Annotated in this window: 56 protein-coding genes (1 of these 56 cut by a window edge); 17 read left to right on the plus strand and 39 right to left on the minus strand. The window is 39.3% G+C overall.

The features are described from left to right. Positions 1 to 1,002 carry the 3' portion of a PQQ-dependent sugar dehydrogenase gene (locus tag H0S58_RS13215; protein ID WP_053579086.1) on the plus strand. Its footprint begins 351 nt before the window's first position, so only the last 1,002 of its 1,353 coding nucleotides appear in the window; its start codon lies beyond the left edge, outside the window; its stop codon occupies positions 1,000 to 1,002. A gap of 181 nt (positions 1,003 to 1,183) precedes the next feature. Here the strand turns inward: H0S58_RS13215 and H0S58_RS13220 are convergent, their stop codons facing one another. Then, positions 1,184 to 1,423 carry a DUF2171 domain-containing protein gene (locus tag H0S58_RS13220; RefSeq protein WP_053579087.1) on the minus strand — a complete coding sequence of 80 codons (240 nt, stop codon included), beginning with the start codon at positions 1,421 to 1,423 and terminating at the stop codon, positions 1,184 to 1,186. Positions 1,424 to 1,924: 501 nt separating this feature from the next. On the opposite strand from H0S58_RS13220, the gene ribBA reads away from it, so the two are divergent. The 8 genes from ribBA to H0S58_RS13260 all read left to right on the plus strand — a co-directional run bounded on the left by ribBA (position 1,925) and on the right by H0S58_RS13260 (position 9,916). Further along, positions 1,925 to 3,046: a bifunctional 3,4-dihydroxy-2-butanone-4-phosphate synthase/GTP cyclohydrolase II gene (gene ribBA, locus H0S58_RS13225; protein ID WP_053579088.1), complete on the plus strand. Its 1,122-nt coding sequence runs from the start codon at positions 1,925 to 1,927 to the stop codon at positions 3,044 to 3,046. 11 nt (positions 3,047 to 3,057) lie between these two features. Next, positions 3,058 to 3,528 (plus strand): 6,7-dimethyl-8-ribityllumazine synthase, encoded by a 471-nt coding sequence (gene ribE / locus H0S58_RS13230; protein ID WP_004649641.1) that lies wholly within the window; start codon positions 3,058 to 3,060, stop codon positions 3,526 to 3,528. A gap of 3 nt (positions 3,529 to 3,531) precedes the next feature. Beyond that, positions 3,532 to 3,981, plus strand: coding sequence for a transcription antitermination factor NusB (gene nusB / locus H0S58_RS13235; protein WP_053579089.1), 450 nt, complete (start codon positions 3,532 to 3,534; stop codon positions 3,979 to 3,981). 20 nt (positions 3,982 to 4,001) lie between these two features. Further along, a complete protein-coding gene (gene thiL, locus H0S58_RS13240; protein WP_053579090.1) occupies positions 4,002 to 4,934 on the plus strand; it encodes a thiamine-phosphate kinase in 933 nt (310 codons plus the stop codon). Beyond that, entirely contained in the window at positions 4,912 to 5,433 is a 522-nt protein-coding gene (locus H0S58_RS13245; protein WP_053579091.1) for a phosphatidylglycerophosphatase A, read from the plus strand. The genes thiL and H0S58_RS13245 overlap by 23 nt, the downstream gene beginning before the upstream one ends. Before the next feature lie 21 nt (positions 5,434 to 5,454). Further along, complete coding sequence (gene glmU / locus H0S58_RS13250; protein WP_053579092.1) at positions 5,455 to 6,819, plus strand: bifunctional UDP-N-acetylglucosamine diphosphorylase/glucosamine-1-phosphate N-acetyltransferase GlmU; 1,365 nt, start codon at positions 5,455 to 5,457, stop codon at positions 6,817 to 6,819. Between the two features lie 12 nt (positions 6,820 to 6,831). Beyond that, positions 6,832 to 8,670, plus strand: a complete 1,839-nt coding sequence (gene glmS / locus H0S58_RS13255; protein WP_053579093.1) for a glutamine--fructose-6-phosphate transaminase (isomerizing) — start codon at positions 6,832 to 6,834, stop codon at positions 8,668 to 8,670. Between the two features lie 423 nt (positions 8,671 to 9,093). Then, positions 9,094 to 9,916 (plus strand): IS5 family transposase gene (locus H0S58_RS13260; RefSeq protein ID WP_193891903.1). Its coding sequence is split into 2 segments (ribosomal slippage): positions 9,094 to 9,474 and positions 9,476 to 9,916, totalling 822 coding nucleotides; the frame shifts between segments, so codons are not numbered across the junction. A gap of 337 nt (positions 9,917 to 10,253) precedes the next feature. Here the strand turns inward: H0S58_RS13260 and H0S58_RS13265 are convergent. From H0S58_RS13265 to H0S58_RS13355, 19 genes are all read right to left on the minus strand, one after another. Continuing rightward, positions 10,254 to 10,688 carry an excinuclease gene (locus H0S58_RS13265; protein WP_195726730.1) on the minus strand — a complete coding sequence of 145 codons (435 nt, stop codon included), beginning with the start codon at positions 10,686 to 10,688 and terminating at the stop codon, positions 10,254 to 10,256. A gap of 15 nt (positions 10,689 to 10,703) precedes the next feature. Then, positions 10,704 to 11,927, minus strand: a complete 1,224-nt coding sequence (locus H0S58_RS13270; protein WP_195726731.1) for a beta-ketoacyl-ACP synthase — start codon at positions 11,925 to 11,927, stop codon at positions 10,704 to 10,706. Then, positions 11,927 to 12,652, minus strand: coding sequence for a 3-ketoacyl-ACP reductase FabG2 (locus H0S58_RS13275; RefSeq protein ID WP_195726732.1), 726 nt, complete (start codon positions 12,650 to 12,652; stop codon positions 11,927 to 11,929). Before H0S58_RS13275 ends, H0S58_RS13270 begins: the two co-directional genes overlap by 1 nt. After that, positions 12,649 to 13,086, minus strand: a complete 438-nt coding sequence (locus H0S58_RS13280) for a 3-hydroxylacyl-ACP dehydratase (protein WP_195726733.1) — start codon at positions 13,084 to 13,086, stop codon at positions 12,649 to 12,651. The genes H0S58_RS13275 and H0S58_RS13280 overlap by 4 nt, the downstream gene beginning before the upstream one ends. Next, positions 13,083 to 14,279 (minus strand): beta-ketoacyl-[acyl-carrier-protein] synthase family protein, encoded by a 1,197-nt coding sequence (locus tag H0S58_RS13285; protein ID WP_195726734.1) that lies wholly within the window; start codon positions 14,277 to 14,279, stop codon positions 13,083 to 13,085. Before H0S58_RS13285 ends, H0S58_RS13280 begins: the two co-directional genes overlap by 4 nt. After that, a complete protein-coding gene (locus H0S58_RS13290; RefSeq protein ID WP_195726735.1) occupies positions 14,272 to 14,829 on the minus strand; it encodes a DUF3261 domain-containing protein in 558 nt (185 codons plus the stop codon). The genes H0S58_RS13285 and H0S58_RS13290 overlap by 8 nt, the downstream gene beginning before the upstream one ends. Beyond that, positions 14,819 to 16,120 carry an NAD(P)/FAD-dependent oxidoreductase gene (locus tag H0S58_RS13295; protein ID WP_195726736.1) on the minus strand — a complete coding sequence of 434 codons (1,302 nt, stop codon included), beginning with the start codon at positions 16,118 to 16,120 and terminating at the stop codon, positions 14,819 to 14,821. The genes H0S58_RS13290 and H0S58_RS13295 overlap by 11 nt, the downstream gene beginning before the upstream one ends. 18 nt (positions 16,121 to 16,138) lie before the next feature. Then, positions 16,139 to 18,463 carry an MMPL family transporter gene (locus tag H0S58_RS13300; protein ID WP_195726737.1) on the minus strand — a complete coding sequence of 775 codons (2,325 nt, stop codon included), beginning with the start codon at positions 18,461 to 18,463 and terminating at the stop codon, positions 16,139 to 16,141. Continuing rightward, positions 18,438 to 19,025, minus strand: a complete 588-nt coding sequence (locus tag H0S58_RS13305) for an outer membrane lipoprotein carrier protein LolA (RefSeq protein ID WP_171262513.1) — start codon at positions 19,023 to 19,025, stop codon at positions 18,438 to 18,440. Before H0S58_RS13305 ends, H0S58_RS13300 begins: the two co-directional genes overlap by 26 nt. Positions 19,026 to 19,086: 61 nt before the next feature. Then, a complete protein-coding gene (locus H0S58_RS13310; protein WP_078426098.1) occupies positions 19,087 to 19,506 on the minus strand; it encodes an acyl-CoA thioesterase in 420 nt (139 codons plus the stop codon). A gap of 9 nt (positions 19,507 to 19,515) precedes the next feature. After that, complete coding sequence (locus H0S58_RS13315; protein WP_195726738.1) at positions 19,516 to 21,048, minus strand: HAL/PAL/TAL family ammonia-lyase; 1,533 nt, start codon at positions 21,046 to 21,048, stop codon at positions 19,516 to 19,518. 5 nt (positions 21,049 to 21,053) lie between these two features. Continuing rightward, positions 21,054 to 21,968, minus strand: a complete 915-nt coding sequence (locus H0S58_RS13320; RefSeq protein ID WP_195726739.1) for an acyltransferase — start codon at positions 21,966 to 21,968, stop codon at positions 21,054 to 21,056. Positions 21,969 to 21,985: 17 nt separating this feature from the next. Continuing rightward, the gene (locus H0S58_RS13325) at positions 21,986 to 22,720 is read right to left on the minus strand and encodes a glycosyltransferase family 2 protein (RefSeq protein ID WP_195726740.1); all 735 of its coding nucleotides are present in this window, start codon (positions 22,718 to 22,720) and stop codon (positions 21,986 to 21,988) included. 14 nt (positions 22,721 to 22,734) lie between these two features. After that, positions 22,735 to 24,396, minus strand: coding sequence for an AMP-binding protein (locus H0S58_RS13330; protein ID WP_195726741.1), 1,662 nt, complete (start codon positions 24,394 to 24,396; stop codon positions 22,735 to 22,737). Positions 24,397 to 24,473: 77 nt separating this feature from the next. Then, positions 24,474 to 25,028 (minus strand): septation protein IspZ, encoded by a 555-nt coding sequence (locus H0S58_RS13335; protein ID WP_195726742.1) that lies wholly within the window; start codon positions 25,026 to 25,028, stop codon positions 24,474 to 24,476. Continuing rightward, positions 25,025 to 25,273, minus strand: a complete 249-nt coding sequence (locus tag H0S58_RS13340) for an acyl carrier protein (protein WP_195726743.1) — start codon at positions 25,271 to 25,273, stop codon at positions 25,025 to 25,027. Before H0S58_RS13340 ends, H0S58_RS13335 begins: the two co-directional genes overlap by 4 nt. 9 nt (positions 25,274 to 25,282) lie before the next feature. Further along, positions 25,283 to 25,543: a phosphopantetheine-binding protein gene (locus tag H0S58_RS13345; protein WP_068909365.1), complete on the minus strand. Its 261-nt coding sequence runs from the start codon at positions 25,541 to 25,543 to the stop codon at positions 25,283 to 25,285. Then, positions 25,527 to 26,339: a lysophospholipid acyltransferase family protein gene (locus H0S58_RS13350; RefSeq protein ID WP_195726744.1), complete on the minus strand. Its 813-nt coding sequence runs from the start codon at positions 26,337 to 26,339 to the stop codon at positions 25,527 to 25,529. Before H0S58_RS13350 ends, H0S58_RS13345 begins: the two co-directional genes overlap by 17 nt. Continuing rightward, positions 26,333 to 26,953, minus strand: coding sequence for a beta-ketoacyl synthase chain length factor (locus H0S58_RS13355; protein WP_195727625.1), 621 nt, complete (start codon positions 26,951 to 26,953; stop codon positions 26,333 to 26,335). The genes H0S58_RS13350 and H0S58_RS13355 overlap by 7 nt, the downstream gene beginning before the upstream one ends. A 578-nt stretch (positions 26,954 to 27,531) precedes the next feature. Between H0S58_RS13355 and H0S58_RS13360 the strand changes: the two genes are divergently transcribed. Continuing rightward, the gene (locus H0S58_RS13360; RefSeq protein ID WP_195726745.1) at positions 27,532 to 28,902 is read left to right on the plus strand and encodes a phosphomannomutase CpsG; all 1,371 of its coding nucleotides are present in this window, start codon (positions 27,532 to 27,534) and stop codon (positions 28,900 to 28,902) included. A 49-nt stretch (positions 28,903 to 28,951) separates the two neighbouring features. Here the strand turns inward: H0S58_RS13360 and galE are convergent, their stop codons facing one another. The 19 genes from galE to tviB all read right to left on the minus strand — a co-directional run bounded on the left by galE (position 28,952) and on the right by tviB (position 49,979). Further along, the gene (galE, locus tag H0S58_RS13365; RefSeq protein ID WP_195726746.1) at positions 28,952 to 29,965 is read right to left on the minus strand and encodes a UDP-glucose 4-epimerase GalE; all 1,014 of its coding nucleotides are present in this window, start codon (positions 29,963 to 29,965) and stop codon (positions 28,952 to 28,954) included. Then, on the minus strand, positions 29,958 to 31,634 hold the full coding sequence (gene pgi / locus H0S58_RS13370; protein WP_195726747.1) for a glucose-6-phosphate isomerase: 1,677 nt from the start codon (positions 31,632 to 31,634) through the stop codon (positions 29,958 to 29,960). The genes galE and pgi overlap by 8 nt, the downstream gene beginning before the upstream one ends. Further along, entirely contained in the window at positions 31,634 to 32,890 is a 1,257-nt protein-coding gene (locus tag H0S58_RS13375) for a UDP-glucose/GDP-mannose dehydrogenase family protein (protein WP_195726748.1), read from the minus strand. The genes pgi and H0S58_RS13375 overlap by 1 nt, the downstream gene beginning before the upstream one ends. 13 nt (positions 32,891 to 32,903) lie before the next feature. Then, positions 32,904 to 33,779 carry a UTP--glucose-1-phosphate uridylyltransferase GalU gene (galU, locus tag H0S58_RS13380; RefSeq protein ID WP_195726749.1) on the minus strand — a complete coding sequence of 292 codons (876 nt, stop codon included), beginning with the start codon at positions 33,777 to 33,779 and terminating at the stop codon, positions 32,904 to 32,906. Between the two features lie 25 nt (positions 33,780 to 33,804). After that, on the minus strand, positions 33,805 to 35,679 hold the full coding sequence (locus H0S58_RS13385) for a polysaccharide biosynthesis protein (RefSeq protein WP_195726750.1): 1,875 nt from the start codon (positions 35,677 to 35,679) through the stop codon (positions 33,805 to 33,807). A gap of 122 nt (positions 35,680 to 35,801) precedes the next feature. Beyond that, the gene (locus H0S58_RS13390) at positions 35,802 to 36,971 is read right to left on the minus strand and encodes a DegT/DnrJ/EryC1/StrS family aminotransferase (protein ID WP_195726751.1); all 1,170 of its coding nucleotides are present in this window, start codon (positions 36,969 to 36,971) and stop codon (positions 35,802 to 35,804) included. 30 nt (positions 36,972 to 37,001) lie between these two features. Further along, a complete protein-coding gene (locus H0S58_RS13395; protein WP_195726752.1) occupies positions 37,002 to 37,658 on the minus strand; it encodes a NeuD/PglB/VioB family sugar acetyltransferase in 657 nt (218 codons plus the stop codon). Beyond that, on the minus strand, positions 37,651 to 38,271 hold the full coding sequence (locus tag H0S58_RS13400) for a sugar transferase (RefSeq protein ID WP_195726753.1): 621 nt from the start codon (positions 38,269 to 38,271) through the stop codon (positions 37,651 to 37,653). The genes H0S58_RS13395 and H0S58_RS13400 overlap by 8 nt, the downstream gene beginning before the upstream one ends. Further along, positions 38,272 to 39,405, minus strand: coding sequence for a glycosyltransferase family 4 protein (locus H0S58_RS13405; RefSeq protein ID WP_195726754.1), 1,134 nt, complete (start codon positions 39,403 to 39,405; stop codon positions 38,272 to 38,274). A 3-nt stretch (positions 39,406 to 39,408) separates the two neighbouring features. Then, positions 39,409 to 40,461 (minus strand): EpsG family protein, encoded by a 1,053-nt coding sequence (locus H0S58_RS13410; RefSeq protein ID WP_195726755.1) that lies wholly within the window; start codon positions 40,459 to 40,461, stop codon positions 39,409 to 39,411. Positions 40,462 to 40,463: 2 nt separating this feature from the next. Then, positions 40,464 to 41,357: a glycosyl transferase gene (locus tag H0S58_RS13415; protein WP_195726756.1), complete on the minus strand. Its 894-nt coding sequence runs from the start codon at positions 41,355 to 41,357 to the stop codon at positions 40,464 to 40,466. Continuing rightward, positions 41,354 to 42,313 carry a glycosyltransferase family 2 protein gene (locus H0S58_RS13420; RefSeq protein ID WP_195726757.1) on the minus strand — a complete coding sequence of 320 codons (960 nt, stop codon included), beginning with the start codon at positions 42,311 to 42,313 and terminating at the stop codon, positions 41,354 to 41,356. Before H0S58_RS13420 ends, H0S58_RS13415 begins: the two co-directional genes overlap by 4 nt. A 26-nt stretch (positions 42,314 to 42,339) precedes the next feature. After that, a complete protein-coding gene (locus H0S58_RS13425) occupies positions 42,340 to 43,494 on the minus strand; it encodes a glycosyltransferase family 1 protein (protein WP_195726758.1) in 1,155 nt (384 codons plus the stop codon). Continuing rightward, a complete protein-coding gene (locus tag H0S58_RS13430; protein ID WP_195726759.1) occupies positions 43,491 to 44,747 on the minus strand; it encodes an O-antigen translocase in 1,257 nt (418 codons plus the stop codon). The genes H0S58_RS13425 and H0S58_RS13430 overlap by 4 nt, the downstream gene beginning before the upstream one ends. After that, entirely contained in the window at positions 44,744 to 45,868 is a 1,125-nt protein-coding gene (locus H0S58_RS13435; RefSeq protein WP_195726760.1) for a DegT/DnrJ/EryC1/StrS family aminotransferase, read from the minus strand. The genes H0S58_RS13430 and H0S58_RS13435 overlap by 4 nt, the downstream gene beginning before the upstream one ends. Continuing rightward, positions 45,865 to 46,725, minus strand: coding sequence for a WxcM-like domain-containing protein (locus H0S58_RS13440; RefSeq protein ID WP_195726761.1), 861 nt, complete (start codon positions 46,723 to 46,725; stop codon positions 45,865 to 45,867). The genes H0S58_RS13435 and H0S58_RS13440 overlap by 4 nt, the downstream gene beginning before the upstream one ends. Then, positions 46,712 to 47,608, minus strand: a complete 897-nt coding sequence (rfbA, locus tag H0S58_RS13445) for a glucose-1-phosphate thymidylyltransferase RfbA (protein ID WP_195726762.1) — start codon at positions 47,606 to 47,608, stop codon at positions 46,712 to 46,714. The genes H0S58_RS13440 and rfbA overlap by 14 nt, the downstream gene beginning before the upstream one ends. Further along, positions 47,608 to 48,666, minus strand: coding sequence for a dTDP-glucose 4,6-dehydratase (gene rfbB, locus H0S58_RS13450; protein ID WP_195726763.1), 1,059 nt, complete (start codon positions 48,664 to 48,666; stop codon positions 47,608 to 47,610). Before rfbB ends, rfbA begins: the two co-directional genes overlap by 1 nt. Before the next feature lie 35 nt (positions 48,667 to 48,701). Next, a complete protein-coding gene (gene tviB, locus H0S58_RS13455; protein WP_195726764.1) occupies positions 48,702 to 49,979 on the minus strand; it encodes a Vi polysaccharide biosynthesis UDP-N-acetylglucosamine C-6 dehydrogenase TviB in 1,278 nt (425 codons plus the stop codon). 227 nt (positions 49,980 to 50,206) lie between these two features. Here tviB and H0S58_RS13460 point away from each other — a divergent pair, with 227 nt between their 5' ends. From H0S58_RS13460 to H0S58_RS13490, 7 genes are all read left to right on the plus strand, one after another. After that, positions 50,207 to 51,298, plus strand: a complete 1,092-nt coding sequence (locus tag H0S58_RS13460) for a polysaccharide biosynthesis/export family protein (RefSeq protein ID WP_195726765.1) — start codon at positions 50,207 to 50,209, stop codon at positions 51,296 to 51,298. Between the two features lie 5 nt (positions 51,299 to 51,303). Then, positions 51,304 to 51,732 carry a low molecular weight protein-tyrosine-phosphatase gene (locus H0S58_RS13465; RefSeq protein WP_195726766.1) on the plus strand — a complete coding sequence of 143 codons (429 nt, stop codon included), beginning with the start codon at positions 51,304 to 51,306 and terminating at the stop codon, positions 51,730 to 51,732. 20 nt (positions 51,733 to 51,752) lie between these two features. Next, a complete protein-coding gene (locus H0S58_RS13470) occupies positions 51,753 to 53,951 on the plus strand; it encodes a polysaccharide biosynthesis tyrosine autokinase (protein ID WP_195726767.1) in 2,199 nt (732 codons plus the stop codon). A 391-nt stretch (positions 53,952 to 54,342) separates the two neighbouring features. Continuing rightward, positions 54,343 to 55,047, plus strand: coding sequence for an FKBP-type peptidyl-prolyl cis-trans isomerase (locus tag H0S58_RS13475; protein ID WP_195726768.1), 705 nt, complete (start codon positions 54,343 to 54,345; stop codon positions 55,045 to 55,047). Between the two features lie 47 nt (positions 55,048 to 55,094). Continuing rightward, complete coding sequence (locus tag H0S58_RS13480) at positions 55,095 to 55,796, plus strand: FKBP-type peptidyl-prolyl cis-trans isomerase (RefSeq protein ID WP_195726769.1); 702 nt, start codon at positions 55,095 to 55,097, stop codon at positions 55,794 to 55,796. Between the two features lie 316 nt (positions 55,797 to 56,112). Then, positions 56,113 to 56,865 (plus strand): dienelactone hydrolase family protein, encoded by a 753-nt coding sequence (locus H0S58_RS13485; protein ID WP_195726770.1) that lies wholly within the window; start codon positions 56,113 to 56,115, stop codon positions 56,863 to 56,865. A gap of 72 nt (positions 56,866 to 56,937) precedes the next feature. After that, positions 56,938 to 57,300, plus strand: coding sequence for an HIT family protein (locus tag H0S58_RS13490; protein WP_195726771.1), 363 nt, complete (start codon positions 56,938 to 56,940; stop codon positions 57,298 to 57,300). The last annotated feature ends 371 nt before the right edge of the window (positions 57,301 to 57,671 follow it).

Here is a 57,671-nt window from a genome sequence, read left to right on the forward strand (position 1 = left end):
GTGATGAATCGTGCAGGATCATCTCATCCCAGTGCCAATCGAATTAGTTTACTCCGTGATCGCAACGGAGATGGTATTGCTGAACAAAAGACCATATTTATAAATCATCTAAACTCACCATTTGGCATGAGCTTAGTGGGTAACATGCTGTACGTAGCGAACACCGATGCCCTGCTACGCTTTCCTTATGAACAGGATGCGACTCAAATTACCGCAAGCGGGACCAAAGTTTTGGATCTACCCAGTGGTCCATTAAACCATCACTGGACGAAGAATGTGATTGCGAATCCAACAGGAACTCAACTGTATATCACAGTAGGTTCAAACAGTAACGCGGCAGAAAATGGCCTAGACAAAGAAACGGGACGTGCACTCATTCTGCAATATGATATTGCGAGAGGTACAGCACAACCATTTGCAACTGGACTACGTAACCCCAACGGAATGGCTTGGCAAACTCAAAGCGGTGCATTGTGGACAGTCGTCAATGAGCGTGATGAAATCGGTAACGATTTAGTTCCCGATTATCTCACGTCAGTCAAAGAAGGCGCTTTTTATGGTTGGCCCTATAGTTATTATGGGCAACATGTAGACACTCGCGTAAAACCACAGTATCCCGAAAAAGTGGCAAGTGCAGTCAAGCCTGATTATGCTTTAGGCAACCATACTGCATCATTGGGCTTGGCATTTTATCATGCTAAATTAATGCCTCAATATCATGGTGGTGCGCTGATTGGTCAGCATGGTTCATGGAATCGGAAACCGCATAGTGGCTATAAAGTGATTTTCATTCCGTTTCAACATGGTCAACCCACTGGCCCACCGCAAGATGTCTTGACTGGCTTTTTAAGTGAGAATGGCAAGGCTTTGGGGCGACCTGTGGGCGTAGCTGTTGATATTTCAGGGGCTATTTTAGTGGCGGATGATGTAGGTAATAAGATTTGGCGTGTATCTCCTGTCGATTTAACGCCTCAAAATCCCCCATCATTAGTTAAACCCTAAAAAAGCATCGTTTAAAAACCAGAAGTTATGTACTTAAAATTTTGAGTTAAATTATAAAAAATGCCAGTTCATTCAACTGGCATTTTCAATGCAATATCAACTCTGTTTTAGTTCGAAGCGTTAAATTTAAACAGCAAGTCTGCTCAGGTTGATTGATCTAAGTGGGCTGATCCTAAAAGCATTACAAAGTTTTCCATTCATTTCGAACATCTTCTGAATTTTTATTCAAAATAACCTGTTCATCTTTGACTTCACTGACCCAACTTAATGGAATGACATGATGTTCATTATTTTCATCATCACTCCGAGTCAATTTAATTGCATCTTGTCCTTCTAAATGATCAACTTTTCCTACTTCTGTACCACATGAGGCAATGACTGAAGCATGTTCTTTAATATCCGTTGTATTAAAATGATTCATTCTAATGACCTATTAAATAGAAGAGAGAAACAACAGTTTATGCAATAGAAACTTCAAAATCTGTAAGGATTATGAGGCTTTAAGGTGTACTAAGTGAATCATGACGTATATAGAAAGTAGCGAATTGTATATTTTGATTAAGATTATTTTAAATTTAGAAAATCTTAATTCTGCTTATAGAATATTTCTTATCAGTAAAATATCTTAATAGTGTTTTTCTGCTGATAGTGCTTAACCAACCCGATTAACTGTTCAAAGTTCAAGCAATTTTTTATATTTGATTTTAAATTTTTATTATTGATGTATTTCAAATAGTTAAGTATTAAACTTCATCTCGCCATTTTAAAATAAAAGACCCTTTTCAACTATTCTATACCTGTGTATAACAAGGGTCTGTTTAGGCCAATCAATAAGCATAGGCAAAGTAGGTCAAAAAGCGTTAGAATATGCCACAATCAATGCAATTAAAATGTCATTCGAGACACAAAAAGGTGAAGGTTGATGCCGCTCAATACTGTTGAAGAGCTTGTAGCAGATATCCGTGCAGGAAAAATGGTCATCCTGATGGATGATGAAGATCGAGAAAATGAAGGCGATTTAGTGATTGCCGCGACCCATGTGCGTCCAGAAGATATCAACTTCATGATTACGCATGCGCGTGGTTTGGTGTGTTTAACCTTAAGCCGTGATCGTTGTCAGCAACTCAATCTTCCGCTGATGGTCGATGCCAATGGCGCACAACATGCGACCAACTTCACCTTATCTATTGAAGCAGCTGAAGGGATTACTACAGGTATCTCTGCTGCTGAACGTGCACATACGATTCAGACTGCTGTTGCTGCACATGCAAAACCTGCCGATATTGTACAGCCAGGTCATATTTTTCCATTGATGGCACAGCCTGGTGGTGTTTTACACCGTGCTGGTCACACTGAAGCAGGTTGTGATTTATCGCGTATTGCAGGACTGGAACCTGCATCGGTCATTTGTGAAATCATTAATGAAGATGGCACTATGGCGCGCCGCCCTGACCTTGAAGTTTTTGCAGAAAAACACGGTTTGAAAATTGGTACTATTGCAGACCTTATTCACTACCGCATGACCAATGAACAAACAGTTGAACGTTTGGGTCAAGAAACAATTAAAACTGAATATGGCAATTTCGAGCTAGTCCGTTACCGTGAACTTGGCAACCCTGATATTCACTTGGCCTTGGTTAAAGGTCAGCCAAAAGAAGGTGTGACCACCGTTCGTGTTCATGGCTTTAATCCAGTTCGTGACTTATTGAAACTCAATAAACAAGATGGCGAACCGGCTTGGAATTTAGACAAAGCACTGAAAGAAATCTCTAACAGCGACCGTGGGGTACTGGTTTGGATTGGTCAACGTCATTTACAAGACTTAGGTCCAGCATTAGAAAGCTTAACCAAACCAAAACCGACCAAATCCAATGCGGCTCTTTCACAGCAATACCAAACCATTGGCGTTGGGGCACAAATTTTACGCGATTTAGGTGTGGAAAAAATGAAGCTTTTAAGCTCTCCATTACGTTTCAATGCCCTATCTGGCTTTAACTTAGAAGTGGTGGAATATGTCACCGCAAATCAAACAATAGAGAAATAATCGAGGTTGCTATGGCAGTTCGCCGTATTGAAGGTATGTTACATCTCGCGAGCGAAGGCCGTTACGCGATTTTAGTCGGCCGTTTTAATAGTTTTGTGGTTGAACATTTATTAGAAGGTGCGATTGATACATTGAAACGTCATGGTGTATCAGAAGATAATATTACTGTCGTTCATGCACCTGGTGCTTGGGAACTCCCTGTTGTCGCGAAAAAATTGGCTGCATCAGATCGTTTCGATGCAATTATTGCGCTAGGCGCAGTCATTCGTGGAAGCACGCCTCACTTCGATTTTGTAGCAGGTGAATGTGCCAAAGGTTTAGGCGTTGTTGGTCTGGATACTGGCTTACCTGTTATTAATGGTGTACTCACTACGGATAGTATTGAACAAGCGATTGAACGCTCTGGAACAAAAGCAGGTAATAAAGGTGGCGAAGCTGCCCTTACTGCTATTGAAATGGTTAACTTGTTAAAGGCTATTTAACACATGTCGCAAACACTTCAAGCTACTTATGCAGCGAAACGTAAAGCACGTCGCTTTGCTGTACAAGGAATTTATGAATGGCAGATGAGCCACAATCCCGTCCATGAAATTGAAGCACGTACGCGTGTTGAAAATGCCATGCACAAAGTGGATCTCGGTTATTATCATGAATTGTTGACTCAAGTGGTTGCCAATCATGAAGTATTAGATGAACTTTTAGTTCCTGTACTTGATCGTGAGCTTAAGGCACTTGATGGCGTTGAACTCGCTGCGCTTCGTCTAGGCGCCTATGAATTGAAAGAGCATCTTGAAATTCCATATCGCGTCGTTTTAGATGAGTCGATCGAGCTTGCCAAACACTTTGGTGGTGCAGACAGTCATAAATACATCAATGGTGTATTAGATCGTTTAGCCACCAATTTACGTGCAGCAGAAAAGCAACAAGCCGACTAATGTTACAGTAGATTTGTTGTATGGCTGAGTTCTCCATCATTGATCACTATTTTAATCGACAGACTATTGCATCTTCGGATGTCAATATTGTCGATTTAGGTGTGGGTGATGACTCAGCCGTGCTCACACCTCCTCCTCAGCAACAATTGGTCATCTGTACCGATACTTTGGTTACAGGTCGACACTTCCCGCTTAATACCAGCCCACATGCGATTGGCTGGAAATCTGTTGCTGTGAATTTATCTGATATCGCTGCAATGGGTGCAAAACCGCAAAGTATTTTACTCGCATTGAGTTTAGCCCAAATTGATCATGATTGGCTGACAGGCTTTAGTCAGGGTTTATATGATTGTTGCGATCAATTTGGGGTTAGCTTAATTGGTGGCGATACCACCCAAAGCCCACATCTCACTATTTCAGTGACTGCACTCGGCTGGATAGAAACTGGACACGCTATTACTCGCTCAGGCGCACAAGTGGGTGATTATATTTGTGTCAGCGGAACGCTCGGGGATGCAGCCTATGCCTTACACAATTTAGGACATCCACTTCAACAAAGATTGGATTATCCTACTCCGCGTTGTAGATTAGGTCAGCAACTTAAAGGCTTGGCCTCCAGTATGATTGATATCTCGGATGGCTTAGCCCAAGATTTAGGTCATATTCTTAAAGCATCTCAAGTGGGTGCTCAAATTCAATTAGACCAACTCCCAATCAGCGAAGCACTGCGCATTTTACCTCAAGAAAAACAATGGCAGCACGCTTTAGCGGGTGGCGATGACTATGAATTATGTTTTACAATCAATCCGCAAAATTATAAAAAACTTTTGCAACAACAAAGTGATGTCAACATTACCAATATTGGACAAATTACCCAACAAAGCGCTTTAACTTTTGTGCAGAATGGCGTAGATCATTTACTGCAATTTCATGGATACCAACACTTTGCATAACCCCCCAATCAATTTTAAAAACATGTCTTGGCTCAACCGCTGTATTGTGTTTTGTGGAGTGGGGTTTGGCTCTGGACTTATACCCAAAGCACCAGGCACCTTTGGTTCTGCTTTTGCTTTATTGTTTATTCCTTTTTGGCTGGCTATAGGGTTTTTCAATACCTTGCTGGCCATTATTTTAATGTCACTTTTAGGTATTTATATTTGCGGACAAACCGCTAAAGTGATGGGCGTTCATGATGATGGCCGTATTGTTTGGGATGAATTTGCTGGACAATCGATTACTTTTTTACCCCTCCTCTATTTGGGGATGATCAATTGGGTTTGGGTCGTGATTGGATTTGCCTTATTTCGTTTGTTTGATATTTGGAAACCTTGGCCTATTCGTATGATTGACCGACAGATACATGGCGGTTTTGGCATCATGTTTGATGACATTATAGCGGGTCTTTGGGCTGCGTTATGTATTTGTATTTATTTATATTTTATAATGGCTTAAGCTAAATTCGTAGGATTATACATGTCTACTAGCGTTATTATTCTTGCTGCAGGTAAAGGAACACGTATGCGTTCAACTTTACCCAAAGTATTACAACCCCTTGCAGGACGTCCTTTACTTAAACATGTGATCGAAACTGCAAAAAAACTCAATGCAAAAAATATTATTACTATTTTTGGTCATGGTGGCCCATTGGTCCAACAAGCATTCTCCGAAGAAAATGTACAGTGGGTCGAACAAGCTGAACAACTGGGTACTGGGCATGCGGTAAAAATGACCCTACCAGTATTACCTCAAGACGGCGTTTCTTTAATTTTGTCTGGTGATGTGCCTTGTGTGACACAAGATACCTTACAACGCTTACTTGATGCATCCACACAAACAGGGATTGGTATTGTCACTTTAACTGTAGATGATGCAACAGGTTATGGTCGTATTGTGCGTAAAAATGGTCAAATTCAAGCCATTGTAGAGCATAAAGATGCCAATGATGAACAACGTCAAATTAAAGAATTTAATACAGGAATTTACTGCGTCAATAATACCAAGTTACATCAATGGCTGCCCCAATTGTCCAATGAAAATGCGCAAGGCGAATATTATCTAACTGATATTATTGCGATGGCCATTGCTGATGGTTTAGACGTTGCCTCGGTTGAACCAACGCTTGCATTTGAAGTAGAAGGTGTGAATGATCGTATTCAACTTGCAGCGCTTGAACGTGAATTCCAACAAGATCAAGCCAAAAAACTTATGCAACAAGGCGTGCATTTAATTGATCCTTCTCGTTTTGACTTACGTGGTCATTTAACCGTCGGTCAAGATGTTCGGATTGATATTAATGTGATTATCGAAGGCGATTGCGAACTAGGTGATCATGTCGAAATTGGTGCTGGCTGCATCATTAAAAATACCAAAATTGCAGCGGGTACTAAAGTTCAACCCTATAGCATCTTCGACAATGCCGTGGTGGGTGCAGATGCCCAAATTGGTCCATTTGCTCGCTTACGTCCCGGTGCAAAACTGGCCAATGATGTTCATATCGGCAACTTTGTTGAAGTCAAAAACTCAAGCATTGGAATAGGCTCAAAAGCCAATCATTTTAGTTATTTAGGTGATGCAGAAATCGGTGCCGGTTCAAATATTGGTGCAGGAACCATTACTTGTAACTACGATGGTGCGAATAAATTTAAAACGATTATTGGCGATGCCGCGTTTATCGGCTCAAATAGTTCCCTTGTTGCTCCTGTTCATATTGGCCATGGCGCAACTGTAGGTGCAGGCTCAGTCATTACGCGTGATGTGGCAGAAAATAGCCTCGCTTTTGAACGCTCAAAACAAGTGGCTAAAGAAAACTATCAACGCCCCCAAAAACTGAAAAAATAAGAGGATTTAAATATGTGCGGAATTGTTGGTGGCGTTGCTGAACGTAGTATTACGGATATTTTAATCGAGGGTCTTAAACGCCTTGAATACCGCGGTTATGATTCAGCTGGTGTCGCGCTGATTAACCAAGGTCAAGTCTTGCGTGAACGCCGTGTTGGTAAAGTTGTTAATTTAGAACAAGCGGTTCATGAAGCTGAATTAATCGGTTCATTAGGCATTGCACATACGCGTTGGGCCACACATGGCAAGCCAACAGAAAATAATGCCCATCCACATATCTCAGGGACTGTGGCTGTCGTTCATAATGGCATTATCGAAAATTATCAAGAACTGAAAGATGATTTAGAAGCATTAGGCTATGTGTTTACGTCACAAACTGATACTGAAGTCGTCGCGCATTTGGTTAATGATGCCTTGAAGACGACATCTAGCCTTTTAAGCGCAGTACAACAAGTGGTTCCACAACTTAAAGGTGCTTATGCACTGGGCATTGTACATACTGACTATCCTGATGAACTGATTACAGTGCGCGAAGGCTCACCTTTGGTGATTGGCGTCGGTATTGGTGAGAACTTTATTAGTTCCGATCAATTGGCTTTGCTTCCGATTACCAATCGCTTTATTTATCTTGAAGAAGGTGATATTGCACGTTTAACTCGCAGCACCATTGAAGTTTTTGTCAATGGTCAGTTGGTTGAGCGTCCTGTTAAAGAATTAGATGCGACCGTCAGCAATGCATCTAAAGGTGAATATAAACATTACATGCTCAAAGAAATTTATGAGCAGCCTGAAGCCATCCAGCAAACGATTTCCCAAGCACTCAATGGTCATACTTTACGCGAAGATTTCTTAAAAGATGCCGTTATTGACTTTGATGGTATTCAACAGATCCAGATTATTGCCTGTGGGACAAGTTATCACGCGGGAATGATTGCAAAATACTGGTTTGAACAACTGATTGACCTTCCTTGTCAGGTCGAAATTGCCAGTGAATTTCGTTATCGCACCCCTGTGATTGTAAACAATACGTTATATGTATGTATTTCACAGTCTGGCGAAACAGCCGATACTTTGGCAGCACTCCGCGATACGCAAAAACGTGCTCTGGCGAAAAATGTAAATATTGCGACACTGACTATTTGTAATGTTGCGACATCTTCAATGGTTCGCGAAACCCAGCATAGTTTATTGACTTTGGCAGGTCCAGAAATTGGGGTCGCTTCAACCAAAGCATTTACGACTCAACTTGCAGCACTGATGTTGTTGGTATTGAAAATTGGTCAAGTGAAACAAAGCATTGCGCTTGAACAGATAACAACCATCATCAATGACTTGTGGCATACCCCGAAAGTGATTTTAGACAGTTTGCAAAAAGATAAAGATATTTTGCGTTTGTCTGAATTATTTGTAGAAAAACAGCATTGTTTATTCTTGGGTCGTGGCACACAGTTCCCAATTGCGCTAGAAGGTGCATTGAAACTAAAAGAAATTTCATATATTCATGCGGAAGGTTATGCAGCAGGCGAACTTAAACATGGTCCGCTGGCCTTAGTCGATAACGATATGCCTGTGGTCATTCTAGCTCCACAAGATGAGATGTTGGATAAACTCAAATCCAATATGGAAGAAGTTCAAGCACGTGGTGGTGAGTTATTCGTATTTGCCGATGAAAACAGCGGGATTAAAGAAAAAGATCGTCAACATGTCGTGCATATCCCAAGTATTAGTCCTATTTTGGCGCCGATTGTTTATAGTATTCCAGTACAGCTGTTGTCTTATCATGTAGCGGTATTACGCGGAACCGATGTTGACCAACCTCGAAATCTCGCCAAAAGCGTAACTGTCGAATAAGAGTAAAAGGCCAGTGAAAACTGCTTTATGAGAGTAAATAAAGTACTCTCGTACAACTGGTATGTTTAAACAATATAGTTTTAAACTTACCATTAAAGTTCTAAATTGAATAAACCCAGCCATATTGATTAAAAATTAGGCTGGGTTTTTCTATGAATAGGGCACTGATATTTCTTACAAAGAAAAAAGGATCAATTAAAAAATCAATTACTTATTTATTTTTAAATTCATAGGGGCTTCAATGAGCAAAAGCTTTTTTATTGTCTAAATTTTTATTTCACTTGATCTACACTTGAATCAAATATCTTGGCAAAAATCGCTATTAAAGACTTTGAAGGATCACTGATGGTATTTACAAAAGCCAAATACAGAATAAAACAATAGACCTCTTGCGAAAGTAAAAACTGCCTCAATATAGATTTCATGAAATATCAGAAATTAAATCGTTTTTCAGATTCTGAATTCCAGCGCTTGGTTGGTGTACCTCGAGCAGTTTTTAGTGAAATGGTCGAAGTTTTAAAAGAAGCAGAATCACTCAAAAAGAAACCAGGTCGTCCTCATACTTTAGATATAGAGGATCAGTTGTTATTAACTCTGAATTACTTACGGAACTACAGCACTCAACTGGAATTAGCGGCAAATTACCATATCGCTGAAAGTAATGTGAATCGAACCATTAAAAAGGTTGAAGATGCATTAATGAAATCAAGACGTTTTACCCTGCCAAAACGAAGCATTACCACAGCAGACGAACAATTTAACTGGGTAATTATTGATGCGACAGAATGTTCAATAGAACGCCCGAAAAAAAAATCAGAGTAAGTTCTACAGTGGTAAAAAGAAGAAACATACGCTAAAAGCACAAGTGATCTATCATCCGAACAGCAAACAAATCATAGGGCTAGATATATCGAATGGCAGTCAGCATGATATTAAATTGGCAAGAAAAACGGTTAAGAAATTCAAACATTGTGAATATGTTATGACCGATTTAGGGTACTACGGATTAGAGCAAGATGGCTTTAAATTATTGATGCCAATAAAGAAAAAGAAGAATTTACCCTTATTTGATATTGAGAAAAAGTACAATAAAATGATTGGGAAAATACGAGTTGTGATCGAACACATTAATAGTCAATTGAAAACATTTAGAATATTAAGTGAACGCTATCGAAATAGACGGAAAAGATTCGGTTTACGCATTAACTTAATTGCTGCACTCGTAAACCGGATAAACTTGCAATAATGACTTTCGCAAGAGATCTAATATAACTCGAATAATTTATTAGCTTTTATTCATTAAAATTCTCGCTATTAACTTTTAGTCTTTAAATTTTTTATTAATTAACAACCAATAACTCTATTATTGAATTAAATTCTTAAATCAAGTTTAAAACCTTAATGTAGGTTTCATAATATCAATTCATCACAAATCATTGATGGCATTGAATGACTTGTTTAGACCGGTATTGTTCATATACTGGCCCATGATGGATACCTTTAATCAGAATATTCATCATGGTAAATCTAATCAACTCGTGCTGTTATACATTCAAAGAAAATCAGCTCTTTTGTCTTTAGAACTAAAATTTCACCAAGTCCCCTTTCAATGCTACACCCGCCATCGCGGTCCCTTTGGCACATTGATATGTCGTACTACTCCGTGTTTCATTCGATTTATAGAAACTCACCAGATTGGTCACGGCATTTGCGCCATTGGCTTTCGCTGTATTTTGGAATTGAATCAATGCTGAACGAAGTACATGATCACATGAACTTTCGGCTGACTTGGCAAAACCATTGGTCTTTTTATTGGTCACTAAGCCTTTTTCAATCACTTTGCCACCCGATTTAGTTCCAGCCAAATAAAAATTCACTGAACCATCGAGTACACCATCTGCAACTGCACGACTCACCGCTTCTTGAAACTTAAAATCATACATTTTGTCAGCCGCTTGAGCCGATGCAATCGTAGCGAAAGACAACACAGCCACTGCATAGATATTTTTAAAAGACATTATTTTTTCCTCATTTTATTTGATACGTTTAAAAATCAAGGAGGTATTAATCCCCCCAAAAGCAAAATTGTTGCTCATGATCATTTGCGTTTCTGCTGAACGCATATCTGAAACAATATAATCTAGATCACCACAAGCGCTGTCAATCTGATCTAAATTCAGCGTAGGCACCAACTGATTGCGTCGCATCATTTCAATACTCAGCCACGCCTCAATTGCCCCACACGCCCCAAGTGTATGCCCAAAATAACTTTTTAATGAGCTAATCGGCTTTTTACCTAAGATACGAGCAGTTGCTTGTGATTCAGCAATATCCCCCTGATCGGTTGAGGTACCGTGTGCATTGACATAATCGATATCCGCAGCAGCGAGCTGTGCATCTTTCAGTGCCAACTGCATACAACGACCCATCATTTCAGAATCAGGTCGGGTCACATGCTGACCATCGGTATTACTACCATAACCGACAATCTCGGCATAAATGGTCGCTCCACGCGCTTGAGCATGTTCATATTCTTCTAAAATCAAACAGCCTGCCCCTTCACCCACCACTAAACCATCACGCTTTGCATCAAAGGGACGTGGAGTTTTCTCTGGATGGTCATTTTGCACACTGGTCGCTAACAACACATCGAACACAGCTGAACCAGCGGCACTGAGCTCTTCTGCACCACCTGCGATCATCACAGTTTGTTTACCATATTTAATCGCTTCATAAGCCTGACCAATCGCCATGGAACCTGAAGTACAAGCACTTGAGGTCGGCAGCGTTAAACCTTTTAGGCCGAAATACACCGTCATATTGACTGCACTGGTATGCGACATCATCCGAATGTAGGTCGTGGCATTGAGTTGACTCATATTATGCTCAATCAACATCGCGCCAAACTCACGCACCGCATCTACACTGCCCGCAGAGGAACCAAAAGCCACGCCTGCATCGCCACTTTTTAAGATATCGGCATGCAGTAAACCTGCGTCTTCCAATGCTTTTTCAGCACATACGGCAGACATTAAGGCCACGCGGCCCATGCCTCGGGTCACTTTACGGTTAAAATGCTTAGGTACAGTAAAGGATTCAACAGGGCCAGCCAATTTACTGCGTAAATCGGGATAAATTTCCCAGTCGGGCATATAGCGAATGCCACTTTTGCCTTGTGCAAATTGTTCAAAAATTTGCTCTGCGGTTTCACCCAAAGAGGTAATTCCAGACATGCCTGTCACGACAACACGTTTCATTAGATCAAACCTCCATTGACTGAAATCACTTGGCGGGTGATATAACTGGCATCATCACTACATAAGAACTTGACCACTTTTGCGACTTCTTTTACCTGCCCCATGCGTTGCATCGGAATCATTTTCAAAGCATGCTCTTTGACTTCTTCGCTCACCATTTCGGTTTCAATCAAGCCCGGAGCAACACAGTTCACCGTAATTTTTCGTTTTGCTAGCTCTAGTGCCAGTGCTTTGGTCGCACCAATCAAGCCTGCTTTGGCAGCACTATAGTTCACCTGACCTCGATTCCCCATGATTCCAGACACCGAAGACAAAGTCACAATACGTCCGCCCTTTTTCAAGCGAATCATTGGCATCATCAAGGGTTTCAGCACATTATAAAAACCGTTCAGAGAGGTCGAGACCACGTCATCCCAGTCTTCATCAGTCAGTGCCGGAAAAGCACCATCACGGGTTAATCCTGCATTCAACACAGCGCCGTAAAAAGCACCATGCTGTGCTATATCTTGCTCTAAAATAGCGGCAATATTTTCACGCTCATTCACATCGAACATCAATACATGGCTGGCCTGCCCAAGCGCTTGAATCTCCTGCGCTACTGCTTCGGCCTCAGACTGTCTTGAACGGGCATGCACTGTGACATCAAAGCCTGCCTTTGCTAACTCTAAAGCGATCGCTTTACCTATTCCACGACTCGAACCCGTGACTAAAATTCTTCTGTTCACACTAATTTTCCAATGATTTCATTCATATTTTCAGGCTCAAATACGCTTAACATGGCGCTGAACTGATGCTCTTGATATACAATTTCACAATTAAACTGCCCCAGACCTTCGTGCAGATAACTTTGTTCTACCCGAATCTGCACCGTTGTGCCCAAACTATAATAGGCACAAGGTAACTGCATTTTACGGGTGCCCAATAAAAAGCCAATTTTCGGTGGCAACGCGTTAATCTGTCCTTTATAGCCTGCATAGGCGCTGATGGTCTGTGCCATCAGCTCAATGCTGCTCCATGTGGGCAAACCTTCTGGCTCACAAAACATCAAATCAGGGGTAATGTGAAGCTCTGCAATAGCAAACTCATCATTGGCTTCAATTAGATGACTCACGAAAACCATCGGTTTTTCATGCGGAATAAACTGTACAGCCTCTATCATGGCAAAGCTGTCCCGAAAATTAAACTGATATTGCTGCCGCCAAAAGCAAAAGAATTACTCATCGCATAGCGAATGGGTGTCTTCAAATGCGGTGTAAGCACATAGTTTTGCCTAGCCAAAGCCTCGTCCAATTCACCGGCATGATGCAGCGGCAACCATGATTGATCTAATAAAACCTGCTGGCAAATAAAGGCTTCTATTGCACCCGCTGCCCCCAGACAATGCCCCGTTTTATGTTTGGTGCTGCTCAAGGCCACAACTGCATCAGAGAAAACAGTCTGTACCGCCTTAATCTCCATCGCATCATTTTGCGGTGTGGATGTTCCATGCAAATTTAAATAACCAATATCACCTGCTTCAAGCTGTGCCATATCTAAAGCTTTTTGCATCGCCTCCGCAGCCCCTTTCCCTTCTGGATGTGGTGCTGAAATATGCCATGCATCCATTGACTCGCCACTCGACAACAACATCACGGGGGCAGGCGCTTTGGACAGTAAAAACAATCCTGCCGCTTCACCAATATTAATGCCGTCACGGTTGGCACCACAAGGCTGACAAATTCCGCTCGATAAGCTTTCTAAACTATCAAATCCATTTAAGGTCAGCTTGCATAGGGTGTCGACTCCACCCACTAAGACAGCATCAGCCAGATCTGCATTCAGCAGACGTTGCCCCGCCGCCAGCGCTTTAGCTGCCGAGGAGCAAGCGGTAGAAATGGTATAGGCAGGCCCTTCCCAGCCCAAATACTGTTGTAAAGCTTTCGCGAAACTGCCCATTTCTTGCTTTTGGTGCTGTACAGACTGCGATGTTGGTTGTTGAAACTGCGTTTTTAAGACCGGCTCATTATCCGCGATGCCTGAGGTTGACGTGCCAATAATCACAGCGAGACGTTGTTTGGGAAACTGTGCAGTATAAGCACGAATATCAGTTTCAATCTGCGACAAAGCAGTCAGGGCAAAGCGTAAATTCCGTGAGTCTGCATCGCTCAAGCTTTCAGGGACTGCTTGAACTAAGGTTTGATCAGATGCGCCGACCCAGACCGTACGCCCCGCAATCAGATCCTCGCATGGTGACAGGGTATTTTCTGTGTGTGTTAATGCATGTTGAAGCTCAGCTGCATTTTGTCCCAAAGCCGACAGCGCCGCACTGAACTGAATACCAACGGCTGAAATAGGTTGTACATTTTTAGTCATGATGGTCGCCTTGATCATCTTCTAAAGTATTGCTCACTGTACTAATGACCATCTGATAAGGCACTTGCAGATTATCCAGTTCAATTGCCCACTCATTTCCCTGAATTTTCAACACAGGCTGCTGCTGTATATAAATGGTATCAGCTTTCTGTACGACCGCATTTTGAGCCGCATGTAACGCAGCAAAATTTGGATAGGTTGCATACAGAATATCGCGCACCACATAATCAAAAGGCAACAGTTTCATCGGCTCAATCCGTTGTTCAACGTCTACCTTTTGACCATCAAAACTGAGCTTAAACAACTGCTGCCCCGTAAGGCTGAGCGCTAACATGTCAAGCGACTGTCCCCGCTGTTGCTGGTACAGTAAAAAGCTGAAACTCTGGCTTTTCCACTGCACTTCAATTTGGTCTTGGCGCTGGTAATTTTGTGCCCCCCACTGCGGAGTTGCGAGCCCTTGCGCTTCAGGAATCCAGCTTTGGCAAGCACTACAAAATAATGTACTGGCTAAAATCCAACTGACGGTTTTCAAATGCAGCTTAAATTTCATCAGTTAGTGACTCTTTCTGCACTTGTTCTTCGCGACAATATTCTGCCAAAGTACTTAAGCGTTGTTTGGCATTACGGTGCATGGGGTTGTTCGCATCCCATGCATAGCCAGCCAATAAAGAAGCTATCATGCGACGAATTTTTTCATCTTGTCTGTTCGAGAACACTACATCCTGAAATTCACCTGAATACCATAACTCGACATAGGCACGGAACACTTGAATGCCTTTACGCAGCGGCTTTTCATATTGCTCCATCCAATCGACCGCCTGACCTTGCAACACCTGTTCAACCAATGGCACAGCTAGACTAGACGATTTTAAGGCAATCGTTACCCCTGAAGAAAAGACAGGATCGAGGAACTCACCTGCATTGCCAAGTAGTGCATAGTTGTTGGATGCCAAATGTTTAACATCAGCAGAGTAGCCCACCAAAGTGCGTACAGGCGTGTCATGTTTGGCGTGACGTAGCACATGCGACAAGCTGGCATCATCGGCTAAAATACGTTTCTGTAAGGCTTCTAAATCATAATCTGCACTGCCGTCATAGCCGTATTTTTCAAAGAAATCTTGCTCCGCCACGATGCCAAATGAAGAGCGCCCATCGGCAAAGGGAATCAGCCAATACCATGCGCGATGATCTTTTTCATGCACGGTAATTAAGATTTTCTCACGGTCAAACTCAGGGTCATCCAATAGACCGTCTTCAATGTGGGTAAAGACTGCACGGCGCACGGGAAAGTCCGATGGGCTTTCTAAGTCAAGAAACTTCGGCAGAATGCGGCCAAAGCCGCTGGCATCTAAGAGGAACTTGCCTTGAATTTGATAGCTGTCACCTTGCGCATCTTCCACCGTCAAAATCGGCTGTGTGGATGCCACATCGACCACCAAAACTTCATGACCAAAACGGATATCTGCCCCCATTTTTTCGGCTTGCTGCGCCAAAAGCTGGTCAAAGTTGGCACGTCGTACCTGCCATGTAGTGCCTGGGCCTTCACTAAACTTTTGAGTAAAGTCATAAAAACTACGCTGTGTGCCTCTTAAAAAAGCTGCGCCATTTTTAAACTGAAAGGCATATTCATCAGCATGGGTACGCACTGTCTCCAACAAACCCGCTTCTTCTAAAAACACCATACACTGTGGCAATAAAGACTCACCGATGGAAAAACGCGGAAAAAATTGCTTTTCGATGACCGTGACTTGGTAACCTTTTTGGCGCAGCAAAGCTGCGGCCGAGCTACCTGATGGCCCCGCCCCAATAATTAAAACATCTGTCTGTTGCATGGTGCTCATTGCACTGTACCCTTTGACTCAGCTCTTTGGCTGATATTGTTGAACCACCACATGTTTTGCATCGGAGGATGTAAAAAGTGTGGCATAAATAAATGAAAAAATAACGCCCAGCAACACCGTTAAGCCAAAACTGTGAATGGCATAGGTATGACTAAAAGACAGCAAACCAAAACTAAAAAACGTCGACATCATGCACAGGAACAAAGCCATACCCACCACCTGCGGGTGATCATGTCCGTGACGGTAGAAAATCGCATAGTCCACCCCAATTCCAATGATCAGGAAGGTACCCATAATGCTGAATAAATTAATCTCGACACCCAGCCATGCCTGAATCGCAAACGTGGTCATTAGAGCCATACTGACAGGCAACACCAAAGGCAGAATGGATTTTTTGCCATAAAGTGCGCCTAAGCCAACAGCTAACATCAGCAAAGCGCTGAGCAATAGCCACTGTGCCTGCACACGATGCTGTTTGAATAACTCAGATAATTGATGAACGGGACGTAACAGTTGTACATCCGCATTCTCAAGCTGGTGCACAGCGTGTACATCATGCACATTTTGCAGCATCACCAAACGTTGCGTCGGACTCATCTGCAAAAAATACAGGGGATGATCTTGAAAAACGGCTTCGGTCAGCAACGGTTGATCTTTTAAATGGGCTTGCCAGTTTAAAACATCGGCTGCATTGAGCTGTAGTGCTTGTGCATATTCCACCAAAGCGGACTGAGGAATCGCCTGTAACATTGCAATATTGTGCTTCTGCTGCTCAAGCGATGGAATCCACTGCCCTAAAGCTTGTACAGCATCTAACTTGCCAGCCTGCTGCAAGGGATCAAGTTTTGCCAACAGTTGCTGTTCGCGCTGCTCTAACTCTGCTGGGGTTCTGCCCTGTACCACAAAATATTCGCTGCTTTGCTGTTGCATAAAACGCGAACGAACATATTGATCTTCCTGCTTTAAGGTGGCATCCATACTTTGCAAATTGCGGATGTCATCATTGCTTTTCAGGAAGACTAGACTACTACCCGTTACCAGTAGAATCAGTGAAATCATGCCATAGCACAGCGTATTTCGACTCTGCACATAACTGCGTGCTTTGCCAATAAAGCCCAAAGCACGTATCGCAGGTTCCGCATTCAGCGCAGGCAAACGTGGCAGCAGTAAAATACTGGTCACCCATGCGGCACTCAGTCCAACCATAGAAAAGACTGCAATCTGTTTAAAGCCCGGGAAGGGGGTAAAACTCAGCACCACATAGGCCAACAGTGTGGTCATTAGCCCCACAAATAGACTCGGCAATAATGGCTTTAAAACAGCAAATCCATCGATCTGTCGGTGCTGAGACTGCATGGCCATAAAGTAAAATGAAAAATCGACACAGACCCCTATCAGACTGGCGCCAAAGACCAGTGTCATCAGATGAATTTCGCCGAACACCCAATACGTCACCGCAAAGGCCACCAAGCTGCCTGTGCCGACCGCAACCATTTCCGTCAGCATCGGTCGTATCGAACGGAAACCAAACCAGACCAGCAGCAAAATCCCGATGGTCGAACCCACGCCAATGGTGGAAATTTCCTCTTTGGCAGAGTTGGTGCCGAACTGGGCAAATAACAATGTACCTGTCCAATGTGGTTTCACCTGCAACTGGCTGAGTTGCTGATTGATATTTTTAATAAACCCAGCAGTCTGCTCTTGGTAGGCAATGTTATAGGGGCTGTTGTTGAGCTGAAGTACTATCAGGCGCGAGATACCTTGCTCATCACGAATCGTGGCAAAGCCCTGTTCTAAATTGATATCGGCATTATTTTGTAAAGTACTTAAACCCACTGCATAGCGCGGAAATAGTAGCAAGGGATCTTGTTTGAGCATTTCAGCCGTAATCGGCATGCCCGGACTCATCAGTTGTAATAAGCCTTGCTCCATCAACGCGGCATCATCTTGCTCTTGCAAAATCTGCTGATCAGTCTTGGATAACAGCCCCGCCTTGTGTTGATAAAGCGCTTGGGCAAATTGATCAGGATCAAGCTGCGGACGAACAGGTAAAAACAGCTGACTTTGATCGGCTTGGGTTTTGAGTGCTTGCGTTGCCTGTTCGAGTTGCTGATCCGTTTTGGCATCCAATACCACAAAAACTTTGTCATTTAACTGCTGACTCACATATTGCTGTGCTTGTTCCAGATGAACATCCTGATGTGCCTCAGGCAGCAAAGCAAAAATATTGGTCTCAATCTTAATACCTTTATTCAGCCAAGCCACGCCCAGTGCCAAAGCAATGACACACAGCACCAACAGCCAAAGGGCGCTAAATTTATTTTGCCAATTGGAAAAGCGCATTTTCCGCAGCCGTTAAAGTTTGAGGTTGAGCCGTTTGCTGGCTAAAACGAATGATGGTGCGGTTATTGGCTTGTTCCAAAATGGTAATACGGTCCACATAACGCTGACCTTGCGCATCGACTTGAACAAAAAGCTTTTTAAATAGACTGCTTTTAGGCGTTAAGCTGACATTCCACTGCGTCGGACTGTAATTGGCAGACACCACATTAAAGTTTTTAGCGAGTGCCGCTTCGTTGCCCGACATTAACTGTAAAAACATCGTCGCTACAGAGCCATAGGGGGTCTTATCGACTTCGATTTGACTGGACGTTCGCTGCGTCTTTTGTACCAACTTACGCGGTGTCACCACCAAATCGGCTTTAACTGGACTTTGAATCTGCCACAGCACACCTTGGTTTTTGCTGAACAGCACCGTGCCTTTGGACACATAAGTTTTGTTCAAAGCGGCCAGTTTTTTCTGCTGCTCAAATTGGGCACGCACCACAGGCGTTGCACCGAGCTGAGCAAACACCTGCTTCAATTCAGTATTTTGTGCACTCACTGCGGGAGCAAGTAAAGTCATCACACTGGCTGCACACGCAACGACAATCGGCTTAAAAAATTTGTATCGAATCATGCTTGCATTACTCCGCTTTAAATTCAGGCCATGCATTTAAACAGTCCAGCAACACCTGTGGCGACTGGAAGCACATTTCACGTTTTTCAATGTGTACCGCCACTTGTGAGGTATAACCCTTAGTCAACTTTCTGTCCGAAACCGCATCGAAAATCAGATATTCAATTTTCAAACGGTTTTCCCATTCTTTTAAAATGGCACGCACGCGAATTTTTTGTTCAAACTCGATGCCTTGTACATAACGGACATGACTTTCAATCACAGGCCATGCATAGCCCGAGTCGCGCATTTGATTATAGTTGTAATGAAATTGATCCAGCAGTTTGCAACGCGCAATTTCAAAATATTTTAAATAATGGCCGTGCCACACCACATTCATGGTATCGACATCATGAAAAGGCACCTCAATCATTACATCAGCATGCATGCTCATTTCCTATGAATATTGAACAGCAATGCTGTTTAACAGTTCTAAATGTTCAAAGCGATTAACCAGCGCCTGAAGCTCATGTTGCAAAGGACGATCTTCCCCTACATAGGTGAAACTCTGAAGCACCCAATGTTGAAATGCTGTTAAAACAGGGCTGAGTTCTGTATCTACACCTTTGAGTTTAACCGCCTGAACCGCTGCACAACTGAGTGCTGCAATCACTTGTTCGGTTAAGGTAATGATACGGCTAGCATCACGCGCGGCAATAGTGCCCATACTGACTTTATCTTGATTATGACATTCGGTTGAGCGTGAGAAAATCGATGCAGCAAGTGTCTGTTTTAAGGCTTCTGCCGTCCACGCTGAAACCGCGATTTGCACCGCTTTAAAACCATGATTCAAAGGCAAGCGCTCAGGACTAGAACCCGTTAAATTGCGTGGCAAACCATTGTTCATTTTATAGTCCACCAACTGTGCCAACTGACGATCCATCAGGTCAGCAATATTGGCAATCATAATTTTCAGGCTGTCCATGGCTTGGGCAATATGTCCACCATAGAAATGTCCACCATGCAGTACACGCAGGTTCACAGGATCAATCAATGGATTATCATTGCTTGAGTTCAGCTCATTTTCAATAAACTGACGCAGCCACAGTTTAGAGTCTTCAAACACCCCAATCACATGCGGTGCACAGCGCAATGAATAACGGTCTTGCAAGCGTGAACTTTGGTGTTCAGTTTGTACTTCACTGTTTAGCCAGTCACGTAACTGAGCTGCAATATGTTGCTGTCCCGGATGTGGTTTTTGTGCAAACAGCACTTCATCAAAATGGCTTGGGTTGCCCTCTAAAGCCAAAACATTCAGTGCGGTAATTAAGGTACTGGCAAAAGATATTTGTTCTGCTTTTTTATAGTTCAGGCAAGCAATGGCGGTCATGACCGCTGTACCATTCATTAGGGCCAAGCCTTCTTTGGGACGCATCACCAAAGGCTGCAAACTTTTTTCGGCATATACTTGTGCGATCGGCACAATCTGGCCTTGATAGTACACATCGCGCTCACCGACCAATGCCCCAGCAACATAAGACAAAGGTGTCAGATCACCACTGGCACCCACCGAACCTTCAGAGGGAATCACAGGGATCACATCTTCATTCAGCATCCAGACCAAACGCTGTAACAAGGCATGGGAGACACCCGAATAGCCGCGTGCCAAAGAACATAAACGCACTACAACTACAGCACGCGCCGTAATCAAGTCTAAGTTTTGCCCCATGCCACAACCATGAAAACGCGATAAATGTAGCGGCAGCTCATGCACTTGGTGGGCTGGAATTTCAACCAAGCACGAGTCGCCATAACCCGTGGTCACGCCATAAATGACGCCTTCGTCTTGCAACAGCTGATCGAGGAAATCTGCGCCGCGTTGGATCAGTGCTGTCCATTCCGCGGATACGGGCAAGACCACCTGTTTTTCTTTACGCGCTACAGCCACAACATCTTCAATACTGAGCGGATTTTCCCCAACAATTAACACAAGACTTATCCTTTATTCCAAAAATTATAAAAATTAAACCATTGATAGGGCGCGCGTATACAATGCTGTTCCAACAGCTCCACATACTGTCTTGTGGTCTGTTGCATGGCCTGTAAACGCTCTTTCCGTGGCCAATTTAACTGCTCCGCTACTTGGTGAATATGCACTTCAAAATGTGTATCTACTCGATAGCAAAACACCGCCAACACAGGTGCTTTCAACAAACTGGCCAAAATCCACGCACCTTGGGGCCACAGCGCTTGCTCGCCTAAAAAAGCAACTGATTGTACCCGATCCGACTGCACGGGTACGCGGTCTGCCGCTACAATCACCCATTCACCTTGATCCAACTTATCCTGTAAAATCAGTGCTGTTTCAATACCCAACTCATCCACCGAAATTAAATTAACATCGGCATGTTCATTCAATTTTTTTAAAAACTCATTGAACTTAGTCGCATGTTTTTGATAGACCAGTACATTAATTTTTTGTGGATGCTCTGATTTGATGGCACGAAGCAATTCAATATTGCCAAAGTGCGACACCACAATCACCGCACCTTTTTGATAGTGCGAACGAAAGTGTGCATGACCATGCAGCTTTAAGTTCTGCTCAGGAATATGCCCAAGCCATCCCTCAATTTTATCTAAAATACATTCGCCAAAATGCATCAAATGCGTATAGCTGTACCACAGCTGCGGCTCAGCCTGAAACGGCGACTGCACACCTGCAAAATGATGCAGTTTTTTTAAGTACAACAGCGAAGCCTGACGCGTTGTATTGGAAAAAAGCCAGTACCATAAAATTATAAAGTACAATATAACTCTGCATAACCAACGTCCACCCAAGCGGTAGAAACCGAGCATCAGCATCAGTGGTAACATCCCGCCCCGCTCTTTCACGGCGCTCCATTTCTGCATATGCTTCTCTGACCGCATTAGCCTTTCACTTTCTGATAAATCAGTTTGGGGAAACGCAGCAGCATGCCACCCAACAAACGACTATGCGCACGCGCCATGCCCAAATTGTCCCGCCAAACATCAAAGTGTGAAATACCATCTTCAGGGTAAATCACATGGGTAGGCAGATTGATAAACCGCACATTGTCCCATTTCAAACGTACCAAAATTTCTGAATCAAAGCCCATCCGCGGTTGAAACTTGGCTGTGTGTAGAATGTTCACTGTCTGCGTCAGAGGGTAAATGCGAAAGCCACACATGCTGTCCTTAATGTCAAAAGACAGACTGTTAATCCACACCCAAATATGCGTTGCATAACGGCCATAAAGACGTTTTTTCGGAACAGTTTCATCAAAGATCGGCTGACCAATAATCATTGCCTCGGGGTGTTGGATGGATGTTTCTAAAAAACGCTGCACATCCTGCCAATCATGCTGTCCGTCAGCATCCAACTGCAAGGCATGACTATAACCACATTGAAAGGCATGTTTTAGACCCGTGATCACTGCCTGCCCCTTACCCTGATTGTGTGTATGCTCGACTAAATCAACCCATGAGTAGTCGCTCGCGAGCTGATGTAAAACTGCCGTACAATCGGCGTCACTGCCATCGTTCACCATAATAATAGGTAACTCAAAACCACTCAAATGTGATAGCAACGCAGCCAAATAATGTGGATGGTTATACACAGGAATCACAAAGCAGTGTTTCATTTTTATCTCTCGGCTTAAACGTCTGAAGGGACAGCAAACAGCAAACGTCCTGATGCCAATATTTTGTCACGATTTTTCAGTTCAAAACTGACTTTATGCGCTTTACGACTGAGCACCAGTTCCACCACTTGATAGGGTTGGATCAGTCCTTGAAACTTTAACTGCTCAAAACCATTACACCACAATAAATCCGCCCAGTTTTGTTTGGCAAAATGCTGAATAAAACCAATTTGTCCTACGCCTGGATAAATCGGGAAGTTCGGGAAGTGGCCTTTAAAGCATTCCAGCTCTGGCACAAATTCTAAAGCATAACTGATCTGCGTATCCTGAGATTGCTGTATCAGCACAACGGGCAAGATCATCGGCTGAAAGAGTGATTTTAAATACTGTTTATTCAGCTTCGATTGTGCATTTTGTGGCATTTGCGTTAAGAATCGCCACTGCCGCGGAATCGCAATGCTTTCCAGTTTCTGTTGCAATTGTTTTTTCAGTTGTGCGGTGAATACTGCTTTGCCCTTTTCAATGAGCAGTACACGAGCTTCCTCGGTCAGCACAGCCACCACCGCTAAAATCTGGCGCTGTTCTTTTTCATGAATTAGGACATGGCAATGCTGTATTTCGACCAACTCAGCAATTTTTACTTCAGTCGCATCGAGACTTAAACGCTTTTCTTCAAGTTTAACAATGCGGTCCAAACGTCCCAATAACTGAAATGGACTTTTAAGGTTTTGTGCATCCATAAGCTTTACTTTATCACCTGTCAAAATCCAATCCGCGCTAAAAGCATGGTTAGTTTTGACGGCTAACTCTTGCTGTTCAGCGCACTGAATGTCGACATTGGCAAAGGGGGTCCATAGCGCATCATCTGCCTGACGGTGGGCAATCCCGCCTGTTTCAGAACTGCCAAACACTTCAGTAATCGGACGGTTCAGCAAAGGACGCACACCTGCATCCAACTTTCCGCCCGAAGAATAGACCCTATGGCAGTCTTGCAATATCACATCTGTAGTCCAGCGCTTCAACAATGCAGGGCTGGAAACCAGATAATTGGGCAGCTGCACATGGGCAATTTTCTTTTGGCTATCGACCACATCTTCAGGGAAAGCCAGTTGTTTTTGATAGAAACTGCGTCCACTCGCTAAGGGCCACAACAGCTTAAACAACAAACCATAAATATGCTGATGACTTACCGTAGCGATCGCAACCGCCTGCTCAGGCAAATCAAAACTGGCTTCTAAACCACAGACTTCATTGAATAACTGTTGCAAGCTGCGAGGAATCTTTTTCGGCTGCCCAGTTGAGCCCGAACTATAAAAATACAGCTGGGCCCGATTGAGAAAGGCAGCATCAAATTGAAGCTCGAAGGTTGACTCTGCTGTCGACGGCAAACGTTTTAAAAAATAAATCTGCTGTTCAGCCAGTTCTTTTTCTAAGTCGCTGACCCGATGCGGCGGCAACAGCACTTGCTTACCTGCTTGCAAGGCGGCGAATAACAACACTAAAAACTCATAACTGTCTTCTTGCCAAAGCGCCCATACAGGCTGTTCCAACTGCTGAATTTGCGCAGCCTGTTCAGCCACATCCAACCAAAAAGTGTGAAAGGAAACGGAACTTGAATCCGCCTGAATACACAGGGGACGCGATGAATGGAGATGGTGTTGAAAATGACAAGACATAAAATGTGTTTTTAAAAACCGTATTTTAATCGCTATAGTTCGAGGCCACTGTTTCAGTTGCCCTGACAGAGATGCTGTTATTTCTGTACCTGATGCAGTCGCTGCTGGCGTTTGCGCAACACAAACTCACCCAGTAACAGTCCACCCATCAAGAGATAAGAGATCAAGCCGTTATACAGCACCCAAATTTTCATCGGTGCGAAAAAAACGGTGATTAGGGCAATGACTGCATTGATGCAGAAAAACCCACACCAAACTTTGGTCACTTGACGGGTCCACTCTACCCCTTCTTCGGGCAAATTAGGCTCTGCCAAACGTGCAAAACGTTCAATCATCGAAGGTGGTCGAATCAAGGTGCTGGCAAAAATCAACAACGCCCCGAGACTCATAAAAACAGGATAGAGTTTAAGCCACGCATGATCTTTTAAAATCAAACTCAGCCCACCACATAAAATGGCAAAACCTGTCAAGGGCCACAGCAAAGCATTGCCCTTACTCAATAGACGCAAGATGCCCAGTGCAATCAATACCGCACTGACCCAGACATACTGTCCATGCGCTAAAGCATAAGCCACAAAAAAAGGATAGAGGAGCAATCCGACCCCTGCTATCCCTTTTAAAAGGTTGTTCATACAGCCGACATATTCTGAATTACGACCACCACATCTTGTACGGTGCGCACATTTTTAAAGTCTTCAGGATTAACTTGCTTGCCTGTCAGTTCTTTAATTTTCACGACCAAATCAATGGCATCAATACTGTCAACATCGAGGTCTGAAGCCAAGTTTGATTCTAACCGCACATCTTCAGGCGCAATTTCAAACAGCTCTTCCATCCATTCACGTAATTTTTCTAACACGGTTTCTTGTGCAAGCATAGCAACCTCTTATGCTGTTTTCTGTGCTTCAACCAAAGCCACTAAGCTTTGAATTGATTTAAAATGTTCTTTGGTTTCTGCGGACTCTGCATTCAAATGAATGCCATAGCGCTTTTTCAATGCCAAACCCAGTTCTAAAGCATCAATCGAGTCCAAACCCAGACCATCACCAAACAAAGGTGCGTCTGTATCAATATCTTCAATATGAATGTCTTCAAGGGCGAGGACATCAATAATCATTTGCTTTAATTCATCAGCAAGATTGCTCATTTACGGATAACTCTTGGTTAAAAAACCACTGTAATTGTTGATTTAATTGACGCACATTTTTGGGATTGACCGTTACATCATCCAATACGTCTTCCACTCGGATCGCATCCAAAACTTTCACATGGATATGAAAAGGCTGTTCTGGAATGTGATACCACTTTTCATTTTTGGTCAGAGTCGATGGCGTGCAGCTAATCAGCACAGGGCGAATTGGCACACCTGCACGCAGCGCAATATTGGCTGCACCACGCTGAAAGTCATTCAACTGCCCACCTTTGGCTGTTCGTGTTCCTTCAGGAAAGATTAACAGTGAAGCCACATGGTCTTGTTGTAATTTATGTACACAATCCTGAATAAATTGTTCGGAACCTGCATTTAAAATATAACCTGCGCTTTGCACAGGACCTTTGGTAAATGGATTTGACCACAGCGCCTGCTTGACCACACAGTTTGCTTGTTCCATTAAACCAATTAAAACTACCACGTCAATCAGTGTCGGATGATTGGCAATCACCAACTCCTGCTGGCTCTGCTGTAGTTTGTCTAAACCATCAACAGTATAGGTCATAATGCCCAGTTTCACCATCATTTCAGTGAAGCCTTTAAAACTGTGTTTAATGACCTTTTGAGTGCGCTGTTTTTGAATCTCAACATTGGGTGAACTCAATTTCACTAACGGTGCAATCAAACCACCAATCGCAACTCCCCCCAAACCAAAGCTGGCAAAACTAAACCCTGTCGCCCCAACACGCCATGCATAATTAACTTTTTGTTTAATTCGATTTAATTTTAACATTTCGCCCACACTTTAGATTCAGTTTGGTTATGATTATTCCAAAACGTGTTAAATGCTAAAGCTTGCTGATATGCAGGAGCCGGATCAACATGAGTTGACTGCAAGATCAAATTGGCAGGCGCTAATGAAATCATCGCGGACATCGCAAAAGCAGGAAATGGCTGATGCTCCATATAAACATCAGACAATGCTTCGTCATAATAAACCAGTAAAACCTGACGCGTTCTAGGCATTGTTTTTAACCATGTATAAGCTTCAATCAGTCCATCGTTCCATGAACCCGCCAAACTGGTCGCAGGCGTCGCATCTTGACATAAAATCGAATAAAGACCTGAAATCGCGTTATGTACCGAGGTTGAAAATTGGGTGGGTGAAGGAGTTTGATCGCTTAATACATCTTCTAGAATTTTTAGTGTTTTCGCTTCATCGCCATACTGTGACACCCAGACAATATAATCGACATGTGTCAGCTCTAAAGTCTGCATCGCACTATTCAACGCCAGTTTTGCGAGAGGCGATAAACGTCGACGCTGCATGGGAGGAATTTTTTCTATAGCGGATAAGTTTTGACCAACCAAACTCATATTTAAGTGGGATACGTGAAGTTGCATCATCATGATCAATTTTTAAAAGCTGATAAATTATCAAACATACAATTATAGCATTGAGCCAGATTTTTCACAAAAAATAACAAACATCAATTCTATTAAATTAATGATCAGGCTAATCTGACTTTTCCCCCCTCACTTTATCCTCGTACTTTTTCTAGGTCGGTATCAAAAGTGATGAAAACGATCTATTCTTGAAGGTGGATATACATCTAAAATCCCATTCATTCTTTTGCATCAAAAAGACCAGAGTAGATATAGAAAGTCGATGACTTGGAAAATGTTACACTAACAGCGTCTCATCTGTCTGGCGCGAAATTGGTTGTAAAAAGCATTTTGTAATGAACGAATGAACGATGGTCCTATTTTGGGTATTGAACATAGAATTCAACTAGGAATCTATAACATGCTTCACCACTTTATTATTAAATTAAAATTCGAGTCCTAAACTCAAGTTTAAAATTTTAATCTAAGACTATAGAGTCAAAATAATTATAAATTTTAAATTAATTAAATATTTAATTGTTAACATATTATTCAAATACAAACTGGCCTTTCTATCTTGAATCACTGAAGGAATTTTAATGACCACCCTGACCTGTTTTAAAGCCTATGATATTCGTGGAAAACTCGGCAGCGAATTAAATGAAGACATTGCCTATAAAGTAGGTCGTGCATATGGGCAAATTTATCAACCCCACACCATTGCCGTAGGTGCAGATATACGTTTAAGTAGTGAAGGATTAAAACAGGCGACCATTCGAGGTCTAAATGATGCAGGTGTTAATGTCCTTGATTTAGGCATGACAGGCACAGAAGAAGTTTACTTCGCGGCTTTTCATTTAGATGTTCAAGGTGGAATTGAAATCACAGCCAGTCATAATCCCATGGATTATAATGGGATGAAACTGGTACGTGAAAATGCACGTCCGATTGGTGCAGACTCAGGCCTTAAAGAAATTCAAGCTTTGGCCGAAAGCGAACAATTTTTAGCGGTTGAACTAAAAGGCCGCACACATAAATACGATATTGTGCCAGAATTTATTGATCACCTTATGAATTATATTGATCCATCCCAGATCAAACCTTTGAAATTAGTGGTGAATGCAGGTAATGGTGCAGCCGGTCATGTTATTGATGCAATAGAAGAAAAATTTAGACAATTAAACATTCCAGTAACATTTATTAAAATTCATCATCAAGCTGATGGGCACTTTCCCAATGGCATTCCTAATCCCATCTTAATTGAAAACCGTGACAGTACTTCTCAAGCTGTTTTGGCTCATCAAGCCGATTTGGGCATTGCATGGGATGGTGACTTTGACCGATGTTTTTTATTTGATGAAAAAGGTCATTTTATTGAAGGCTACTATATTGTCGGTCTACTGGCGCAAGCTTTTTTACTGAAACAATCAGGCGAAAAAATTGTGCATGATCCGCGTTTGGTTTGGAATACCTTAGATATTATTAAAAAATATCAAGGTATTGCAGTTCAATCAAAATCAGGGCATTCATTTATTAAAGATCAAATGCGTGAGCATAATGCAGCCTATGGCGGTGAAATGAGCGCACATCATTATTTTCGTGACTTTGCTTATTGTGATAGTGGCATGATTCCTTGGTTATTGGTGGTTTCTTTATTGTCTGAAACTTCGCAATCCTTATCTTCACTGGTTGAAGATATGATCAGCCATTTTCCATGCAGTGGTGAAATTAACTTTAAAGTAACCGATACTGCCTACACTATTCAGAAAATATTTGATCATTATGCAGATCAAAATCCTTCAATAGATCAAACCGATGGCATCAGTTTAGATTTTGGAACATGGCGTTTCAATGTTCGTGCTTCAAATACCGAACCACTGCTTCGTTTAAATATTGAAAGTCGTTTAGATCAGAATCCTCAACCGATGCAACATTATGTGGATGAACTGACCGCATTAATTCAAAGTTAAATCCATTAAAATGGGAGCTTGCGCTCCCATTTATAGATCTTCTTTAATTTTAATAACCATTTGGATTATGCTTTTGCCAATTCCAACTATCGACCAACATATCTTCTAAGTTATATTGCGGTGTCCAACCTAACTCTGCAACTGCGCGTGTATTGTCTGCAAAAGAGGTTGCTACATCACCTTCACGACGTGGCACAATTTCAAATGGAATGGTTACATCATTAACCCGTTCAAAAGTATTTTTAACTTGCAATACAGATGAACCATTGCCTGTACCAATGTTCCAAGCACGACACCCCTTCGACTTTAAACGGTTATTTAAAGCGCACAAATGCGCTACTGCCAAATCTACGACATGAATATAATCACGCACACCAGTCCCATCAACCGTATCGTAATCCTGACCAAAAATTGATAATTTATCACGACGCCCGACTGCCACTTGGGTGACATAAGGCATCAAATTATTTGGAATTCCTTGAGGGTCTTCACCAATTCGACCACTTTTGTGTGCACCGACTGGATTAAAATAACGTAATAATGCAATTGACCAACGCGCATCTGCACTTGAAAGCTTCTGTAAAAGTTGCTCGACGATGAGTTTGGTATACCCATAATTATTACTTGGCATGCCTGTCGGCATATCTTCATTTAATGGTGAACAATTGGCTTCATCATACACTGTCGCAGATGAACTAAAGACTAAATTAAAAATATTTGCCCGCTCCATTGCTTTGACCAAGCTCAGGGAACCTGCAATATTATGATCAAAATACGTCAATGGAATGTGCTGACTTTCTCCCACTGCTTTTAAACCGGCAAAGTGAATGACTGCATCAATCTGATGTTGTGTAAAAATTTGATCTAAAGTATGTCCATCCCGAATATCACCCTCAACGAAAATCAAAGCTTTCCCTGTCAGCTCTTGCACACGGTGCAAGGATTTTTCAGCACTATTCGACAGGTTATCCAACACAACCACTTCATGTGCAGAATTTAATAATTCAATACAGGTATGCGAGCCGATATAACCTGCACCACCAGTTACTAAAATTTTAGCCATGTATTTTCCCCAATAATATTTGAATTAAACCTTGTGTCGAGCTGTCTAAGTGCGACAGATCAGATGCTTGGCCATTTAGAATGGGCAACAGTTGATTGGCAATTTGCTTGCCTTTCTCGACGCCCCATTGATCAAAAGGATTAATATTCCACAGCACGGATTGTACAAAAACCTTATGTTCATACATCGCAACCAACATCCCTAAGCTATAAGGATTCAGTTCTTGCAATAAAATTGTACTGCTCGGCTGATTGCCTGCATATTGCATATATGCAGGTAGATTTTCCAATTCATTCGCATCAAGTGCCTGATTTCCAAAAGCCAATAAGCGCGATTGAGCCAAACAGTTGGATAAAGCCAAATCATGTTGTTCGGTTAAGGCATCCGCATTTTCCGCGTAGGTAAACTGATTCGCATTGTAGCGTTTCACAGGCGCAATAAAATCACAACTGACTGCTTGCGTACCCTGATGCAACAATTGATAAAACGCATGCTGAGCATTAGGTCCTACCTCACCCCATACAATCGGACAGGTATCTAAAATGACTTTTTCGCCTGTACGCTGAATCGACTTACCATTCGACTCCATTTCCAATTGTTGCAAATAAGAGGCAAAATATTTTAGACGACCGTCATAGGGCAGTACGGCATGCGTTTGGATATCGAGAAAATTATTATTCCAAACGCCCAACAAACCCATTAACACTGGAATATTTTGATTTAAAGGTGAACTTTGGAAATGTTGGTCAATGGCATAAGCACCTGCCAAAAATTGCTTAAAACCTTCTACACCAATGGTCAAAGCAATTGGCAGACCAATACAAGACCACAGTGAGTAACGCCCCCCGACCCAATCCCAAAGTAAAAACTGGTTTTCGGGTGTAATACCCCATTCATCCATTTTTTCTGATTTGGTCGAGACACCGATAAAATGATGTTTAAGCGTTTCTGGTTGTGTACCCAGTGATTTTTCTAGCCATAATTTGACGGTCTGTGCATTGGATAAAGTATCAATTGTGCCAAAAGATTTAGATGAAATAATAAAGAGTGTGGTTTCAGGGCGTAATTTATGCAGCAATTCTGAAAGCTGACTCCCATCCATGGTCGAAACAAAATGTACATTCAGCGGCTTGGTCGTGGCGTGTTTAAAATCAGACAATGCTTTGGTTACCATCAACGGCCCCAAATCAGAACCGCCCACCCCAATATTAACGACATCCTGAATCACTTCACCCGTGGCACCGCGATATTGCCCAGCATGAATTTTTTCTACCAAGTTAAACATGCGCTGTAATTGCGCATGTACCTGTTGTGACAGTTCGCTATGTACCAAATCATGTTCAGGTAAGCGCAATGCCCAATGCATAGCTGCACGCTGCTCGGTATAATTAATCTCATGTTCTGAAAATAATATTTGAATCCAAGCCGCTAAATTTTGAGTTTCTGCAAATTCAATTAAAGCATTCAGGATATTTTGATCAATCCGCTGTTTACTATAATCAAAGACCAACTGGTCAAATTGCACAGAAAAATGATCAAAGCGTTGCGAATTTTGTTCAAATAACTGATTTAAATGCATCGATTGAAATGAATGACTTAATTCATTTAAATGCGACAAAATGCTTTGATTGTCTTGAACAGCAGGAAAAGAATGAGATGTTTTTTGCATTATCGTCCAATCCCCATATAGACAAAACCTTGCAATTTCATGTATTCAGGGTCGTAAATATTACGACCATCTAAAATAAGTGGATGCAACATGGTTTGATGTAGCCTAGTGTAATCTGGACTCCAGTATTGTTTCCATGCGGTCAACAAACATAGCGCATGTGCACCCTGAACTGCTTGATATTGATCGTGACATAATATCAAATCATCACGTTGCCCATAAAGTGCTTCTATTTCAATTAAAGCTTGCGGGTCATGTAATCGAACTTTAACCCCTTGTGCCCATAAAGCATTGAGCATCATGTGAATCGGTGATTGCTGAATGCGCGAGGTATTTTCCTTAAAAGAAGCCCCCCAAATGGCCACAGTTTTATCTTTTAAATCACCATGAAAGTAATTCCACAATTTTCGAAACAACAGCTCTTTTTGTTGTTCATTAATGTCCCAAACTTGGGCCAACAACTGACTTTTTACCCCAGTACCAGAGACGGTATTGGCCAAAGTCAAAATATCGTGTGAAAAATTTTCACCCCCAAAACCTGCTCCAGGACTTAAATAGGACAGTCCAATCCGATTATCTGCTGCCATGCCCTGCTGTACATGGGCAATATCAATATTTAATTTTTCAGCCACGACGGCCAAATCATTGATGTAACTGATACGGGTCGCCAACATGCCAGAAATACTCAGTTTAGTAAATTCGGCATCTAAAATCGGCATAAATAAGTATTGCTGCTCAAGTGGGAATAAAGGACGCAATAATTCTCGAACTTTGACTTGAACCTCGGCTTGGCTACAACCGACAATTAACTGTTTGGCTTGGGTCACACTGGCCAAAGCATTGCCTTCCTGAATGGTGTCAGGTAAATACACCCAATGGTCTTGTGGAAGCAAGGTGCTAAAGTTTTCAGTGCCGTGTAAACCCAGTGTGGAGGCGTTGATCATGAGTTTAGGATGAATGATCGCACGTTGCTGCAACTGCAATAAAACATGCTGTCCAAGATGCTGATCAGTAGGACTAAAACTAAATAAATAGACATCCAAATCTAGAGGCAAAGCGCTAAATTCACAATACTCAAGAAAGCCCTGAGCCAATTGTTTTTCCAGTAAACGCTCGACCGACTCATCTTGAAAATAACGCTGAATGTACTGCGAATCTTGAAAAATATTACACCAGTACACTTGATGACCGCACTCTGACAACAACGCAGCCATCACTCCCGCATATAAGGTTTTTCCAAATACTGCAACTTTCATGCTCACACCCTATCTATAGCGCCAACTCTTGAATCAAAGCTTTAAATTCTGTACCCAAGGTTGGATGTGCCACACCATAATGTAATACTGCTTTTAAATAACCCAATTTATTCCCACAGTCAAAGGTCTGACCTTTCATACGATAAGCCTCCACTTGCTCAGTGTGTTGCAACAAAGCAATCGCATCGGTCAATTGGATTTCATTGCCAGCACCTTTCGGCGTTTGCTGCAATAACTGCATAATTTTGGCAGGTAAAATATAACGCCCGACGACAGAGAGATTAGACGGTGCATCTGCTACATCTGGTTTTTCCACAATACCTTGCATCGTGACACTTTCACCTTCGGCAGGAAGTGTTGCAACATCAACAATGCCATACTGATCAACCAAATGCTTCGGCACTGCTTCAACCATAATTTGTGCGTTTTGCGTCTGCTGAAAACGTTGAATCATTAAAGACAAATCATTTTTTTCATTCGTATCTTTGACCAACACATCAGGTAAGAGCACTGCGAAAGCGTCATCACCGACAAGATCTTTAGCGCAAAGTACCGCATGCCCCAAACCTAAAGGTTGTGCTTGGCGCACACTCACCACAGTGACATGAGCAGGCAAAATTTCGGTAATTTCTTTGAGTAAATCAAATTTTTTCTTTTGTTCTAAACTGGTTTCCAGTTCAAAATTACGGTCGAAATAATTTTCAATCGACGCTTTTGATGAATGCGTGACCAAAATAATTTGCTCAATCCCTGCGGCGATTGCCTCTTTGACCACATATTCGATAGCAGGCCGATCAACCACCGTCACCATTTCTTTCGGAATCGATTTACTGGCAGGCAAAAATCGTGTACCTAAACCGGCCACTGGAAGAATCGCTTTTTTAATCATTTCTGTACCTAGCTAGTTGTGCCTTTTAATTGACTTTAATTTCTTTGCCGCGATGGTAACCATCAACATAGTATTCCAATTGTGCCAAGGCCCAATTCACATCATCATCGACAGCAGTTAAAAGAGACATCTGATCAAAAACTGCAATCAACTCATCTAAAGGATAATGCTTTTCAATAGACCTTAAAATACGACTATGTTGCGTAATTTCAGTATCTTCATGATCAATCAATAATTCCTCATACAGTTTTTCACCTGGGCGTAAACCTGAATATTGAATTTCAATATCACCAGTTTTTGAATCTTGTTCACGCACTTTTAGACCACTGAGCGAAATCATTTGACGGGCTAAATCCTGAATACGAACAGGCTCTCCCATATCGAGTAAGAACACATCTCCACCTTCACCCAATGCGCCTGCCTGAATGACCAACTGTGAAGCTTCAGGAATGGTCATAAAATAACGCGTTACATCGGGATGGGTCACCGTAATGGGGCCACCTTTGAGAATTTGCTGTTTAAAGAGTGGCACTACCGAACCTGAGGAACCCAACACATTACCAAAACGAACAATACTGACTTGAGTTTGATCCTGTACTTCAGCCATGGCTTGGCAATATAATTCTGCCATACGTTTCGATGCACCCATGACATTGGTTGGGCGTACGGCCTTATCTGTAGAAATTAAAACAAAGGTTTCTACACCTTTTTTAACGGCTGCATTTAAACTAAAAGCGGTTCCAATGGAATTATTCTTCAGTCCAGCCAGTGGATTACATTCCACTAACGGCACATGTTTATAAGCCGCAGCATGATAAACCGTTTGTACTTGATATTGTTCAATAACGCGTTCAAGTTTTGGCTGATCAAGCACCGTGCCCAATATAGGCACGATTTCAATTTCGGTATTTAATTTCAGTTCTTTATCAATACTGTATAAGGCAAATTCGGTCAGTTCATAAATAACCAATTTTTGAGGTTTATTTTTAATAATTTGACGACAGAGTTCTGAACCAATCGAACCACCTGCACCTGTGACCATCACTACTTTATTGTAAATATTTTTGGCCAATAACTCTTGAATAGGTGGAACTGGGTCACGCCCCAGCAAATCAATAATATCCACTTCTTGAATATCTGAAACTCGAATTTCGCCATCCACCAGTTTGGTTAAACCTGGAATTTCAGTAATTTTGAGGTGTGCTGGTTCTAAGAATTTAACAATTTCACTTTTTCTGACCCGACCCACCGAAGGCAAGGCAATCAGAATTTCATCGACTTGTTGTTTGGTAAATAATTTGAGTGCATAGGCTGGACTATAAACTTTGAGCCCCCCCATCATTTGACCAAATAAAGAGGCATCATCATCAATAAAAAATACGGGTAAGTGCTCATCCGAACGGTATAAAGCTGCAGCCACTTGCTGCCCTGCATAACCTGCGCCATAAATTGCGACACGTTTACGCGGAACATCAGATTGTAAGTATGATTTTACAATGGCACGAATAATGCCACGGCTCACCCAAATCCAAGCAAACATCATAAAACCAAACATGAGAGGAATGGAAGTAGGAATAAAAGCATGAGTACAATAAGCGATCGCGTACAAACCAACCACAGTTAAAGTGGTTGCAAATGCCAGTTTGGCAATAAAGACTTCATTAAAAGTACGGACAATAAAGCGATAAACACCACTGATAAAAAGTGCAACCACCGCTAAAAAACTGACCCACAATGAGCCAAAAGCAAGGTTAGGGACGACTTCTGCACCTAAATCAAACTCACGGATCACAAAGCATAGCCAAATCAAAATAGGGAAAACAACAAAATCTAAAGCAACTAAAAAAATTTGCTTGGTTTGTCTAGGCGCTGCCGCAAATGGAACAATAATTGATTTCACAGGAAAACTTCTTTTTTTTCAATTTGGCTATTTTATCTAGATGAAAGAATAATTTCTTCATCTAGATATCCAACATCGGATTGGTTTATTTCATTCAATAAGGTCATATAAACCCATTCAGTTTACAGCTGGCTCATTACATGCTGAATGGCCTTAACCGTTTTATGCATACTATCCAGACTTAAAGTTGGATGCACGAGGAACATTAAACTGGTTTCACCTAGTTTTTGAGCATTTTCCAATCGTTTTTCAGGTCTCCAGTGTGTACCATCAAAAGCATGCTCTAAATATACTTCTGAACAAGATCCACTAAAACACGGTACGCCTGCGGCATTAATGTCCTGCATAATTCGGTCGCGCGACCAACCTTCAGGTAAAGCTTCAATATTGACCTGTACATAACATTTATAACAGGCATGCACATAATCATCCGAAGGATGGTTCACGGTAAAATAAGGACTCTGCTCAAAAGTACTTAAAATCATTTGCGTATTTTCAGTACGTTTTTTGGTCCATTCTGGCATTTGAGTCAGTTGAATGCGTCCGATCACCGCTTGCATTTCCATCATGCGCCAGTTGGTGCCAAATGAATCATGTAGCCAACGGAATCCAGGTGGATGCTGCTTGTTATAAATACTATCAAAATTTTTCCCATGGTCTTTATAGGACCACATGGTTTTCCACAAACTTTCATCATTAGTGGTGACCATACCGCCTTCACCACCTGTGGTCATAATTTTATCTTGGCAAAATGACCATGCACTAATATGACCAATCGAACCTGCTGGCTTACCTTTATACTGTGCACCATGTGCCTGTGCGCAATCTTCAATGACATATAAACCTTTTTGCTGCGCAAGCTGCATAATCGGATCCATATCACACATCCAACCCGCCAAGTGCACACAGATAATGGCTTTGGTATTGGGTGTCAGTACAGCCTCAATCGTTCGGGCTGAAATATTTTGTGAGTCCAGTTCAACATCTGCAAAAACAGGATTGGCACCTGCTGTGACGATAGAACTTGCTGAGGCTAAGAATGTGCGTGAAGTAACAATCACATCATCGCCAGCACCAATGCCGAGTGCTTTGAGTGCAACATCTAAAGCCACCGTACCATTTGCCAGTGCAACTGCATACTTCGTTCCAGAAAACTCGGCAAATTCTTTTTCAAACTCACGGCATTCTTGCCCCGTCCAATAGTTTACTTTGTTCGATAGTAAAACTTTCGATACAGCATCTGCCTCATTTTGAGTAAAGCTTGGCCAAGGTTCAAATGCAGTGTTTAACATATTCATTTCCCAAATTAATTTTAAAAATCTTTATTTCTTCTCTAAAATGCGCGCAGGATTGCCAACCACTGTGGTTCCTGCTGCTACGCTCTTGGTCACAACCGCCCCCATTCCTACGATTGCACCTTTACCAATGACTAGCGGTTTTTCTGGCGTACCTTGTTTAATCACAGCACCTGTACCAATGTAGGCATGGTCTTCAATATGAATATTACCATTACACTTGACTCCAGGCGCAAAAGTGACATAGTCACCAATGATACAATCATGTTCCACATAACTATATAAATTGGCATGAAAACATTTACCAATTTTAATATTAGAAGTCAGCGTTACAAAAGGGCTTAGCGCAGCACCTTCTGCAATATCGACTTCATCCATGAGCAAAGTATTATTCGCCTGTATAGACCATAATTGTATTTGGTCATGTTCCAGTTGCTGTGCAAGCTTTTCGCGAATTTTACTATTTGCAATTGCAATTAATACATACTTATTGTTACCTGCTAGGGCTTTAAAAGCGCTATAACTTAAAGCAATATGACCATTGATCATTGTTTGTTTTGTTAAACTATCATCAATGAAATAAATATCAGACTGAATCCCCAAACGTTTCAAATGCTCTCTAGCCACAGGCATTAAGCTACGTCCACAACCTGAAGAGCCATAAATCCCATACACATTAGTCATGTTTTCGTTCATCAATCGTTGCTTTTGTACCGGTGAATTTAGTCATGGTTGCCTCGCCTTCTGCACTAATATCATCTTTAGCAATGACTTTTTGAACCGTCTTGAACATGATTTTGAAGTCAAGTAATGTCGACTGGTTTTCGACATACCATGTGTCGAGTTTAAATTTTTCTTCCCAACCGATCGCATTACGCCCATTAACTTGCGCGTGTCCTGTCATACCGGGTCGCACATGATGACGTTTGGCTTGTTCTGCAGTGTATAAAGGCAGATATTCTGTAAGCAATGGACGTGGACCAACCACACTCATGTCCCCTTTAATTACATTCCAAAGTTCAGGCATTTCATCCAAACTGGTTGAACGTAACATTTTACCAAATGCTGTTAAACGTTCGCTGTCAGGAAGTGGCTCACCATTGGTATCGACCGCATCCTTCATAGTGCGAAACTTAATCATTTCAAACGGTTTGCCATGTAACCCCGGACGCACTTGACGAAATAGTACAGGTGAACCCAAGTTCTTTTTCACTTTATAAGCGACAAAAGCGTACAGGGGTGAAAGAAGGATGAGGGCAATAGAAGCAATGATGATATCCAGTAAGCGTTTTAACATTTATAGACCTAAAATATTCAATAATCGTTGATTGACTTTTTCTGCATCAAATTTGTCTTGAGCTATTTTATAACTTTCATATCCCATCTTTTCAATTTGTTCAGGCTGTTCTATAAAGTAAATCATTTTTTCAGCCAATGCTTCAGGGTTCCACTTCGGCACAAGAAATCCATTAACACCATTTTGAACCGTTTCACGACAACCTGGTACATCTGTGGTAATCACTGCACGCCCGATCGCCATTGCTTCTTGTGTACTACGCGGCACACCTTCACGATAAGATGGCAATACAAAGACATGACAATTGGCTATCCAGTCTTTTACATTATTTACATGACCAGGATAATCAATAATATTTGAAGCAATAAGCTCATCCAACTCAGATTGCGTTAATGCACCCAAATTATGAGGATCGATTGCACCTAAAACAGTAAATTGCGTTTCAGGATATTTTTCTTTTACGATTTTTGCTGCATTCAGAAAGTCGTGAATCCCTTTTTCCTTTAGTAACCGACCAATAAATAGAAAATTAATCGGTTGCTGAATATTGATTATAGGTTGGTAAGGGTATTCTTTTAAATTTAAACCAATTCCACCTAAAACTTCAACTTTTCGCACATTTATAGCGTATTCATCTATTAAATCTTTAGGATCATCAGGGTTTAAAAAAATAAGTTTATCTAATTGAGGTAAGGCAAGCTTATAAAGTAAAACTTGAACCTTTTTAATCAATTGTATTTTTTTACTTAAGCCTTCAGGTTGCTGGGTAAATGTATAACCCAAACCTTCCAACATGCCTATAATTTTTGGAACTTTTGCTAACTTTGCGGCAATCGTTCCAAAAATAACAGGTTTACTAAAATATGAAAAAACCAAGTCTGGTTGAATATCACGAATTTTTTTTGAAAGCTTATACGTGGCGACAATATCTGAGAGTGGATTCAGTCCACCACGGTTTAACTCATAGGTCATCGGAATAGCACCCAAAGATTCTATTTTCTTTAGGTCTAAGTCGGTATATTCAGAAGTGAAGGCATATACCGTATATTGCTTTTCTCGCATTGCACGAATTAAGTCTGCACGAAAGCCATAAAAGCTTGAGGCGACAGTACCAATTAAAATAATTTTTTTCATAGTTTAAAATATTAAAAAATTAGAATGAATAAAATAGTCCTTTATTCCGCCGGCACCTGAATTTATGCCAAACATAAAATAAAAGCAACAAAAAATATAAAATATAAATTTGGCTAAAATTGTAGAAGACTGTGTCCGAAAAATTAAAAAAACATATGGGAAAAGGAATACATTTAATACTAAGAAATAAAAAGGTAAGCGCCCTGGTCCCTCATCTGGTATTTTTAAAAATTTCAAAGCTAACAATAATCCAACTCCAAAAGAGAACAAACTTAAAAAATACCTATAAGTAGCATTAGAAATAAAATACTTTTTGTAAATAAAATAAAATAACATAAATTGAAGAAAAACAAATAAAATTAAATACGATCCTGTTACCCCCCCTCCAAATTCATTATAGTTATTATATCTACTCGAAAAATTAGAAAAAAATCTTATACCAATTATGGAGAATAAGTAACTACCAATAAAAGAACTCAAGAAAATTAAAAATGGAAACTTTGACGATCTTAAAATAAAAAAAGAAACCATGAAAACAATAGCACTATAATGAATTAGGCAAGCTAACCCTACAATTAAGAAAAAAATTAAATTTTTATTTTTAAATAAAAAATATAAAGAAAACACGCATATAGCCATTGCAAGTGCTTGCCTTGCAACATTAAAAGATAATAAATATCCAAAAAAACAAATAAAGCTAATAAAAGCAATATCTTTATTTAAGATAACATTTTTCTCAATACTAATAACCCACAATAGAACAAATAAAGTAGAATAAATAAATAAATAAAAGTTAAAACTTGAATTTACTGAATATACTACTAAATTAAATAAAATGAATAGAGGCTCAATTGAAGAGTTCAACACCCCAATATACTTAGATAAAGAAAAAATTTCAAAATATGAATATGTATCTGATCCAACAGAAAAATCTCTTAATGAAAAAAATAAAATACAAATAAAGCAAAACAAAAGTTTAGGGAAAAAATTATATTTTTTATTAATTAATAAAATAGGTATGCTGACAAGGACAAAGAATATTATATAAAAAAACATAATTACTTATTCACTATATTTAATAAAAAATCATAAAATCCTGAATTTTCTAAAAGAATATTCCACTCAAATTTACATAAGTGAGTATTATCAAAAGATGGAGTTCTATTACGATAAAAATTATCGTAGCTTTTTACCTCATCTAACCATATCATACCAAGTGAATTTTTTTTATTAAATTTCTCTGACCAATTATATCTATTGGACAAAATTAATAAGTTAGACGCAGCATACTCTAATACTTTAGTACTAGTCTGCATATTAAATGGATAAATATCTGGCGTGAAATTTAGGCCACATCTAGAGTTTTGATAAAGTGCAGGAATATTTTTCCTATCAACCCTACCCCAAATTTTTATATTTTTATATTTTTTTAAAATTTCTATTGTTTTTTCATCAATATTACCTATAATTTGAACTCTAAAACCCAATAAACCAAGTCTAATAATTTCATCAATTAATCCTATCCTTCCGAGTATAGACCCACAATAAGTTATATCATATTCAGGGTTCTTAATAGGTTTTTGAAAAAATGACTTATCAATACCCATATCACGAGTTATGAATGGAACATTATCAGTAAAGTCTACTTCCTGTTTTACAAAATCATTTAAAAATATTCTTCCATTAGGTTTACTATTTAATCTAGTTTTTAGGGTATTTTTTAAATAAGCAAAAGGTGGGGTTGATAAACTCTGATATTCATGAACTTCCAAACCATTCGTTTTTTCATTCTTCCAAAATGGTCGAAAACCCATGAAATAAACATTAATATCATTTTTTGGTTCTAGAATATAATCTAATTCAACATCACACCCTTTAGATATTAAAAAGTCATAATACGCATATGACTCTGGTGTATAAGCATTTTTTGACAAAGGTATTCCAATTTTCATTTAATTACACCCTTTGATTTCAATTTAAAATATGGAATAAGCAAGAGTGGCCAATTATTAATAAAAACCAATTTTTTAGATTTTATATTTTTCAAAATTTCTGAATCTAATTTTTTAAAATTTTTAAGCATCCAGAAATAAGTTTTCAATATACCTATATTCTTTAAAAGAATGGCGATACTAGCAATAACAAATCTATTATGAACAATTCTAATATATTTTGTTTGACAGTCTGATGAAAAAATTTTAACAATAAAATCAATACTATCTAAACTCTTTGTATTTTTATTATTCATAATGCTATTAGGATTATTCCTATAATAAATTAAAGTAAAATCAAGAGAGTAAATTTTTTTTGCGCCTTGATAAACAAATGGAATAGTGGCCGCATCCTCATATAATTTTCCTTCTGGAAATATCCTATTGTTCCAAATTTTTTTATTGTAAATCCGATACCATACAGCCCAATCTTGCCAACCATAAAACTCTGCACGCATGTCTTCACTATTAATAGTATGCAATCCATGTTTATAAATATTTTTTCTATCAGAGAAAATTTTATTAGCATGAGTTAAATGAAAAAACTTTGCATTAAATTCAATAATATCAATTGAATCATCTAATATTGGCAATATTTTATCAAAAAAATCTGTAGCAATATAATCATCAGAGTCTAAAAAATATAAAAAATCTCCTTGAGCAATCTTTATTCCAGAATTTCTAGCACCACTAAGACCTCTATTTTCTTGATTAATAATCTTAACTTTTTTAATAACATCTAGAGACTGCTCTTTAAGGTAAGAGTCAACTATTTTCATTGAGTTATCAATAGAACCATCATTAACAAGAATAATTTCAACATACTTATTAGAAAGCTGAGAAAAAATGCTTTCTAAACATTCTAAAACAAATTTTTCTACATTATAAATAGGTATTATAATCGACAATTTCACCATCAGAAACACCTTTAAAATTGATATATTTACGACCACATGTTTATATATTTTTTTACTATCAAATCAGTATCATGATGTGACTTTATAAAATTTATAGAATTTTTTGATATTTCTTCAATTAATTCAGGATTTAATATTAATTTCTCTAGTTCATATATAATTTTTGTTATATCTGGAGAAGCATTAACTAATGGCAACTTATTTTCCACACAAAAATATTGTTGTGTCATTTTATGGAATCCACCAAAAACTATTTTTCCTTGTTTCATACCAACAACTGCATTCATTCCTCTATCTAGGCTAATACATTGATCTAAAAAAATATGTGCAGTATTAAATTTTTTCAAATATTCTTCATAAGGTAAACCACTTATAATTTCATAAGAAATTTTATTAGGATATTTTTTTATGATTTCCTTTATTGCTAAATCAAAATAATCATTACCTTTTCTAAAATCACGCCCAATCTGCCACCCATGAAATATATTTATAGGGTATTTAGTAAATTTAATAGGTTTTATATTATGATCTATATCTATTGGTAGAGGAATAATATCCGAAATTTTTTTACATCCCATTTTTTTATATGCAAAATAGTAATCATACAATCCAGGTATCACTTTCTCAACTCTACCGACCACATATCTATCTAGTACAACAGCTCCAAAACCATATATATACTGTAATGACCATAAATAATGTTTTATTGTTCTTACATTAAATCTATCAAACATAGAGTATGGAGGATATTTTTTTAAACAGCTTTTGACCCATGTATAATCATCACCTAAAGCGCACAGAAAAATCTTTTTATTTTGTCTAAAAATAAAATACAATAGAAATATATTAGCAAAAGTGCTAAAATTTGAAAATGGTTTTGTATTAATTAATTGTACAACATCATACTCTTTTAATTTTCTAATATCGCCAACATAATCAAATGCTTTAAATAAACCTTTCAAACCAACAAACTCTAAAATTATATAGTAAAAATTTAATATAGTTGCAAATAATCTTATATTACTTTTTTTTATATTATAATTAATAAAGAGATCTGGATTTCCAATTTTTTTATATCCATCACCATCACTTATTACAAATACTTCATGACCTTTCCTCTTTAACCCATTTGCTAAGTTAGTGTGTACACCTGAATACTCACCAATTAATAAAATTTTCACTGACTTTTATCACCTAAAGTTTTAAAAATAAAAATACTCATGACTATCCAATAAATTGCATAATTAACCAAATATGCAATAGAAACACCTTCAAAACCAAAATATTGAATAAAAATATAGGTTAGAACAATTAATAATAAAGAAAAAATAATTTCTGTCGTAATAAAAAGTTTGGTCATTGCTTTACTTAACATTAAATAAGCCAATATCCAACTGCCTATTTTAAGTGCATCACCAATCATTTGCCATAAAAATAAATCACGCATAGGCAAAAAAGCACTGCTAAATAAAAGTGAAATTATCCAATCACGCAATCCGTAAACGGTTAACCCTCCTACGACTGCTAGGGGAAAAATAAACTTATATCCTAAATAAACTTCTTTCTTGATATCTTTAAGTGCGGAAAGCTCAGACAGTCTAGGTAAATAGTAAACGCCTAATGTTGTAGTGACTAACATTAAATATGCACCACTCAAACGTATCATTGCCTCCCAATAACCAGCATAGTTTAACCCAAACTCATATGTTAAGTAAGAACGAATCACCACTTGAGTTAAAGGAATACATATTGCGCTGACTAAAGCCATAAGTGCAAAACCAACAAATTTTTTAGCTATATTTTTATCTATTTTTCCAAATAAATAGGAAAATTTAAACCAATCCGCCTTATAACACAAAAACAATGTTATAAAAAATGCAACAGATTGATAAATAGATAACGCGATCAATGCACCATAAAGATGATATTGAATAGCCAGTATTCCCGTAATAATCAATGAGAATAGACTACCGATTATATTGGCAATAACTAACTTTAAAATTTCTTTTTTACCATTTAAAATGGCTAAAAAAAGTGTATTAAAGTTAAAAAATAGCAAAAAAATAGCAAACCATATAAAAACAGATTGATATTCAACTGTTTGAAAAATATAAACTGAAAGCTGTTTTTGAAAAATTAAGATCAATAATGAAAATATAACGCTAAATAAAAAAACGATACTGCCTGCTGTTTTCCAAATGGCTCTTTGCTTGCTTTCATCTTCATGATATTCAGCAGTATATTTTATCACTGCGGTATTGATAGCACTCCCTGCAAAGGTCGTCACCATTTGAATAAAATTTTGGAATTGTCCAATTGCAGCATAACCTGAAGGTCCGACATATACGGCTAAAATTTTATTCAAAATAAACATTGTGGCTGTTTTAATTAAAACAGCCACTCCGTTTAATACACTTGTCTTTAGTAAATTCATACTTTTGAAGCTTGAAACTGGTTACACAAATCAACCACTTTTTGAGCATCTTCTAAAGATAAAGTAGGACCTATTGGAAGACTCAGAACCTGCTCATGAATTTTTTCTGAAATTGGATAACTCAAATCATTCCATTCTTTATACGCTTGTTGCTTATGCGGTGGGATTGGATAATGGATTAAAGTTTGAATACCATTTTCTGTAAAATGCTGTTGTAACGCGTCACGATTTTGAGTTCTGATCACAAATAAATGCCAAACATGCTGCTCATAGGTTTCTGCATTTATATCTGTTAATGGTAGTTCAATATTTGGGTTTTTAATTCCAGTCAAATATAAATTTGCAATTTGGCGTCTATGTTGTATTTCTTCATTTAAGAACTTTAGCTTAATATCAAGCATTGCTGCCTGTATTTCATCTAACCGACTATTTACACCAGGGACTAAGTTCTTATATTTTTCATGTGAGCCATAATTACGTAGGGCTTTTAACATGTTTGCCAACTCGGCATCATTCGTGGTGATTGCACCTGCATCACCTAATGCACCTAAATTCTTACCAGGGTAAAAGCTAAAACCTGAAGCATGCCCCCAATGACCTGCTTTTTTACCTTGTATTTGTGCACCATGACTTTGTGCTGAATCTTCTAAAACTAACAATTTATGCTGTTGCGCAATTGCCATGATTTCAGGCATGGCTGCAAGTTGACCATACAAATGTACAGGCAGAATTACACGCGTTTTAGACGTAATTGCCTGCTCAATTTTTAATGGATCGATGTTATAGGTTGCTAAATCAGGCTCCACCAAAACTGGTGTTAAATTATTTGCTGTAATTGCCAAAATACTCGCAATATAGGTATTCGATGGAACAATGACTTCATCTCCATCTTTCAACTTACCAAGCTCTTTCCACGCACGTAAAGTTAATATCAGTGCATCTAACCCATTGGCGACACCTATAGCAAACTCAGTTCCACAATAATCTGCAAAATTTTGCTCAAATACCTCTAACTCTTCACCACCAATGTACCAACCTGAATCAATCACACGGGTACAAGCAGCGATAAGCTCGCTACGATATTGTTGATTAATATTTTTTAAATCTAGGAAAGGAATCATTCTTCTATATAACCTTTAATTACAGCAGGATTACCAACAACAATCGCACTTTGAGGCACATCTTTAGTCACAACTGCACCAGCACCAACCATCGCATTTTGACCGATTCGAATACCAGGCAAAATGGTTGCATTGGCACCAATACTTGCACCTTTTTCCACAATTGTTTTTGGAAAAGCATCTGGATATTGTTTTGAACGGGGGTTTTTGTCATTGGTAAAAGCAACGCAAGGACCAATAAAAACATCATCTTCTAATGTGATGCCATCCCAAATAAAAACACCAGATTTAACTGTGACATTATTCCCAATTTTCACATCATTTTCGATTAATGTATGTGCGCAAATATTACATCCACTTCCAACTTCAGCATCTTTAAGAATGACACTATATTGCCAAACTCGTGTGTCTTGACCAATTTTCTTGGATTGAACATCGGCTAAAGGATGAATAAATGGCTTATGCACTTCCTTTAAAAAACCTTGATAATCACGAATATAATCGCTTTCATCATAATGCTCACTTGCCAATACAAGCAACACACAATCTTCTGAAAAATCGTGCATTTCATGCCAAACAAGGGGAGGAATTCGTAGCCCTTTATTGGAGCCCTCTAGCCATACTTCTTCTTTGTCTTTACCACTGTCCATCACCATTTTGCACTTTCCTTTTAGGCAAAAGGCAATTTGATGAAGCTCTTTATGTGCATGAAAGCCACGGGGAACATCTGACTGAGTGTCAAAAATGTAATACAATCTTTTCACTTCAAAAGGAATATTTTTATTTGACTCGATCACGACTAGAGAACCTCTGTGATCCCCTAAATCTGGCAACTCAACCCACTCAATTAAGTTCATTGCCCGTCTCCTCTTCCACCAAAGAAATCAAATATTGACCATAGTCATTTTTACTCATGCTTTGACCAATTGCCAATACTTGTTCTTTATTCAACCACCCATTATTTAGGGCAATTTCTTCTAAACAAGCGACTTTATAACCTTGACGTTTTTCAATCGTTTCTACAAATTGTGCTGCTTGTAACAGACTTTCATGTGTACCTGTATCCAACCAAGCGAAGCCACGACCAAGTAGTTCCACATTTAAATCACCACGTTCCAAATACATTTGGTTGACTGTGGTAATTTCTAGTTCACCACGTTCAGATGGCTTAACTTGTTTCGCAATTTGGATCACATCGTTATCGTAAAAATATAAGCCCGTCACTGCAAAATTTGATTTAGGCTGCTTTGGCTTTTCTTCTAATGAAATAGCACGTTTTTGCTCATCAAACTCAACAACGCCAAAACGCTCTGGATCTTTCACTTGATAACCAAATACCGTTGCACCTTTTTGACGGGTAACCGCCTGTCGAAGCATAGGTGTAAAGCCTTGACCATAAAAAATATTATCACCAAGGACTAAGCAAACATTACTGTCGCCAATAAAAGTTTCACCAATAATAAATGCTTGCGCTAAACCATCTGGGCTTGGTTGAATTGCATATTCGAGTTTTACCCCAAATTGTGAACCATCACCCAGTAAGCGTTTAAAACCATCAATATCTTCTGGCGTACTGATGATTAAAACTTCTCGAATTCCTGCCAACATTAGGACAGAAAGCGGATAGTACACCATCGGTTTATCATAAATAGGGAGTAATTGTTTTGATACGCCTTTTGTGATCGGATACAAACGTGTACCAGAACCACCTGCTAAAATAATACCTTTTGTTGTTTTCATTATGCGCTTACACCCAATCGTTCACGTTGATAGCTACCATCTTGAACTCGACGACACCATTCTAAATTATTTAAATACCATTCCACAGTTTTACGAATACCCGTTTCAAATGTTTCTTCAGGCTTCCAACCTAAATCTTGAGCAATTTTACGTGCATCTATCGCATAACGTAAATCATGTCCAGGTCGATCTTTTACAAAAGTAATCAGTGTTTCATAAGATTGTTGTTTACTTTGAGGTTTTAACTCATCCAAAATATTACAAATGGTTTTTACCACTTCTATATTTTGTTTTTCATTATGCCCACCAATATTATAGGTTTCCCCCACAATACCTTCAGTAACTACTTTATATAAAGCACGCGCATGGTCTTCAACAAAAAGCCAGTCACGAATCTGATTACCCTCTCCATAAATAGGTAAAGACTTGCCATCAAGTGCATTTAAAATAACCAATGGAATAAGCTTTTCAGGAAAATGGTAAGGACCATAATTATTTGAACAATTGGTAATAATCACAGGTAAACCATATGTTCTATGCCATGCGCGAACCAAATGATCAGAGCTTGCTTTACTTGCAGAATAAGGGGAGCTTGGTGCATAAGAGGTCGATTCTGTAAATAAATCCGTGGTTCCATCTAAATCTCCATAAACTTCATCTGTAGAAACATGATGAAAACGGAATTTTATTTTTTGATTTTCATCCAATGTTAACCAATACGTTTTTGCAACTTCGAGCAAACTATAGGTTCCGACAATGTTGGTCTGAATAAATGCTGCAGGACCGTCAATTGACCGATCCACATGAGATTCGGCAGCCAAATGCATAACGACATCAGGTTTAAATTCGTCAAAAATCAAAGTTAATGCTTCATGGTCACAAATATCAATTTGTTTAAATGTATATCTTAAATTTTGATCAATTTCTTTCAGTGACTCTAAATTACCTGCATAAGTCAATTTATCAATATTTAATACTTCATCTTGGGTATTTTTTATAATATGGCGTATAACAGCCGACCCAATAAAACCAGCCCCACCCGTCACTAAAACTTTCATGCTGTTCCTATTCAATTGTTATATATTTAAAAAATCTATAAACGAATATCACTATATTCTTGATCAAGAATATATTTCAAATCGTATAATACATGCTGGGCTTTACCCAACTTTTCAAAATCATTTACAGACATCTGTTTAAATTGATCATGTGCAACGGCAATCACAATCGCATCATACTGATGCTGCTCAAGCGTTAAAAGAGGTGCAAACCCATATTCATGCTCAACCTCTTGTGGACTCACCCAAGGATCATAAATATCCAAATCCAAATCGTATTCTTTTAAGGCTTTCACCATATCTACAATTTTAGTATTACGAATATCTGGGCAGTTTTCTTTAAAACTCAAACCTAAAATTAAAATTCGAGCGCCCACCACCTGTATACGCTGCTTCACCATTTCTTTAATCAGTTGAGTGGCAACATATTCCCCCATACGGTCATTTAAACGTCGCGCAGCCAAAATAATTTCTGGATGAAGACCAAGTGACTGTGCTTTGTGGGTCAAGTAATAAGGATCTACACCAATACAGTGCCCACCGACTAATCCAGGTCTAAAGGGTAAAAAATTCCATTTTGTCCCAGCAGCTTTCAGCACTTCTTCAGTGTCTATATTCATTTTATTAAAAATGAGTGCCAGTTCATTAATCAACGCAATATTGACATCACGTTGCGTATTTTCTATCACTTTTGCTGCTTCAGCAACTTTAATACTAGGTGCCTTGTACGTTCCAGCCTCAATAATGAGTTGATATACAGTGTCAATATAGTCTGCGACCTCATCAGTTGAACCCGATGTAATCTTTAAAATATTGGTCACTTTTCGTTGTTTATCCCCTGGATTAATTCGCTCAGGACTATAACCGACAAAAAAATCTTGATTGAACACTAACCCAGAATATTGCTCTAAAACAGGGATGCAGACTTCTTCAGTTGCACCTGGATAAACGGTAGACTCGTACACCACGACATCACCTTTCTTTAATATTTGTGCGATACTTTGCGAAGCTTTAATTAAAGGTGTTAAGTCAGGTTGTTTAAAGTTATCAATAGGCGTCGGCACAGTCACAATAAAAAAATTGCACTGCTTAAGTTGTTCTATATGTGAAGAATAAGATAAATTTTCAACTTGAGCTAATTCTTCAGCACTGACTTCCAAAGTATGGTCTTGAAAATTATTCAATTCTTGAATACGTTGTAAGTTAATGTCAAAACCCGTCGTTTGAACTTTTTTACCAAACTCAACAGCCAATGGTAAGCCTACATATCCTAAACCCATAATAGCAATTTTAAGCTGTTCTAGTTGAAACATAAAAAATCCAGACGATCTAATAATTTGTGAAGCTCTATTTTCTACACGCAGAGTATAAAGTAATTCTTATTACAGTTTAACAAATATAGTCGCTGTTCAACGAAAATTGACGATTTTAAACAATTCCATAAGTTGATATACATATCAACCTATTCATTTTTGCACTATAATCATTCCTCGAAATGAATTTCAAGCAATAATACATATACCAATTAAGGGTTTTGAATGTGAAGTATCACCGCACCTCACTTTTTTTAGCAATTTCTTTTTTATTTTCAGGTTGTGCTATTAGTTCAGGTTTACAAACCTATGATCTACCCGATCAAGGTTTTGCTAAAACGGATCAAGGCGCAGAGCTTTCAGTCATTCAATTGACCCAAGAAAACTTACCGATTATAGCGGCGGCTCAGCAAAATACCCGCCCAGTTTCTCAGTTATTTCATAAAAATCAGTCTATTTACAAGCTAAGTTCAGGGGATGTATTGTCCATTAATTTGTGGGCTTACCCTGAAATCACACCACCTGTTCAAGATATTTCGAATGTTAAAGCAGCAGGTTATCCCATTGATTCGAGTGGTAATGTACAGTTGCCTTTAGTGGGACAAGTCCGCATTGCAGGTAAAACCCTTGCTGAAACCAATCGTTTTTTACGCAGCCAATTTGCACGTTATTTAAAACATCCCGATGTCGTTGTTCGTGTTTTGTCCTATGAAGGTCGACCTTATTTTGTCAATGGGCAAGTCATGCGTAGCGGACAATATACTTTAAATGATCAGCCGATTAGTATTTATACTGCATTAGGTCAAGCAGGCGGTATCAATACTGAAACTGGGGATAACACCAATATTCAACTGATTCGTAAAGGGCAAACCTATGCACTTAACGCGATTGAGCTTGAAAAACAGGGGTTATCGTTACACAACCTCTTGATTCAACCTAATGATACTATTTTTGTAAATACCAAGCAGAATCAAAAATTATATGTAATGGGTGAATCGAGTAAAAGTCAGGCGCTTGCTTTACGTGATCAAGGCATGACGCTGAGCGATGTACTTGGGGAAAGTGAAGGGATTAATCCTTATTCTGCCAGTGCCGCTAAAATTTATGTTATGCGTACAGATTTAAGCAGCAAGCAGTCTACCGTTTATCATTTAAATTTAAGTAGTTTTGGTAATCTAGGCTTGGCCAATCAATTCCAAATGAAAAAAAATGACATTGTTTATATTGATGCAACTGGTTTAACGCGTTGGCAGCGTATTGTCAGTCAAATTATTCCATTTTCTAGTGCATTGTATAGTTTTGATCAGTTGGGTAAATAAATAAAATGCAAATTCAAAATATTTTGGTGGTTTGTATTGGAAATATTTGCCGTAGCCCTATGGCTGAATTTTTTCTTAAAAAAAATCATCCCAATTTGCATATTGAGTCCGCAGGCTTATCTGCTATGGTTGGACATGCTGCGGATAGCAAAGCTATTGATTGCATGATTGATAAAACAATTGATATGCACTCGCATGTTGCAAAACAAATTGATGCGAACCTTATTAAAGCTGCTGATTTAATTTTGGTCATGAGTTCTAATCAAAAAAAACATCTTGAACAGACTTGGCCTTATGCCAAAGGTAAAGTATTCCGTTTAGGGCACTGGCAAGACCAAAATGTTCCTGATCCTTATAAACTTGATCAAGCTTTTTTTAAGCAAACTTGTAATAATATCGAGTCTTATGTTTCGGACTGGCAATCACATATTTAAACTTATTTAGTAGTTAATTCATGAACCCAAATTCAAATACTAACGATGATACCATTGACTTAAAAGAGTTATTTTTTTCATTAATCGCACAATGGAAACTTATTGCTCTGTGCGTCATTTTAAGCTTAACTTGTGCATTGTTATACCTAAAAGTCACGCCAAAAACCTACTCTACTGATGGGATGGTATTGGTTGAAGACAGTAAAGGTGCAGGTGCTGCGGCTTTACTAGGAAATCTGGGAGACAGTCTACCAGGAGGAATCGGTGGGAAGTCTCCAGCCGATGCTGAAATTGAAATATTAAACTCCCGTATGATTTTAACTAAAGTCATCCAAGACTTAAATTTAGATATCCGTATTAAAGATGATAAAGATACTGTATTTAATCGTTTAACGGCGCACGATAAAAGCAAAGTTATTTATAAGAATGATCTAATAATTTTTCAAAAACCCAATGCTAGTTTTGTCATCAAAAAATTAGATGTACCAAATGACTATTTAGATAAAGACTTAAAGCTACAATTTATCGAAAATAATAAATTCAATTTGTATTACAAAGATAAGCCTGTATTTGAAGGTAATTTAAATACAACAAATCAAAAAAGAGATATTAAGGGCAACTGGAAGGTTGAGATTTTTACTCAATCACCCTTTAAACAAAGTTTTACCTTGACCAAACTTGCTCCACCGACTGCTGTTGATTTTGTCCGTAAGAGTTACTCTATAGCTGAGAAAGGCAAGAACTCAGGTGTCATTGCACTAAATTATAGTGGTGATGATAAAGAATATATTACTCAAGTTTTAAACCATATTTTATCTATTTATCAAACACAAAATATTGAACGTAAGTCTTTAGAATCTAAACAAACATTAAGTTTTTTAGATAAACAATTGCCTGATTTAAAACAAAAACTGGAAGAGTCAGAAATTAAGTTTAATCGTTTCCGTGAGCAATATAATACGATTGATGTCACTCAAGAATCTGAATTGCTACTCAAACAAAATATTGAACTTGAAAAAATGAAGATCCAATTGCAACAACAGCAAGCAGAACTTTCTTCAAAATATACCAATGACCATCCATTGATGTCAGCTATTAATGCGCAACTTGCCGAAATTAACAAAAAAACCTCAGAAATGACGCAATCAATTAAACGTCTGCCTGAAACTCAAAGATTATATTTACAACTCTATCGAGATGTAAAAGTGAATACTGAACTCTACACCACGCTGTTAAATAGCTACCAACAACTAAAAATTGCTGAGGCTGGTGAAATTGGTAATGTCCGACTGATAGACCATGCAATAGAACCTGTTAAGCATATTAAGCCTAAATCTTTAATTACATTAATTTTATCTATTTTTGTCGGTGGTTTTATTGGTGTATTATTGGCCTTAATGCGCAATATGCTACGTTCTGGCATCAAAGATTCAAGTCAAATCGAAAATGAACTGGATTTGCCTGTATATGCCACGGTTCCGCGTTCTCCAATTCAGGAGAGCCGTATCAATATTCTGAAAAAGAAAAAGAGTATTCCTATTCTTGCGGTTAAAAACAGTGATGATATCGCGATTGAAAGTTTACGGAGTATGCGTACTGCCATCCATTTTGCACTGAGTAGTGCGAAAAACAACATCATTATGATTTCAGGCCCTGCTCCAGAATTGGGTAAATCTTTCATCTCGATTAACTTGGCGACTATTTTGGCGCAGAGCGATAAACGCGTCTTATTGATTGATGCTGATATGCGCCGCGGTTATATGCATAAGTATTTTAATCACGATGCACAACCTGGTTTATCCGAGTATTTAAGCAATCAACAGGGTTTAGATCAGATTATCCGTTCTACCGATGTCAAAAACCTCAGCAGTATGTCGCGTGGTAAAAGTCCGGTAAATCCATCAGAACTTTTGGGTACCAGTAAGTTTGCAGAAATGCTGCAACATTTATCTAGCCAATACGATCATATTCTGATTGATACACCGCCTATTTTAGCCGTTACGGACGGTATTATTGTGTCGCAATATGCTGGCGTCAATTTGGTGATTGCACGTCATGCTCAAACTCAAATTAAAGAACTGGAATTGACGGTCAATCGTTTTGAACAAGCAGGCGTAAAAGTCACAGGCGTTATTTTGAATGATATTCAACGTACCGCAGGCAGTAGTTATGGTTATAACTATGCTTATGCTTATACTGCAAATAAAGACAATGATTAAATCTTCACAGTAATTTTTCAGTCCGTCTGACTCAATCAAGCCGGTATTTATACTGGCTTGATTTTTTAATGCTTTTGACTTTAAAACTTCAATAGTCCCTCAATATTCAGCACACTGATATAAAAATAAAACATTTCGAAAATCAAAAAAACTTAACCTGATGTATGGACAATCATTTCATGTGAAGTACAGTTTCATGTGCATACACATTTAAAATTGGTGATTTTATTGTATTAAAAATGTTTTAACTATTCAGCCAGTTATAGAATAGTAGGCTTGATCAGAATATATTGAATTTCTAAACAATACAGTGCACTTGACAGATGTTGTTTAGAAAAGTCTGCTAAAATTAATGCAACTTTTTTTATATAAAATGAATTTGGGAAAACCTATGAGTAAAGCCTTACCCATCGCTGTCGCAGTTGTTCTAGGCGGTGCTGCACTTGTACCTATTTACTATGCCACGCAGAACCCTGCAACTGTGACATCGAAAGCCTCAAAAAATGCATCTGCTGTTGAAAAAATTAGCTATGCGCTGGGCTATGAGGTTGCACATCAAACACCACCAGAACTCAATATTAATAGTTTTGTGACAGGTGTACGCGAAGGCCATGCACGAAGTAAACCTGCTTATAGCGAAGAAGAATTGCAAAAAGCATATGAACAATTCCAAAAAGAAATGCAACAAAAACAGGTTCAGCAAGCAGAACAAGTTCAAACAGCCAGTGATTCATTCTTAACAGATAATGCAAAAAAAGCAGGTATAAAAACGACTGCGTCTGGCTTACAGTATAAAATGATCAAGGAAGGAACGGGTAAACAGCCGATAGCAACCTCTATGGTGACCGTACATTACAAGGGTCAACTGGTTGATGGTAAGGTTTTTGACAGCTCAATTGAACGTGGTGAACCGATTGAATTCCCGCTCAATCAGGTGATTCCAGGTTGGACTGAAGGCTTACAGTTGATGAAAGAAGGAGGCAAAGCCACGTTTTATATTCCTTCTCAACTCGGCTACGGTGAACAAGGTGTTTCAGGCATGATTCCTGCCAACAGTACTCTGATTTTTGATGTTGAACTGATCAAAGTAAAATAAAAAATTCAAGGAGAGCTTTTGCTCTCCTTATTTATCTCGAGACAAAAATGAAAACATCGATAATATTGCTTAGTTTATGCTTATGTAGCACGGTTAGTTTTGCAAAAACGGTAAACAGAACCAGTAGTTTAAATGAACAGGTCGGCTACAGCTTTGGCTACTTGATGGGTCGTAGTAACGCTGAATCAGTGAAAGAATTAGATCTAGATGCTTTTATATTGGGGCTTAAAACAGCAGCTCAGGGTAATCCTTCCACCCTAACTGATGAAGAAATGGCAAGTGTTTTGACCCAACATAAAAAACGTAGTGATGCGAAACAACTCATCGAACTCAAACAAAAAGCTGAAGCAAATGCGCTGATCGGTGCAGCTTTTATGGCCAATAATGCCAAAAAATCGGGCATCCAAACGACCTCATCAGGCTTGCAGTATCAGATCCTTAAACAAGGCAGTGGTAAATCACCTAAAGCGAGCGCACTGGTGAAAGTAAATTATGAAGGGCGTTTAATTGACGGCACTGTTTTTGATAGTTCGATTGCTCGAGATCAACCTGCTAATTTTCAAGTGAGTCAAGTGATTCAAGGCTGGACCGAAGGCTTACAATTAATGAAAGAAGGAAGCCAATATCGTTTCTTTATTCCAGCCAAACTGGGTTATGGTCAAATTGGTTCAGGTGATGTGATTGAACCAAACAGCACCTTAATTTTTGATGTCGAACTGCTTGAAATTTTACCGAACCCAAGCAAATAAGTTGCCGTGGTTTAAAGCAGCAAAGAAAATAGCCTTGTTTGCTGCCTCCTTTATTTTTAAAATATTTCTTTAATTTTCATGTTATTCCTTGTCTAAATTGAAAAAGTCTTTCATTGTAAATCCAACAGCAGTTCATTTCATTTTAGACATCTAATTTATTGATTTAATTCTCAAGTTCATCTGTTCAAAAATTGTTGCAATTTATGCATCATCTTATGTCATTAAAATAGATGCCTCTTGTACAATCATTTTAAACATTCAATTATACAATCTCATTCATTTTGATATTTTTGCATTTACCACAGGAATTAATGCTATGGCTTTCACCATTAAAACACGCGAAATTCAGTACACTGCGGCAGATGGCACTTCTTTAGTCGGATATTTCGCCGCACCAGAATCGCAACATCCTGTAGCAGGTGTAATTGTGGCGCCAGAGTGGTGGGGAAGAAATGAATATACTGAACAACGCGCACGAGAATTAGCAGAGCAAGGTTATGCGGCTTTAGCCATTGATATGTATGGTGACAAAAAAGTGACCACTCAGGTTCCACAAGCCAGTGAATGGATGATGCAAACTTTTGATGATCCTGAAACGATTGTGACCCGTGCGTCCGCAGGTTTAGAGATATTAGCTGCCCAAGAAGAAGTAAATCCAGATAAACTGGCTGCTGTAGGCTTTTGTTATGGCGGCAAAGTGGTGCTTGATTTGGCACGCTCAGGTGCACCTTTACATGCAGTCGTCACTTTTCATGGCACCCTAACACCGAAGGCGCCTGCTCAAGTTGGTGTTATCAAAGCTGAAATATTGGTGCTACACGGCGAGCTAGACAGTATGGTTACTTTAGATGATGTCGCCAACTTTAAAGAGGAAATGTTTGCCGCCCAAGTTAAACATGATGTAATTGTTTTTGAAGATGCTAAACATGGTTTTAGCAACCCGCTTGCAGACGAACGTGCCAAAGCCAATGGCGTCGATTTGGGTTATAACGTTCAAGCTGAGCAACAGGGTTTAGCGGCGATGTATGAATTACTGGAACATTGCCTAACTGAAAAACAGACCGTTTAAATATTTTTATTTTTTTCAGCATTGGCTGACATTATGATTCAAGATAATATTTTAACAAAAGAGGAGATCATTATGAGTGAAAAAAATTGCGCATATTGCAACTTTGATGAATATGACATTATTGATAAAAATGATTTTGGGGTAATTTTACCTGAGCCTACTGCGTTATCTAAAGGTCATTCGGTGATTATTCCACTGCGTCACATCAGTTCTTTTTTTGAAGTGACCGATAAAGAACGCAAAAGCTTAATGTCATTACTTGAACTTGCCCGTAATGAACTTCAATTGCGCCACCAACCTTCAGGTTTCCATATCGGCTTTAACGATGGCACTGTATTTGGGGAAGCTTCTGAACATTTACATATTCATATTATTCCGCGTTATGAAAAGCAAACTTTAAAGCTCGATGAACGCTGGGGCATGATTAGTGAATAACGGTATTATCATCATCCTGCACTATTGCTTTTAAATCTGAGTACATGATTTAGGATGTACGGCTGTGGCATGGACGCCACACCTTACCCATTCTTCTACTGGCTTTTTTAACGACTACTCTTAAAGCTGTTTAAAACTAATCTGTCGCTGATATTGGTTTTTTCTTATAGCTTTAATATATATGCTAAAAATCATCAGTTTAAAATAAAAGAACTCGGACATCTCCCAAGCAGACGCTTTTAAATATTAAATAAATCAGTGCGAACTTTAGATCTACTTATAGATACAATGTAGCTCGGCACAATATCAGTTTCATTTTTTATTGTGCTTTTCAACGCTGACGCCCCCTATTTTTCGTTATACTCTTCATC

Source organism: Acinetobacter sp. TTH0-4, from assembly GCF_015602665.1.
GTDB classification, from domain to species: Bacteria; Pseudomonadota; Gammaproteobacteria; order Pseudomonadales; family Moraxellaceae; genus Acinetobacter; species Acinetobacter albensis.

What these genes read in the sequence shown, in the direction of transcription:
- H0S58_RS13220 (WP_053579087.1), bottom strand. Translation starts at nt 1,423, where the DNA reads ATGAATCATTTTAATACAACGGATATTAAAGAACATGCTTCAGTCATT.
- ribBA (WP_053579088.1), top strand. Translation starts at nt 1,925, where the DNA reads ATGCCGCTCAATACTGTTGAAGAGCTTGTAGCAGATATCCGTGCAGGA.
- ribE (WP_004649641.1), top strand. Translation starts at nt 3,058, where the DNA reads ATGGCAGTTCGCCGTATTGAAGGTATGTTACATCTCGCGAGCGAAGGC.
- nusB (WP_053579089.1), top strand. Translation starts at nt 3,532, where the DNA reads ATGTCGCAAACACTTCAAGCTACTTATGCAGCGAAACGTAAAGCACGT.
- thiL (WP_053579090.1), top strand. Translation starts at nt 4,002, where the DNA reads ATGGCTGAGTTCTCCATCATTGATCACTATTTTAATCGACAGACTATT.
- H0S58_RS13245 (WP_053579091.1), top strand. Translation starts at nt 4,912, where the DNA reads ATGGATACCAACACTTTGCATAACCCCCCAATCAATTTTAAAAACATG.
- glmU (WP_053579092.1), top strand. Translation starts at nt 5,455, where the DNA reads ATGTCTACTAGCGTTATTATTCTTGCTGCAGGTAAAGGAACACGTATG.
- glmS (WP_053579093.1), top strand. Translation starts at nt 6,832, where the DNA reads ATGTGCGGAATTGTTGGTGGCGTTGCTGAACGTAGTATTACGGATATT.
- H0S58_RS13265 (WP_195726730.1), bottom strand. Translation starts at nt 10,688, where the DNA reads ATGTCTTTTAAAAATATCTATGCAGTGGCTGTGTTGTCTTTCGCTACG.
- H0S58_RS13270 (WP_195726731.1), bottom strand. Translation starts at nt 11,927, where the DNA reads ATGAAACGTGTTGTCGTGACAGGCATGTCTGGAATTACCTCTTTGGGT.
- H0S58_RS13280 (WP_195726733.1), bottom strand. Translation starts at nt 13,086, where the DNA reads ATGATAGAGGCTGTACAGTTTATTCCGCATGAAAAACCGATGGTTTTC.
- H0S58_RS13285 (WP_195726734.1), bottom strand. Translation starts at nt 14,279, where the DNA reads ATGACTAAAAATGTACAACCTATTTCAGCCGTTGGTATTCAGTTCAGT.
- H0S58_RS13290 (WP_195726735.1), bottom strand. Translation starts at nt 14,829, where the DNA reads ATGAAATTTAAGCTGCATTTGAAAACCGTCAGTTGGATTTTAGCCAGT.
- H0S58_RS13295 (WP_195726736.1), bottom strand. Translation starts at nt 16,120, where the DNA reads ATGAGCACCATGCAACAGACAGATGTTTTAATTATTGGGGCGGGGCCA.
- H0S58_RS13300 (WP_195726737.1), bottom strand. Translation starts at nt 18,463, where the DNA reads ATGCGCTTTTCCAATTGGCAAAATAAATTTAGCGCCCTTTGGCTGTTG.
- H0S58_RS13305 (WP_171262513.1), bottom strand. Translation starts at nt 19,025, where the DNA reads ATGACTTTACTTGCTCCCGCAGTGAGTGCACAAAATACTGAATTGAAG.
- H0S58_RS13310 (WP_078426098.1), bottom strand. Translation starts at nt 19,506, where the DNA reads ATGCATGCTGATGTAATGATTGAGGTGCCTTTTCATGATGTCGATACC.
- H0S58_RS13320 (WP_195726739.1), bottom strand. Translation starts at nt 21,968, where the DNA reads ATGCAGAAATGGAGCGCCGTGAAAGAGCGGGGCGGGATGTTACCACTG.
- H0S58_RS13325 (WP_195726740.1), bottom strand. Translation starts at nt 22,720, where the DNA reads ATGAAACACTGCTTTGTGATTCCTGTGTATAACCATCCACATTATTTG.
- H0S58_RS13330 (WP_195726741.1), bottom strand. Translation starts at nt 24,396, where the DNA reads ATGTCTTGTCATTTTCAACACCATCTCCATTCATCGCGTCCCCTGTGT.
- H0S58_RS13335 (WP_195726742.1), bottom strand. Translation starts at nt 25,028, where the DNA reads ATGAACAACCTTTTAAAAGGGATAGCAGGGGTCGGATTGCTCCTCTAT.
- H0S58_RS13340 (WP_195726743.1), bottom strand. Translation starts at nt 25,273, where the DNA reads ATGCTTGCACAAGAAACCGTGTTAGAAAAATTACGTGAATGGATGGAA.
- H0S58_RS13345 (WP_068909365.1), bottom strand. Translation starts at nt 25,543, where the DNA reads ATGAGCAATCTTGCTGATGAATTAAAGCAAATGATTATTGATGTCCTC.
- H0S58_RS13350 (WP_195726744.1), bottom strand. Translation starts at nt 26,339, where the DNA reads ATGTTAAAATTAAATCGAATTAAACAAAAAGTTAATTATGCATGGCGT.
- H0S58_RS13355 (WP_195727625.1), bottom strand. Translation starts at nt 26,953, where the DNA reads ATGATGCAACTTCACGTATCCCACTTAAATATGAGTTTGGTTGGTCAA.
- H0S58_RS13360 (WP_195726745.1), top strand. Translation starts at nt 27,532, where the DNA reads ATGACCACCCTGACCTGTTTTAAAGCCTATGATATTCGTGGAAAACTC.
- galE (WP_195726746.1), bottom strand. Translation starts at nt 29,965, where the DNA reads ATGGCTAAAATTTTAGTAACTGGTGGTGCAGGTTATATCGGCTCGCAT.
- pgi (WP_195726747.1), bottom strand. Translation starts at nt 31,634, where the DNA reads ATGCAAAAAACATCTCATTCTTTTCCTGCTGTTCAAGACAATCAAAGC.
- H0S58_RS13375 (WP_195726748.1), bottom strand. Translation starts at nt 32,890, where the DNA reads ATGAAAGTTGCAGTATTTGGAAAAACCTTATATGCGGGAGTGATGGCT.
- galU (WP_195726749.1), bottom strand. Translation starts at nt 33,779, where the DNA reads ATGATTAAAAAAGCGATTCTTCCAGTGGCCGGTTTAGGTACACGATTT.
- H0S58_RS13390 (WP_195726751.1), bottom strand. Translation starts at nt 36,971, where the DNA reads ATGTTAAACACTGCATTTGAACCTTGGCCAAGCTTTACTCAAAATGAG.
- H0S58_RS13395 (WP_195726752.1), bottom strand. Translation starts at nt 37,658, where the DNA reads ATGACTAATGTGTATGGGATTTATGGCTCTTCAGGTTGTGGACGTAGC.
- H0S58_RS13400 (WP_195726753.1), bottom strand. Translation starts at nt 38,271, where the DNA reads ATGTTAAAACGCTTACTGGATATCATCATTGCTTCTATTGCCCTCATC.
- H0S58_RS13405 (WP_195726754.1), bottom strand. Translation starts at nt 39,405, where the DNA reads ATGAAAAAAATTATTTTAATTGGTACTGTCGCCTCAAGCTTTTATGGC.
- H0S58_RS13410 (WP_195726755.1), bottom strand. Translation starts at nt 40,461, where the DNA reads ATGTTTTTTTATATAATATTCTTTGTCCTTGTCAGCATACCTATTTTA.
- H0S58_RS13415 (WP_195726756.1), bottom strand. Translation starts at nt 41,357, where the DNA reads ATGAAAATTGGAATACCTTTGTCAAAAAATGCTTATACACCAGAGTCA.
- H0S58_RS13420 (WP_195726757.1), bottom strand. Translation starts at nt 42,313, where the DNA reads ATGGTGAAATTGTCGATTATAATACCTATTTATAATGTAGAAAAATTT.
- H0S58_RS13430 (WP_195726759.1), bottom strand. Translation starts at nt 44,747, where the DNA reads ATGAATTTACTAAAGACAAGTGTATTAAACGGAGTGGCTGTTTTAATT.
- H0S58_RS13435 (WP_195726760.1), bottom strand. Translation starts at nt 45,868, where the DNA reads ATGATTCCTTTCCTAGATTTAAAAAATATTAATCAACAATATCGTAGC.
- H0S58_RS13440 (WP_195726761.1), bottom strand. Translation starts at nt 46,725, where the DNA reads ATGAACTTAATTGAGTGGGTTGAGTTGCCAGATTTAGGGGATCACAGA.
- rfbA (WP_195726762.1), bottom strand. Translation starts at nt 47,608, where the DNA reads ATGAAAACAACAAAAGGTATTATTTTAGCAGGTGGTTCTGGTACACGT.
- rfbB (WP_195726763.1), bottom strand. Translation starts at nt 48,666, where the DNA reads ATGAAAGTTTTAGTGACGGGTGGGGCTGGTTTTATTGGGTCGGCTGTT.
- tviB (WP_195726764.1), bottom strand. Translation starts at nt 49,979, where the DNA reads ATGTTTCAACTAGAACAGCTTAAAATTGCTATTATGGGTTTAGGATAT.
- H0S58_RS13465 (WP_195726766.1), top strand. Translation starts at nt 51,304, where the DNA reads ATGCAAATTCAAAATATTTTGGTGGTTTGTATTGGAAATATTTGCCGT.
- H0S58_RS13470 (WP_195726767.1), top strand. Translation starts at nt 51,753, where the DNA reads ATGAACCCAAATTCAAATACTAACGATGATACCATTGACTTAAAAGAG.
- H0S58_RS13475 (WP_195726768.1), top strand. Translation starts at nt 54,343, where the DNA reads ATGAGTAAAGCCTTACCCATCGCTGTCGCAGTTGTTCTAGGCGGTGCT.
- H0S58_RS13480 (WP_195726769.1), top strand. Translation starts at nt 55,095, where the DNA reads ATGAAAACATCGATAATATTGCTTAGTTTATGCTTATGTAGCACGGTT.
- H0S58_RS13485 (WP_195726770.1), top strand. Translation starts at nt 56,113, where the DNA reads ATGGCTTTCACCATTAAAACACGCGAAATTCAGTACACTGCGGCAGAT.
- H0S58_RS13490 (WP_195726771.1), top strand. Translation starts at nt 56,938, where the DNA reads ATGAGTGAAAAAAATTGCGCATATTGCAACTTTGATGAATATGACATT.